36 protein-coding genes and 1 tRNA gene are annotated in these 43,764 nt (G+C 70.1%); 22 read left to right on the forward strand and 15 right to left on the reverse strand.

The genetic code is table 11. The annotated features are described in order from the left end of the window. A partial coding sequence (locus ACFP1K_RS33540; RefSeq protein WP_380761009.1) for a serine/threonine-protein kinase occupies positions 1–1,017 on the reverse strand: 1,017 nt, incomplete at its 3' end. Positions 1,018–1,118: 101 nt separating this feature from the next. On the opposite strand from ACFP1K_RS33540, the gene rsmA reads away from it, so the two are divergent. The 3 genes from rsmA (at position 1,119) to ACFP1K_RS33555 (ending at position 4,862) form a co-directional block, all read left to right on the forward strand. Then, positions 1,119–1,976, forward strand: a complete 858-nt coding sequence (gene rsmA / locus ACFP1K_RS33545; RefSeq protein ID WP_380761011.1) for a 16S rRNA (adenine(1518)-N(6)/adenine(1519)-N(6))-dimethyltransferase RsmA — start codon at positions 1,119–1,121, stop codon at positions 1,974–1,976. Positions 1,977–2,031: 55 nt separating this feature from the next. Beyond that, positions 2,032–2,991, forward strand: a complete 960-nt coding sequence (locus ACFP1K_RS33550) for a 4-(cytidine 5'-diphospho)-2-C-methyl-D-erythritol kinase (RefSeq protein ID WP_380761013.1) — start codon at positions 2,032–2,034, stop codon at positions 2,989–2,991. A gap of 74 nt (positions 2,992–3,065) precedes the next feature. Further along, positions 3,066–4,862: an ABC-F family ATP-binding cassette domain-containing protein gene (locus tag ACFP1K_RS33555; protein WP_380761015.1), complete on the forward strand. Its 1,797-nt coding sequence runs from the start codon at positions 3,066–3,068 to the stop codon at positions 4,860–4,862. Between the two features lie 6 nt (positions 4,863–4,868). On the opposite strand, the gene ACFP1K_RS33560 is transcribed toward ACFP1K_RS33555, so the two are convergent. Then, complete coding sequence (locus ACFP1K_RS33560) at positions 4,869–5,372, reverse strand: MarR family winged helix-turn-helix transcriptional regulator (protein ID WP_380761073.1); 504 nt, start codon at positions 5,370–5,372, stop codon at positions 4,869–4,871. Between the two features lie 95 nt (positions 5,373–5,467). Here ACFP1K_RS33560 and ACFP1K_RS33565 point away from each other — a divergent pair, with 95 nt between their 5' ends. Beyond that, positions 5,468–6,232, forward strand: coding sequence for a trans-aconitate 2-methyltransferase (locus ACFP1K_RS33565; RefSeq protein WP_380761017.1), 765 nt, complete (start codon positions 5,468–5,470; stop codon positions 6,230–6,232). 42 nt (positions 6,233–6,274) lie between these two features. Further along, on the forward strand, positions 6,275–7,762 hold the full coding sequence (locus ACFP1K_RS33570) for a CYTH and CHAD domain-containing protein (protein ID WP_380761019.1): 1,488 nt from the start codon (positions 6,275–6,277) through the stop codon (positions 7,760–7,762). 40 nt (positions 7,763–7,802) lie between these two features. Here ACFP1K_RS33570 and ACFP1K_RS33575 read toward each other — a convergent pair whose 3' ends face one another. From ACFP1K_RS33575 to ACFP1K_RS33590, 4 genes are all read right to left on the reverse strand, one after another. Next, positions 7,803–8,699 (reverse strand): NUDIX hydrolase, encoded by an 897-nt coding sequence (locus tag ACFP1K_RS33575; RefSeq protein WP_380761021.1) that lies wholly within the window; start codon positions 8,697–8,699, stop codon positions 7,803–7,805. Next, complete coding sequence (locus ACFP1K_RS33580) at positions 8,692–10,785, reverse strand: RNA degradosome polyphosphate kinase (RefSeq protein ID WP_380761023.1); 2,094 nt, start codon at positions 10,783–10,785, stop codon at positions 8,692–8,694. Before ACFP1K_RS33580 ends, ACFP1K_RS33575 begins: the two co-directional genes overlap by 8 nt. A gap of 62 nt (positions 10,786–10,847) precedes the next feature. Continuing rightward, a complete protein-coding gene (locus ACFP1K_RS33585; RefSeq protein WP_380761025.1) occupies positions 10,848–11,906 on the reverse strand; it encodes a TetR/AcrR family transcriptional regulator in 1,059 nt (352 codons plus the stop codon). A 139-nt stretch (positions 11,907–12,045) separates the two neighbouring features. Continuing rightward, entirely contained in the window at positions 12,046–12,987 is a 942-nt protein-coding gene (locus ACFP1K_RS33590; RefSeq protein WP_380761027.1) for an acyl-CoA desaturase, read from the reverse strand. 390 nt (positions 12,988–13,377) lie between these two features. On the opposite strand from ACFP1K_RS33590, the gene ACFP1K_RS33595 reads away from it, so the two are divergent. The 4 genes from ACFP1K_RS33595 (at position 13,378) to ACFP1K_RS33610 (ending at position 18,546) form a co-directional block, all read left to right on the forward strand. Then, positions 13,378–13,450, forward strand: a tRNA-Gln gene (locus ACFP1K_RS33595). A 176-nt stretch (positions 13,451–13,626) separates the two neighbouring features. After that, positions 13,627–15,114, forward strand: a complete 1,488-nt coding sequence (gene glmU, locus ACFP1K_RS33600; protein WP_380761029.1) for a bifunctional UDP-N-acetylglucosamine diphosphorylase/glucosamine-1-phosphate N-acetyltransferase GlmU — start codon at positions 13,627–13,629, stop codon at positions 15,112–15,114. A gap of 77 nt (positions 15,115–15,191) precedes the next feature. Beyond that, a complete protein-coding gene (locus ACFP1K_RS33605) occupies positions 15,192–16,169 on the forward strand; it encodes a ribose-phosphate diphosphokinase (protein WP_380761031.1) in 978 nt (325 codons plus the stop codon). 1,069 nt (positions 16,170–17,238) lie between these two features. Next, the gene (locus tag ACFP1K_RS33610) at positions 17,239–18,546 is read left to right on the forward strand and encodes an MFS transporter (RefSeq protein ID WP_380761033.1); all 1,308 of its coding nucleotides are present in this window, start codon (positions 17,239–17,241) and stop codon (positions 18,544–18,546) included. Positions 18,547–19,108: 562 nt separating this feature from the next. On the opposite strand, the gene ACFP1K_RS33615 is transcribed toward ACFP1K_RS33610, so the two are convergent. Together ACFP1K_RS33615 and ACFP1K_RS33620 are read right to left on the reverse strand one after the other, a co-directional pair. Next, the gene (locus ACFP1K_RS33615) at positions 19,109–19,915 is read right to left on the reverse strand and encodes a hypothetical protein (RefSeq protein ID WP_380761035.1); all 807 of its coding nucleotides are present in this window, start codon (positions 19,913–19,915) and stop codon (positions 19,109–19,111) included. Between the two features lie 115 nt (positions 19,916–20,030). Further along, the gene (locus ACFP1K_RS33620) at positions 20,031–20,633 is read right to left on the reverse strand and encodes a hypothetical protein (RefSeq protein WP_380761037.1); all 603 of its coding nucleotides are present in this window, start codon (positions 20,631–20,633) and stop codon (positions 20,031–20,033) included. Positions 20,634–21,003: 370 nt separating this feature from the next. On the opposite strand from ACFP1K_RS33620, the gene ACFP1K_RS33625 reads away from it, so the two are divergent. The 6 genes from ACFP1K_RS33625 (at position 21,004) to cysN (ending at position 26,903) form a co-directional block, all read left to right on the forward strand. Then, positions 21,004–21,603, forward strand: coding sequence for a 50S ribosomal protein L25/general stress protein Ctc (locus tag ACFP1K_RS33625; protein ID WP_380761039.1), 600 nt, complete (start codon positions 21,004–21,006; stop codon positions 21,601–21,603). Between the two features lie 84 nt (positions 21,604–21,687). After that, complete coding sequence (pth, locus tag ACFP1K_RS33630) at positions 21,688–22,266, forward strand: aminoacyl-tRNA hydrolase (protein ID WP_449329171.1); 579 nt, start codon at positions 21,688–21,690, stop codon at positions 22,264–22,266. A gap of 217 nt (positions 22,267–22,483) precedes the next feature. Further along, on the forward strand, positions 22,484–23,872 hold the full coding sequence (locus ACFP1K_RS33635) for a sugar transferase (RefSeq protein WP_380761075.1): 1,389 nt from the start codon (positions 22,484–22,486) through the stop codon (positions 23,870–23,872). Between the two features lie 41 nt (positions 23,873–23,913). Next, positions 23,914–24,690, forward strand: coding sequence for a 3'(2'),5'-bisphosphate nucleotidase CysQ (locus ACFP1K_RS33640; protein ID WP_380761077.1), 777 nt, complete (start codon positions 23,914–23,916; stop codon positions 24,688–24,690). Positions 24,691–24,726: 36 nt separating this feature from the next. Continuing rightward, positions 24,727–25,641 carry a sulfate adenylyltransferase subunit CysD gene (gene cysD / locus ACFP1K_RS33645; protein ID WP_380761043.1) on the forward strand — a complete coding sequence of 305 codons (915 nt, stop codon included), beginning with the start codon at positions 24,727–24,729 and terminating at the stop codon, positions 25,639–25,641. Continuing rightward, on the forward strand, positions 25,641–26,903 hold the full coding sequence (cysN, locus tag ACFP1K_RS33650) for a sulfate adenylyltransferase subunit CysN (protein WP_380761045.1): 1,263 nt from the start codon (positions 25,641–25,643) through the stop codon (positions 26,901–26,903). The genes cysD and cysN overlap by 1 nt, the downstream gene beginning before the upstream one ends. A 25-nt stretch (positions 26,904–26,928) precedes the next feature. Here the strand turns inward: cysN and ACFP1K_RS33655 are convergent, their stop codons facing one another. From ACFP1K_RS33655 to ACFP1K_RS33670, 4 genes are all read right to left on the reverse strand, one after another. After that, positions 26,929–29,418, reverse strand: a complete 2,490-nt coding sequence (locus ACFP1K_RS33655; RefSeq protein WP_380761047.1) for an NACHT domain-containing protein — start codon at positions 29,416–29,418, stop codon at positions 26,929–26,931. A 158-nt stretch (positions 29,419–29,576) separates the two neighbouring features. Next, entirely contained in the window at positions 29,577–30,305 is a 729-nt protein-coding gene (locus ACFP1K_RS33660) for a glyoxalase (protein WP_380761049.1), read from the reverse strand. 105 nt (positions 30,306–30,410) lie between these two features. Then, positions 30,411–32,144 carry an outer membrane protein assembly factor BamB family protein gene (locus tag ACFP1K_RS33665; protein ID WP_380761051.1) on the reverse strand — a complete coding sequence of 578 codons (1,734 nt, stop codon included), beginning with the start codon at positions 32,142–32,144 and terminating at the stop codon, positions 30,411–30,413. Positions 32,145–32,208: 64 nt separating this feature from the next. After that, complete coding sequence (locus ACFP1K_RS33670; protein ID WP_380761053.1) at positions 32,209–32,664, reverse strand: ATP-binding protein; 456 nt, start codon at positions 32,662–32,664, stop codon at positions 32,209–32,211. A 205-nt stretch (positions 32,665–32,869) separates the two neighbouring features. Here ACFP1K_RS33670 and ACFP1K_RS33675 point away from each other — a divergent pair, with 205 nt between their 5' ends. Both ACFP1K_RS33675 and ACFP1K_RS33680 read left to right on the forward strand, forming a co-directional pair. Then, positions 32,870–33,706 (forward strand): helix-turn-helix domain-containing protein, encoded by an 837-nt coding sequence (locus ACFP1K_RS33675; protein ID WP_380761055.1) that lies wholly within the window; start codon positions 32,870–32,872, stop codon positions 33,704–33,706. After that, entirely contained in the window at positions 33,694–33,903 is a 210-nt protein-coding gene (locus ACFP1K_RS33680; RefSeq protein ID WP_380761057.1) for a DUF397 domain-containing protein, read from the forward strand. Before ACFP1K_RS33675 ends, ACFP1K_RS33680 begins: the two co-directional genes overlap by 13 nt. 142 nt (positions 33,904–34,045) lie before the next feature. Here ACFP1K_RS33680 and ACFP1K_RS33685 read toward each other — a convergent pair whose 3' ends face one another. Next, the gene (locus ACFP1K_RS33685) at positions 34,046–34,579 is read right to left on the reverse strand and encodes a TetR/AcrR family transcriptional regulator C-terminal domain-containing protein (RefSeq protein WP_380761059.1); all 534 of its coding nucleotides are present in this window, start codon (positions 34,577–34,579) and stop codon (positions 34,046–34,048) included. 91 nt (positions 34,580–34,670) lie between these two features. On the opposite strand from ACFP1K_RS33685, the gene ACFP1K_RS33690 reads away from it, so the two are divergent. After that, positions 34,671–35,795, forward strand: coding sequence for an FAD-dependent oxidoreductase (locus ACFP1K_RS33690; protein WP_380761061.1), 1,125 nt, complete (start codon positions 34,671–34,673; stop codon positions 35,793–35,795). 13 nt (positions 35,796–35,808) lie between these two features. Here the strand turns inward: ACFP1K_RS33690 and ACFP1K_RS33695 are convergent, their stop codons facing one another. After that, on the reverse strand, positions 35,809–37,125 hold the full coding sequence (locus ACFP1K_RS33695) for a D-alanine--D-alanine ligase family protein (protein ID WP_380761063.1): 1,317 nt from the start codon (positions 37,123–37,125) through the stop codon (positions 35,809–35,811). Between the two features lie 26 nt (positions 37,126–37,151). Here ACFP1K_RS33695 and ACFP1K_RS33700 point away from each other — a divergent pair, with 26 nt between their 5' ends. Together ACFP1K_RS33700 and nadD are read left to right on the forward strand one after the other, a co-directional pair. Beyond that, positions 37,152–37,745, forward strand: a complete 594-nt coding sequence (locus ACFP1K_RS33700) for a CDP-alcohol phosphatidyltransferase family protein (protein ID WP_380761065.1) — start codon at positions 37,152–37,154, stop codon at positions 37,743–37,745. 79 nt (positions 37,746–37,824) lie between these two features. Beyond that, positions 37,825–38,427, forward strand: a complete 603-nt coding sequence (gene nadD / locus ACFP1K_RS33705; RefSeq protein WP_380761079.1) for a nicotinate-nucleotide adenylyltransferase — start codon at positions 37,825–37,827, stop codon at positions 38,425–38,427. On the opposite strand, the gene ACFP1K_RS33710 is transcribed toward nadD, so the two are convergent. Beyond that, on the reverse strand, positions 38,367–39,482 hold the full coding sequence (locus ACFP1K_RS33710; RefSeq protein ID WP_380761067.1) for a glycosyltransferase family 4 protein: 1,116 nt from the start codon (positions 39,480–39,482) through the stop codon (positions 38,367–38,369). The two genes, nadD and ACFP1K_RS33710, sit on opposite strands and share 61 nt — an antisense overlap. Before the next feature lie 44 nt (positions 39,483–39,526). Between ACFP1K_RS33710 and ACFP1K_RS33715 the strand changes: the two genes are divergently transcribed. Then, positions 39,527–43,048 (forward strand): ADP-ribosylglycohydrolase family protein, encoded by a 3,522-nt coding sequence (locus ACFP1K_RS33715; RefSeq protein ID WP_380761069.1) that lies wholly within the window; start codon positions 39,527–39,529, stop codon positions 43,046–43,048. A gap of 5 nt (positions 43,049–43,053) precedes the next feature. Then, the coding region (locus tag ACFP1K_RS33720) for an SIR2 family protein (protein WP_380761071.1) at positions 43,054–43,764 on the forward strand (711 nt) is incomplete at its 3' end.

The following is a 43,764-nucleotide window of genomic DNA, read 5'->3' on the forward strand; positions in this document are numbered from 1 at the left end:
GGGGGCGGGGGTGGGGGTCGGCGGGTCGGGGGTGGCGAGGTTGGCGGGGGGCTGCCAGGACTCCAGGAGCTCGCTGGCGATCAGCGTGGGGGCCTCGGGCGGCGCCACCAGGGTGGGCGGGTCCACCGGGAGGGGCTCGGACGCGAGGGCACTGCCGCCGACCAGCGCGATCAGCAGCTCCTGCGCGCTCGGCCGCCTGGCCGGGTGGGCGTCGGTGGCGAGCCGTACCAGCCGGTCCAGCGGCGCGGGCAGCTCGCCGAGGTCGGGCCGCCCGTTCAGCACCCGGGACGCCAGCGCGATCATGTCGCCCCGCCCGTACGGATGCCGCCCGTTCCCCGCGTACGCGACCAGGCAGCCCCAGGCGAACACGTCGGCGGCCGGTGTGATCTCCTCGCCGCGCACCTGCTCGGGCGCCCACCAGCCGGGGCTGCCCAGCAGCTCCCCGGACCGGGTCACGCCCTGCGTCGCGTCCAGCGCCCGCGCGATGCCGAAGTCGATGACCCGGGGCCCCGACATGGACAGGATGACGTTGGCGGGCTTCAGGTCGCGGTGCACCAGCCCGGCGACGTGGATGGCGGCCAGCGCCGCCGCCACCCCGAGCGCCACGCCGTGCAGCGTCCCGGCCTCCAGGGCGCCGTACCGCGTGATCTGCCGGGACAGCGGGGTGCCCGGGATGTACTCGGTGACCATGTACGGCCGGCCGTCCTCGGCGTTCCCGTTGTCCAGCACCTGCGCGGTGCAGAACGACGCCACCCGGCGGGCGTTGACGACCTCGGAGTGGAACCGGGTGGCGAACCCCTCGTCGATGGTGAACTCGGCCTTGACGACCTTGACCGCGACGAGCCTGCCCGTGCCGGGCGCCTCGGCGAGGTAGACCGTTCCCATGCCTCCCTCGCCGATCCGGCCGCGCAGCGCGTAGGGCCCGATCCGCTCGGGATCGTGCGGGCGCAGGGGCTGCGCACCGGTGCGGTCCATTGACGACGCCTCCTCGCTGACTGGCGCGGCCACGTTACCCATGCCCACTTTCCTCTGGCTTGAAGATCGGTTAAGGGTGGTACGGCTTTCGAGGTGGTTCGTCACCTGCCTCGTCAATGTCTTCGGTGCGAGACACTGTGTGGATGGGGAGCTCAATTGTTAACTTGCTCGGGCCCTCCGATATACGTAATTTGGCGGACAAGCTGGACCTTCGTCCGACAAAACGGCTCGGGCAGAACTTCGTCATCGACGGCGGCACGGTGCGGCGCATCGCCCGGCTCGCCGGGGTGACCCCTGACGACGTGGTGATCGAGGTCGGCCCCGGCCTCGGGTCGCTCACGCTCGCGCTGCTCCCCGAGGCCCGGCGGGTGGTCGCGGTGGAGATCGACCCCGTGCTCGCCGGGCGGTTGCCGCAGACCGTGGCCGAGCGGGCGCCGTCCCTGGCCGACCGGCTCACCGTCGTGGAGGCCGACGCGATGCGGGTGCTGCCGGGCCGGCTCGGCGCCGAGCCGGACGTGCTGGTGGCCAACCTGCCGTACAACGTGGCCGTCCCCGTGGTGCTCCACCTGCTGGAGGTGCTGCCCTCGCTGCGCGGCGGCCTCGTGATGGTGCAGTCCGAGGTGGCCGACCGCATGGCCGCGGGCCCGGGTTCCAAGGTGTACGGCGTGCCGTCCGCCAAGGCCGCCTGGTACGCCGACGTCCGCCGCGCCGGGCCTGTCGGCCGCACCGTCTTCTGGCCCGTGCCGAACGTCGACTCCGGCCTGGTCGCCCTGGCCCGCCGCGACCCGCCCGAGACGTCCGCGTCCCGCGAGGAGGTCTTCGCCGTCGTCGACACCGCCTTCGCCCAGCGCCGCAAGACCCTGCGCGCCGCCCTGGCCCCCTGGGCGGGCTCTCCTGCCGCCGCCGAGCAGGCCCTGCGCGCCGCCGGTGTCGACCCGTCCCTGCGCGGCGAACGCCTTTCCATCACCGACTTCGCGAGGATCGCCGAACACCGCCCGTGATCGCCCCCGGGTCGTTCCCCCAGGTGGCCGTCCCGGACCACTACCATCGGTACCCGTGACTTCCGTGACCGTCCGCGTCCCCGCCAAGGTCAATCTCCAGCTGTCCGTCGGCCCCGTGCGCGACGACGGCTACCACGACCTGGTGAACGTCTTCCACGCCGTCTCCCTGTTCGACGAGGTCACCGCCACCGGCCTCCCGGAGGCCGCGGCGGGCGAGGACGACCCGATGACCGCGGGCGGCGTCACCGTGCGGGTGAGCGTGGAGGGCGAGTCGGCCGATCAGGTCCCGCTCGACGCGACCAACCTCGCGGTCCGCGCCGCGCACGCGCTCGGCGCCAGGGCCGGGCGCCCGCTCGCCGTCGCGCTGCACATCCGCAAGGCGATCCCGGTCGCCGGCGGCATGGCCGGGGGCAGCGCGGACGCCGCCGCCGCCCTGGTCGCGTGCGACGCGCTGTGGGGCCTCGGCCTCGGAACGGACGAGCTGACGGAGATCGCCGCCGGCCTCGGCAGCGACGTCCCTTTCGCCCTCCTCGGCGGCACCGCCGTCGGCACCGGCCGCGGCGAGAAGCTCACCCCCCTGCCGGACACCGGCCGCTACCACTGGGTCTTCGCCCTGGCCGACGGCGGCCTCTCCACCGCCAAGGTCTACGCCGAGTGCGATCTCCTGCGCGAGGCCACCGGCGACCACCCCGCCTGGCCCGAGGTCTCCGCCCGCCTTCTGGCGGCCCTTGAGGCGGGCGACCCCAAGGAACTCGGCGAGTCCCTGATCAACGACCTCCAGCCCGCCGCCGTGATGCTCTTCCGCCCGCTGGCCCGCACCCTCGCCGCCGGCCGCGACCACGGCGCGCTGGGTGCCCTGGTGTCCGGCTCCGGCCCCACCTGCGCCTTCCTCACCGGCTCCCCCGACCACGCCCAGGAGCTGGCCCTGGCCCTCGGCGTCGCGGACGTCTCCCGCGCCACCCTGGCCGCCCACGGCCCCGTCCCGGGCGCCACCGTCGTCGCCACCACCCCCTGATCGGGCGCCGTCGCGCCGCGGGAAGGTGGCGAGGGGGTGGCCGAGGGCGGGGAGGCCACTAGGCTTTGAGGGCGATGAATCTGGTTAATTTGGAATCGGTCTCCCTTGCCTACGGGCCCAAGCCCCTGCTCGACGACGTGTCTCTCGGGATCGAGTCCGGGGACCGCATCGGCGTCGTGGGGCGCAACGGCGACGGGAAGACGACACTCGTCTCGCTGATCGCGGGCACGGTGGCGCCGCACGGGGGACGGGTCACCCACACGCGGGGTCTGCGGGTGGGGGTGGTCGCCCAGGCGGACGACATGGAGCCCGGCCTCACGGTCGGCGAGGTGGTGCTGGGGGAGCGGGCCGAGCACGAGTGGGCCGGTGACCAAGGGATTCGCGAGATCCTCGGCAACCTGCTCGGGGACATCGAGCTTCAGGCCCGCGTGGGGGAGCTCTCCGGCGGGGAGCGGCGCCGGTCGGCGCTGGCGCGGGTGCTGATCGGGGAGCACGACCTGATCGTGCTGGACGAGCCGACCAACCACCTGGACATCGAGGCGATCGCCTGGCTGGCCGGCCATCTGGCGGCGCGGCGGTCGGCGCTGCTGGTGGTCACGCACGACCGGTGGTTCCTGGACGCGGTGTCCACCAGGACGTGGGAGGTCGTGGACGGCGCCGTCCACCGCTACGAGGGCGGGTACGCCGCGTACGTCCTGGCCAAGGCGGAGCGGGCGCGGATCGCCCAGGCCACCGAGGATCGCCGCCAGAACCTCATGCGCAAGGAGATCGCGTGGCTGCGCCGCGGCCCGCCCGCGCGCACGTCCAAGCCGAAGTTCCGCATCGACGCCGCCCAGGCGCTGATCGCGGACGAGCCGCCGCCGCGCAACACCGTCGAGCTGGTGTCGTTCGCGTCCGCGCGGCTCGGCAAGACCGTCTACGACCTCGACGAGGTGACCCTGCACGCGGGCGGCCCGGGGCAGGGCCCTCTGGTGCTGGACCGCTGCACCTTCCAGTTCGGCCCCGGTGACCGTCTCGGGCTGATCGGCGTGAACGGCTCGGGCAAGTCGTCGGTGCTGCGTCTGCTGGCCGACGCGGTCCGGCCCGACTCGGGCAGGGTCGTCCGGGGCCGCACGGTGCGGCTCGCGCACCTGTCCCAGGAGCTGGCCGAGCTGGACCCGAACCGGCGGGTGCTGGAGACCGTCGAGGAGATCCGCGCGTTCATCCAGGTGGGCAAGCGCGAGTGGACGGCCTCGCAGCTGCTGGAGCGCCTCGGGTTCCGGGGCGAGGCCCAGTGGAAGGTGATCGGGGACCTGTCCGGCGGCGAGCGTCGCCGCCTTCAGGTGCTGCGGCTGCTGATGGACGACCCCAACGTGCTGCTGCTGGACGAGCCGACCAACGACCTGGACATCGAGACGCTGAACGAGCTTGAGGACCTCCTCGACGCGTGGCCCGGCACCCTGGTGCTGGTCAGCCACGACCGCTACTTCCTTGAGCGCGTCACCGACCGCTGCGTGGCCCTGCTCGGCGACGGCCGCCTCTCGCTGCTCCCCGGCGGCGTCGACGAATACCTCCAGCGCCGCTCGGCGGGCACCGCGCTGACCGCGCGGGCCTCCCTCACCACCCCTTCGGCGCCGACCCCGCAGCAGACCGCGGCCGCCCCGGAGAGGTCGGCCAAGGAACTGCGCGAGGCCCAGAAGGAGCTGTCCCGCCTGGAGCGCCGCCTGGAAAGGATCGGCGAGCAGGAGGCCACCCTGCACGCCGCCATGGCGCGGTCCGCCTCCGACTACGGCAGGCTCGCCGAGATGGACGCCGAGCTGAAGGACCTCGCCTCCCAGCGCCAGTCGGTCGAGGTGGAGTGGATGGAGCTGGCCGAGCGCCTGGAGGGGTGACGGCCCTCAGGCGCCGTTGTGGGCGGCGTCGAAGGGCGCGAGGATGGTGCGCAGCAGGTCGGCCAGGGTGCGCTGATCGTCGGGCGCGAGGCCGGCCAGCAGCTCGCGTTCGCGGCGCAGCAGGTCGGCGAAGGCGGCGTCCACACGTTCGCGGCCGGCGTCGGTGAGCGACACCAGCACGCCCCGGCGGTCCTCGGGGTCGGGGCGGCGGCGGACCAGCCGGGCGGCGGCGAGGCGGTCGATGCGGTTGGTCATGGTGCCGGAGGTGACGAGGGTGGCGCGCAGCAGGGCGCCGGGGCTGAGTTCGTACGGCTCCCCGGCGCGGCGCAGCGTGGTGAGGACGTCGAACTCCCACGGCTCCAGGTCGTGCTCGGCGAAGGCGGCCCGGCGGGCGCGGTCGAGGTGGCGGGCGAGGCGGGACACCCGGCTCAGCACCTGGAGCGGCGAGACGTCCAGGTCGGGGCGCTCCTGCCGCCAGGAGGCCACGAGTTGATCCACCTCGTCCCGCACGGTGCCCTCGCCGGCACCGTCTCGTCGGCGCGTCGTCATGGATGGAGTCTAGCTCTCTTGACATCGAGACATCTCTCCCGCTAAGACTTATCTTGATGTCAAGAGACTTTTGGGACCCCGACCTGTACGGCCGGTACGCCGGTGAGCGTGCCCGCCCCTTCTTCGAGCTGCTCGCCCGCGTGCGCGCCGAGAACCCCGAGCGGGTGGTCGACCTCGGCTGCGGCTCGGGCGAGCTGACCCTGGAGCTGGCCCGCCGCTGGCCCGGCGCCGACGTGCACGGCCTCGACTCCTCCCCTTCGATGATCGCCAAGGCCCCTCCCGGGCCGCGCTTCAGCGTGGGCGACGCCCGGGAGTGGCGCCCGGACGCCCCGGTGGACGTGATCTTCTCCAACGCCGTCCTGCAGTGGATCCCCGAGCACCGCGAGCTGCTGGCCCGCTGGACCGGCCACCTGCGCGAGGGCGGCCGGCTGGCCTTCCAGGTGCCCGGCAACTTCCACGCCCCGAGCCACGAGCGGGTCCGGCGGCTGTGCCGCTCGGCCCGGTGGAAGGACGAGCTCGGCGACCTGGTGCGCGACGACCCCGTGGACGGCCCGGAGGGCTACCTGCGGCTGCTGACCGGCCTCGGCTGCGCGGTCGACGCCTGGGAGACGACGTACGTCCACGTGCTCCAGGGCGAGGACGCGGTGCTGAACTGGATCAGCGGCACGGCCCTGCGGCCCATGCTCGACCGGCTGGGCCCCGAGCGCGGCCGTGACTTCCGCGCGGACTGCGCCGCGGCGCTCGCCGAGGTCTACCCGCGCGAGCCGTACGGCACGCCGTTCCCGTTCCGCAGGGTGTTCGTGGTGGCCAACACCGGGTGATAGAGGTTGTATATCCACAAACACGGTGATTGGGGATAGGCAATGGCGCTCGAGATAGAAGACAAGTTCGACGTCCCCGCCGGTTTCCTGGTCCCGGACATGTCCCGCGTCCCCGGCTGCGCCGTGGTGGCGGGCCCCAAGAGCTACCGCATGGTCGCGATCTACTTCGACACCCCCGACCTGCGCCTGGCCGCCCGCGGCATCACCCTGCGCCGCCGCAGGGGCGGGAGCGACGCCGGGTGGCACCTCAAGCTGCCCAAGGTCAAAGGCGTCCGCGAGGAGATCGGCATCCCGCTCACCAAGAGCGCCAAGATCGTGCCGCCCGACCTCGCGGACCTTGTCCTCGCCTACAGCCGCCGCGAGCCGCTGGTCCCCGTCGCCGAGCTGGCCACCCGCCGCGAGGTGACCATCCTGCGCGACGCGGACGGCCGTCCGCTGGTGGAGATCGCTGACGACCAGGTCAAGGGCACCGTCTTCGGCGAGGTGTTCGGCGGCGAGCTCCGCGTCGAGCGGTGGCGCGAGGTCGAGGCCGAGCTGCTGGACGGCGACATCACGCACCTCAAGCGGGTCGGCAAGACCCTGCGCAAGGCGGGGGCCACCCCCGCCGCCTCCGGCAGCAAGCTCGGCCGCCTGCTCGGCGACGCCGTCCCCGTCACCGAGCTGGCCGGGCCCGCCGAGGGCACGGCGGGCCAGGTGGTGGTCGACTACCTGAAGTCCCAGGTGGACGCGCTGCACACCCAGGACCCCCGGGTACGGCGGGCCGGTGACGACGCCGTGCACCAGATGCGGGTGGCCAGTCGCCGGCTGCGCAGCGCGCTGAAGTCCTTCGACGGCGTGGTCGCCGGCACCGACGAGATCCAGGAGGAGCTGCGCTGGCTCGCCGGCGTGCTCGGCGAGGCCCGAGACCTGGAGGTCATCCGCGAGCGCTTCGGGAAGCTGCTGGACTCCCTCCACCCGGACGCGCTCGTCGGCCCGGTCCGGACCCGCCTCGACGACGACCTGGCCGAACGCGAGCGCGAGGCCCTCGCCCGTGCCGACATCGCCATGCGCACGGAGCGGTACTTCGCGCTGCTCGACCGCCTGGACGCGCTGGTCGCCAACCCGCCGCTCACCCCGCTCGCCGGCAAGGACGCCGAGAAGCCGCTGACCAAGGTCGCGGCCAAGGGCTGGGGGCGGGTGGTCCGCAAGTACGACGAGGCCTTGGCCATCGAGGACCACGACGAGCGCGCGGTCGCCATGCACGACGTGCGCAAGGCCGCCAAGCGCGCCCGGTACACCGCCGAGGCGCTCAGGTCCCTGCTCGGCGACCGGGCGGCGGCGATGGCCAAGCGCGCCAAGACGGTGCAGGAGGTGCTCGGCCTGTACCAGGACGGCGTGGTCGCCATGGAGATCCTCACCGAGGAGGCCGCCAAGGCCCGCGCGGCCGGCGAGGACACCTTCACCTACGGGGTGCTGGTCGGCCTGGAGCACGCCGAGGCGGAGCGCTCGCACGCCGATTTCCCGAGGGTGTGGGCCGAGTCCCAGGGCTGAGCCGGGTTTCCGCGCCTCGGCGGAGGCGCGGAAGCTCCGGTCAGGTGTTGTAGCGCTCGACCGCGACCACCCGCCCGTCGCGGTGGTGCAGCACGGCGAGCGCGCCCTTGCGCAGGTGGGTGTCCTCCACGTGCCCGTCGTAACGACGCTCGGTCATGGTCGCGAGCAGTTCGGGCAGCACCTTCCCGTGGCCGCACACCGCGGCGGGCCCCTCGGTGTCCAGCCAGGTGAGTACGGCCTCGGGCGAGTGCGCGGCGTCGTACTCGGTCTCGCTGAGCAGCCGTTCGGTGCGGATGCGCAGGTCCCGGCGGGCGGCGTACGGCAGCAGCGTCTGCACGCACCGCCGGCTCGGCGAGCTGATCAGCGTGGCCGGACGGTACCCGGGCAGGATGGTGGCGATGGTGTCGGCCTGCGCGACGCCGGTGTCGTCCAGCGGGCGCAGGTCGTCGTCGAGCTGCCACTCGTGCCGCGCCCCGGCGTTTCCGTGCCTGACCAGCAGGAACGGCGTGGTGTCCAGCGGGGCGGCCGTGATCGCGCGCAGCAGGCCGGCGTCCCAGTCGCCGTAGGTGAGCCGGGCCCGTGCCTGCTCGACCGGCAGCCACTCCAGCCGGTCGACCTCGTCGGACGGCTCCTGCGCGACCTGCTCGACGACCCGCGCCGCCCAGTAGTCGACCCGCTTGAGCTTGCCGCCCTTCAGGTAGTGCACCGGGGGCAGGTGGCGGCCGAGCGCGACGCTGAACCCTGTCTCCTCGGCGACCTCCCGGAGCGCCCCCGCGATGACGTGCTCGCCGGGTTTCAGCTTGCCCTTGGGGAAGGACCAGTCGTCGTACCTGGGCCGGTGGACCACCGCGATCTCCGGCTCGGCGGGGTCGCCCCGCCACACCAGGGCCCCGGCGGCGTGGATCAGGGTGGTGGGATGCACCTGGGGATCAGTCATCGACGGTCCTCCAGCGCCGGGTCCCGATCAGGTGCGACTGCAGGTCCATCAGCGGCTTGCCGTCCTCGCCGGTGTGGTGGCGCGTCCAGCTGCCGTCCGCGCCGAGCCACCACGTGCTCGTCGTGTCGTCCATCGAGAGGTCCAGCAGCTCCGAGAGGTACGCCCGGTGCTGCGGGCTGCTCACCTTGACGAGCGCCTCGACGCGGCGGTCGACGTTGCGGCGCATCAGGTCGGCGCTGCCGATCCAGATCTCCGGCCGCCGGCCGAAGCCGAACTCGTAGATGCGGGAGTGTTCGAGGAACCGGCCGAGGATGCTGCGCACCCGGATGTTCTCCGACAGCCCCGGGATGCCGGGGCGCAGCGTGCACACCCCGCGCACCACCAGGTCCACCGGCACCCCCGCCGTGGAGGCGGCGTACAGGGCGTCGATGATCGGCTCGTCGACCAGCGAGTTGGTCTTCATCCGGATCCGCGCCGGGCGGCCCGCGATGTGGTGGGCGATCTCGCGCTCGATGCGTGCCAGCAGCCCGCCGCGCAGCGAGTGCGGCGCGACCAGCAGGCGGCGGTACGCCGAGTGGTAGGAGTAGCCGGTGAGGTGGATGAACAGGTCGGTGAGGTCCTCGCCGACCAGGGGGTCGGCGGTGAGCAGGCCGAAGTCCTCGTACTGCCGGGCGGTCTTGGGGTTGTAGTTCCCGGTCCCGATGTGGCAGTACTGCCGCAGCTCGCCCGACTGCTCCTGCCGGACGACCAGGCAGAGCTTGGCGTGGGTCTTCAGGCCGACCACGCCGTACACGACGTGGCACCCGGCCCGCTCCAGCTTGCGCGCCCAGGTGATGTTGGCGTGCTCGTCGAACCGCGCCTTGATCTCGACGACCACCACGACCTGTTTGCCCGCCTCGGCGGCGTCGATCAGCGCGTCCACGATCGGGGAGTCGCCGCTGGTGCGGTAGAGCGTCTGCTTGATGGCGAGCACGCCGGGGTCGGCCGCCGCCTGCTCCAGGAACCGCTGCATGCTCGTGGAGAAGGAGTCGTAGGGGTGGTGCAGCAGGATGTCGCGCTCGCGGAGGGTGGAGAAGATGCTGTCCTCGCCCGGCACGGCCTCGGCGGGCACGAACGGCGGGAACAGCAGCTCGCCGCGGTCCAGGTCGGCGATGGCGTGCAGGCCGGACAGGTCGAGCGGGCCGGGCAGCCGGTAGATCTCGTGCTCGGAGACGTCCAGCTCCTCCACCAGCAGGTCCAGCACCGCCGGGGTGATGGTGTCCTCGACCTCCAGCCGGACCGGCGGGCCGAAGCGCCGCATCAGCAGCTCTTTCTCCAGGGCCTGCATGAGGTTCTCGGTGACGTCCTCGTCGACCTCGAGGTCCTCGTTGCGGGTCACCCGGAAGACGTGGTGCTCGACCACCTCCATGCCCTTGAACAGCTGGCCGAGGTGCGCGGCGATCACGTCCTCCATCGGCACGAACCGCTCGGCGGAGGCGGCGACGAAGCGGGGCAGCTGGGAGGGCACCTTGACCCGGGCGAAGACGGTGTGCCCGTTGCTCGGGTTGCGCACGGTGACGGCGAGGTTGAGCGACAGGCCGGAGATGTACGGGAAGGGGTGCGCCGGGTCGACCGCCAGGGGGGTGAGCACCGGGCGGATCCGGTCGCGGAACAGCTTGCGCAGCACGGTCCGCTCGTCGCGCCCGAGGTCGTCCCAGCGGACCACCTCGATGCCGACCGCGGCGAGCTGCGGGGAGATCTGCTTGTGGAAGGCCGCGGTGTGCCGCTGGGCCAGCTCGTCGGCGATGGCGGCGATCCTGGCCAGCTCCTCGCGCGGTTTCAGTCCGCTCTTGGTGCGCAGCAGCAGGCCGGTGGCCATGCGGCGTTTCATGCCCGCCACCCGCACCCGGAAGAACTCGTCGAGGTTCCCCGCGAAGATGGCGAGATAACGCACGCGTTCCAGCAGGGGGACAGCCGGATCCTCGGCCAGTTCGAGCACTCGCTCGTTGAACTGGAGCCAGCTTTCCTCACGGTTGAGGAAGCGCTCGTGGTCGGGTAGGGGTTCCTCCGGCTGCTCGGGCGTCAGCGATGCGGTTTCAGCGGACATATGTCCAAAATGCCCTACTTAATTGAACGAAACGTTAACTTCTTCGCAACGAGCGCCTCTAGTTACTCGCACACCCCGAGTTGCGTCTCCTCGGTCTGCCGGGCGCCCTGCTCGGCGATCTTGGCTTCCTGGGCGCGGAGCCGTTCCTGTTCGCGGCGCTCCTGCGCCCGTACCCGCTCCTGCTCCCTTAACTCCCTCGCCCGCAGCTTCTCCTGCTCCCGCAGAAGCTTCTCCTGCTCGCGCAGCTCGCGCAGGCGCAGCTTCTCCTGCTCGCGAAGCTCCCGCTCCTGCTCCCTGGCCTCCTTCTCGCGAGCCTTCTCCAGCTCCTTGAGCTCACGCTCCCGGGCCTTCTCCTGCTCCTTGAGCTCTTTCTCGCGGGCCTTCTCCAGCTCGCGCAGCTCCTTGCCGCGGGCCTTCTCCAGTTCCCTCGCCTCCTTCTCGGTGGCGGGGACCAGACGGCGGAACTCCATGTCGGGCGGCGGCGTGATCACGGCCCGCTCGGAGGCGGCGGTGAGGCGCGGCTGCGGTTCGAGGCTCGTCAGACCGTTCCAGGCCAGGTTGACGAGATGGGCGGCCACTTCCTTGCGGTCGGGACTGCGGGCGTCCAGCCACCACTGGCCGGTGAGCGCGACCATGCCGACCAGCATCTGGGCGTACATCGGGGCGTGGGTCGGCTCGAATCCCCGCTCGCTGAACTGGTCGGCCAGTACGTCCTCGACCTGGCTGGCGATGTCGCTGATCAGGCTGGCGAACGTGCCGGTGCCGGACGCGGCGTGGGAGTCGCGCACCAGGATGCGGAAGCCCTCGCTGGACTCCTCGACGTACTGCAGCAGCGCCAGCGCGGCGCGCTCCAGGCGGATCTTCGGGTGGCCGGCGATCAGGGCCCCGGCCACCAGGCCGAGCAGCCGCTGCATCTCACGGTCGATCACGACGGCGTAGATGCCCTCCTTGCCGCCGAAGTGCTCGTAGACCACGGGCTTGGAGACTTTGGCGCTCGCCGCGATCTCCTCGATGGAGGTGCCGTCGAACCCCTTCTCCGCGAATAGGGTGCGGCTGATCCCGATCAGTTGCTCCCTGCGCTCCTTACCGGTCATGCGTACACGCGAGCGGGACTCGGTCATGGGTTCAATAATGGCTGGCCGTGGAGGCGGGGCAAACGTCAACGTCCTGGTTTGGTGGGATACGTCGGCATTCCGGGGTGAGATTGGGCCGTAAAGGGGGGAGCGGGCCGCCACAGGGCGGCCCGCCTGAGTGCCTGGCTCAGCCAAGTCGTTTCGCCGCCAGACGCTCGGGCGTCGGCCACCGGACGTCGGTCGCCCAACCGGCCTGCTCGAACCAGCGGATCACCCGGGCGCTCGGGTCGAGCTGACCCTTGAGGGCGCCGTGCCGGGCCGAGGTCGGTTCCGAGTGGTGGAGGTTGTGCCACGACTCGCCGAAGGACGGGATGGCCAGCCACCACACGTTGCGGGACTTGTCACGCACGTCGAAGTCCTCGTTGCCGAACACGTGGCACACCGAGTTGATCGACCAGGTGACGTGGTGCAGCAGCGAGATGCGCACCAGGCTGGCCCAGAAGAACGCGGTGAGCGCGCCGGTGATCGACCAGGTGAACAGGCCGCCGAGCAGCGCGGGCAGCAGCAGCGAGGTGGCGACGAGGTACGGGAACGCCTTGTGGATGCGGTTGACGTCCTTGTCGTTGATCAGGTCGCGGGCGAACCGCTCGCGGTTGGTGCGCTCGGAGGAGAACATCCAGCCGACGTGCGCGAAGAGGAGGCCCTTGGTGAGCGCCTTCCAGTCGCCGCCGAAGCGCCACGGCGAGTGCGGGTCACCCTCCTTGTCGGAGTACTTGTGGTGACGGCGGTGGGTGGCCACCCAGTCGATGACGCCCATCTCGATGGCGAGGCTGCCCGTGATGGCGAGCACGATCTTGAGCGGGCGGTTGGCCTTGAAGGACCCGTGCGTGAAGTAGCGGTGGTAGCCCACGGTGATACCGAGCCCGGTCACCACGTAGAAGACGAGGCCGATCACGACGTCGCTCCAGCCGAGGAAGCTTCCCCAGGCCATGGGGACGGCAGCGATCAGCGCGAGGAACGGGGCCGCCACGAAGACGGCGAGCAGGACGCGCTCGAAGTTGCTCTTGGGCTCGGGCTCCAGATCAGGCCTCGGCGGTGGCGGAGTGGCGCGATCGGCGACGACGGTCATGGGCTACCTCACGTGATTCTCGTGTTGTACGAACAGGTCGTGTCCGGAGCTACGTAACCGTAACCTACGCCATCGTAAGTTAGGAATCCCTAAGCTCGGAATGTGGGGAAGATGACGCATCCGGCGCGTACCGGTGGCGGATCCATGCCTTGCGTAATCCTGCCCCGTTCTGGTAAAGGGCTACTCTGCTGGATCGCAAAGGGAGTGCCGATATCTGTGCGAATCCATGCAACCTCCCTACGGCGCGTCCCAACGGGTGGCGACGGCGGATCGTTCCCTGGTGGCAGGCCGTGGGGCCGTCTGCCCGTCTGGGTCCGCGTAATGCGTTGAGCGCCGCGGGGTCCCGATGGGTATCCTTGTCACCGCGGTTCGGGATGGTCGCCGAAGCGGTCCGGCGTAGGGTAATTGGCAGCCCACCTGCCTTTGGAGCAGGGTTGTCCTGGTTCGAGTCCAGGCGCCGGAACTTTCATCACCCCACCCCAGGTAGGCCCCGGCAGGTCATCCGTTACGGCCGGGGCGGCGAGGGGTTACGGCCGATGGGCGGGTATCCTCGCGGTGTCGGGCGGGTGGCGCCCCGGTGCCCGAGGGGTGCGCGCCGCGCCGACGAAAATACTTAGCGACGCCGAGGGAGCTCAGTCCGTGAGTGTGCCGCGCCCGGCTGCCGTCATCGTCCTCGCCGCCGGTGAGGGCACCCGCATGAAGTCCGCCACACCCAAAGTCCTGCACGAGCTGTGCGGCCGCGCGCTGGTCGACCACATGCTCGCCGCCGCCCGGGGGCTCGCCCCCGAACGCCTGATCGTCGTGATCGGCCACGCCCGCGAGCAGGTCCAGGCCCATCTCGCCGCCACCGGCCCGGACGCCCGCCCGGTCGTCCAGGAAGAGCAGAACGGCACCGGCCACGCCGTCCGCATCGTCCTCGAGGCGGCCGGCGCCATCAGCGGAACGGTCCTGGTCACGTACGGCGACACCCCGCTGCTGCGCACCGAGACGCTGGCCGAGTTGCTCGCCACCCACGCCGCCGACGGCAACGCCGTCACCGTGCTCACCGCCGAGGTGCCCGACCCCGCCGGATACGGCCGGATCGTCCGGGACGCCGCCGGCACCGTGCTCGCCATCGTCGAGGACCGGGACGCCACTCCCGAGCAGCGGGCCATCCACGAGATGAACTCCGGCGTGTACGCCTTCGACGGCCTGCTGCTCGCCGACGCCGTCAAGCGGGTCTCCACCGCCAACTCCCAGGGCGAGGAATACCTCACCGACGTCCTCGCCATCCTGCGCGAGGACGGCCACCGCGTCGGGGCGTACGTCGCCGCCGACCACGTCGAGGTCGAGGGCGTCAACGACCGCGTGCAGCTCGCCTTCGCCCGCCGGGTGCTGAACGACCGGCTGCTCGAGGCGCACATGCGGGCCGGGGTCACCGTCATGGACCCCGCCACCACCTGGGTCGACGTCGAGGTGACCATCGAGGCCGACACCGTGCTGCACCCCGGCACCCGGCTGCGCGGCCGCACGTCCATCGGGCCGGGCGCCGAGGTCGGGCCGGACACCACGCTCACCGACACCTCGGTGGGCGCGGAGGCCGTGGTGCGCAACGCCGTGTGCGACGGCGCCGAGGTCGGGCCGGGGGCCTCCGTGGGGCCGTACGCCTACCTGCGGCCGGGCACCGTGCTCGGGCGGTCCGCCAAGGCCGGCACTTACGTCGAGATGAAGAACGCCCGCGTCGGCGCGGGGTCCAAGGTCCCGCACCTGACCTACGTCGGCGACGCCACCATCGGCGAGGGCACCAACATCGGCGCGTCCTGCGTCTTCGTCAACTACGACGGCGTGGACAAGCACCACACCACGATCGGCGACCACGTGCGGGTCGGCAGCGACAACATGCTGGTCGCCCCGGTGACCGTCCACGACGGCGCCTACACCGCCGCCGGGTCGGTCATCACCAACGAGGTTCCGCCGGGGGCGATGGCGGTGGCCCGAGCGCGGCAGCGCAATATCGAAGGGTGGGTGACCCGCAGGCGCGCGGGCACCGCCTCGGCCGAGGCCGCCCGCCGGGCGTCCGAAGCCGATGGCCGCGGCGCGGGAGACGGCGCGTCCGGCGGGGAAGAAGATCAGAGGAACGGGCGATGAAGCAGGTCGGCGAACTATCCGGAGGGCAGGGTTTCCAGGTGGGTGTGTCAAGCGGACCGGCAGAAGAGGAAGGGCGCATGACCGGCAAGAAGACGACCGGTGAGAAGCACCTGATGTTCCTCTCCGGCAGGGCGTACCCGGAACTGGCCGAGGAGGTGGCGAGCCACCTCGGCATCGAGGTCACCCCGACCAAGATGCACGACTTCGCCAACGGCGAGCTCTACGCCCGGTACATGGAGTCGGTGCGCGGCAGCGACGCGTTCGTCATGCAGAGCCACACCGTGCCGATCAACAAGTGGATCATGGAACAGCTGATCATGGTGGACGCGCTCAAGCGCGCGTCGGCCAAGCGCATCACCGTGGTCCTGCCGTTCTTCGGCTACTCCCGCCAGGACAAGAAGAGCCGCGGCCGCGAGCCGATCACCGCCCGCCTCATGGCCGACCTGTTCAAGACCGCCGGCGCCGACCGCCTCATGTCCGTCGACCTGCACACCCCCCAGATCCAGGGCTTCTTCGACGGCCCCGTGGACCACCTGTTCGCCATGCCCGTCCTCCACCGCTACATCGGCGGCAAGATCGACCCCGCCACCACCACGGTCGTCTCCCCCGACACCGGCCGCGTCCGCCTGGCCGAACGCTGGGCCGACCAGCTGGGCACCGCCGTGGCCTTCATCCACAAGCGCCGCGACCTGGACGTCGCCAACCAGGTGAAGGTCCACGAGGTCGTGGGCCAGGTCAAGGACCGCACCTGCGTCCTGATCGACGACATGATCGACACCGGCGGCTCCATCTGCAAGGCAGCCGACGCGCTGTACGAACAGGGCGCCACCAACGTGATCGTCGCCGCCACCCACGCCATCTTCAGCGGCCCCGCCGTAGACCGCCTGAAGAACTCCCGCATCTCCGAGGTAGTGGTGACCAACACCCTCCCCATCCCCGAAGAAAAGCGCTTCGACAAACTGACGGTCATGTCCATCGCCCCCTTGATCGCCCGAGCCATCAGCGAAGTCTTCAACGACGGCTCCGTAACCAGCCTCTTCGAAGGCGACGCCTAACCCCCACCCCACCCAACACCCCCCACCTCCCCTCCGCTCCGCTTGTCCTCACCCCGCTTGTCCTCACCCCCCTCGCCCTCACCCGCCCGCTCCTCACGCGTCCGCCCCCGCCCGCCCGCCTTCCGCCCCGCCAGCCCCCCGCCACGCACACGGTGCTGTCTCTACGGCGCCGCGACGGCGGGACGTGGTATGGCGAATCCGGCGCCGCCGTACGGCGATCAAGGTGGCGACTGGGTCACGGCCAGGACGGTTGTGCGTGCACTCCCGGGAATGGTCCTTGCGGTGGGCGCGCTTCGCGCGGAAAGCCGCAAGGGCTGTGTTCAGCGGGGGACACCCCCGCACCCCCGAGCCTGCCGGGTTCCTCGCGGGCCTTGGAACTCAACTTGAACAGAGTCTCCTGCTCCCCCATCAAAGGATGGCGGTGATCGAGGATGACCGGTTGCCCACCGTACGACGGCGCCGATTTCGCCATACCACGTCCCGCCGTCCCGGCGCCGGAAGAGAACGTCCTGGTGACGTCCCCCGAAGTGGTGTAACTCCTGGGATCTTCGTGAAGAGTGTCGATGGCCCGCCACCTGGCGCCTAGGGCGGCGCGTTCATGATCACGGCCTCGGAAATCACACCACCTGGCGGGACGTCACCAACGTCCCTCCTGAACAGGCCGGGAAGAGAACGTCCCGGACGGCCGGGGCATCCACCCCGGGCGTTCACGCGGGGCGTTCACGCGGGGCGTTCACCCCGGGTGTCCACGCGGGGCGGGGGCGGCGTCTGTCCATGAGGCGCGGTTACCCGCTGTTGTGCCCGTGATTCAGCGGACACGTAGGGTTTTCGGTCGCTAGAGTTGAAAACCGGTGCGGAATCCCGTCCGCCTGGGGAATTGAGGAGCACTGATGTCCACAACGAAGACCAGAGCTTCCGTTCGCCCCTTGGTGGCCGCAGTCGCAGGCGTGTAACGCCGCGCGTGTAGCAGCAAAGTCAGCACACATCCCGGTCGCCGGGGCGAGGTGACGCGTGTCACCGGCCCTTGGCGCCGTTTGGCGTCTCCGTCCGCCTTTCCGGGAGTTCTGCTGTGTCCGCTCGTCAATATTCGCTGCTGCGTGTACGTGTCCTGGTCGAACGCCTGATAGCTGCCCCGTCCGGCAGGAAATCTCGACGGTCGAGGTCGGCTCCGCCTGTTCCGAGCTCCGCTGATCAGACTGTCAACCGGAATGTCCGCCTGCTGAGCTGGTTCAACTTCTTCGGCGACTTCCGCATGTACGGGCCGATCATGGTCATCTACTTCGCGCAGGTCACCGGCTCGTACACCGCTGCCGCCAGCCTCCTGGCGGTGAAGATGCTGTCTTCGGCAGCGTTCGAAGTCCCCACCGGGGTGCTCTCCGACCGCCTCGGCCGCCGCGGCACGATGATCGCCGGTGCCGTCGTCATGGTGGCCGCCCATCTCGGGTACGCCGGCGCTTGGGGCTACGGCCTCCTTCTGGCAGCTGTTGTGCTGGAGGGATTGGCGACCTCACTGTGGAGCGGCAACAACGAGTCTCTGCTCTACGACACGTTGCTCGAAGCCGGCCGGGATGAGGAGTTCCCCCGGCACTCGGGCCGGGTGAACTCGATGTTCCAGATCGCGCTCGCACTGGCGGCAGCCCTAGGTGGCGTGGTCGCCGGCGCGTGGTCGCCGCGTGTGGTGGTCGCGCTGTCGGTCGTGCCGCAAGTGCTGTGCGTGCTCGTCGCCCTGCGGGTCCGGGAACCGCGGGTGCACGGCCCGCTGGAATCGAACGTGCTGGCGCATCTCGGATCGGCCCTGCGCGGCATCCGCCGTAATCCGGTACTCCGCCGGATGACTCTGGTGTCGGCGCTTCGTTACAGCAGCGAAAGCGCGGCCCAGTTGTCGCCTGTCTTCGTGGCAGGGCTGTGGCCGCTCTGGGCACTGGGCCTGTGGCGCACCTTCGGCCACGGCGTGGCCTTCGCCGGCTTCCGCGTCAGTGGCTGGGTGATCGGCCGGGTGGGCGCGGCCCGCACGCTGCTGTTCGGCGAGCTGTTCGACAACGTGACGAACTTCGTGGCGCTGATCAAGCCGACGCTATTTTCGCCCGTACTGCTCGGGTCACCGGCCTACGGCATGTCGACGATCGCCCAGCAGACGTTGCTGCAACGAGAGTTCACCGACCGGGAACGCGCGACGATGGGTTCGCTCGCATCGCTGCTCGGCAGCATGCTCTACGCGCTCGTCGCCCTGGCAGCCGGCCAGGTGGCAGACCGTTGGGGCATCGTTCCGGCGCTACTCGCGATCCAAGCCGTGGTACTGATCGCACTCCCACTCGCCTGGCGGGTACACGCGGACGCCTCCTCGCTCCGCCCAGGCGCTGGGACGGTAACGGGATGAGCGCCTTCTCGCCCCGGCCACGCCTACACAGGCCCAGGAGGCCCCCGTGAAGGTATCCCGCCGCGCAGGACGTCCGGGCGGCCTGCGGGTGTCAGACCATCTCGCCGACTTGGGGCCGTGCGCGCGAGCCGTACGGCCAAGGTGAGGTGCCCGAGCCGTGCGGCCGTGGGTGAGGGTGCCCGAGCCGTGCGGCCCTGCGGGCCACGGCGCGGACCCCCGGCCACACCGAGGCGGCGTTGTCGGCGCTGCGGGAGGCGGGCCCCCCGCGCGCGGGGTGACGTCCGCGTGCGGTGCTGGATGTCCCCGGGATCGGGTGGGCTGTGCTCGACATGGGTCGGAGTCGAAAACGGGTGGGGCCATCCACCCCAGCCGGAGAAGGGTTTGAGGTCGTTGATCTCTTGACGTCGGCTGTCGCTGGCGACCCATGGTGGGTTCCTCGCCGTACGACGGCGCCGATTTCGCCGTACCACGTCTCGCCGTCGCCGCGCCGGAGAAGAGAGCGTCCCAGATGGACGGGCATCCGTCCGGCGTCGCGCGGGCCTCTTCGAAGGCGACGCCCTCGTCACGCCCTCTTGAGTTCGCGTAGCGACGACCGCAGTGCTTTCACTATCACCGAAGCACGCAGATAGGCCCGTTCTCGCGTGATGCTCAGGCCGTTCGCGTGACTGGCAACGGTGATGGAGAACGCCTCGCCGCTCGTGAGGGTGATCCGGAAGTCCTGGGTCACGCTCACATCGGCGGGAGTTATGTACCCGATTTTGATGAGGCCGTCCATGCGCACGGCCTCGCCGTTGGAGCCGCTGCCGCCACGACTGGCGAGCTTGTCGTTGACCGTCGCTATCGAGGTGACGTCGGACAGCATGAACTCGTGCGTCGTCTCCAGTTCTAATTTGCCTTCGACGAAATTGATCAAACAGGAGTAGACGCACAGGTATGCGTCCGTCAGGCAGATGACGGCCGCCTCGTAGGTCGCGAATCGCGGCTCGCCCTTGTGCATGGCGTAGTCCGTGGGAAAAGCAGGGCCGATCATCACGGTGGGCTTGACGAGCATCGACTCTTCCGGGATGTTAAGCTCCTTGGCGGCCTGCTGCTGGACGGCCTCTACGTCACTCGTCAGCCATTTGGCCATTTCCTCTTCACTGGCCGCGCCGAGCCGCGCGTTGGCCTGTCTCGTATAGCGGCGCACCCGCACGACCCCGGTGGCGAACATCCGCCAGCCGATGTAACTTCCCGCGATCAGAAGTCCGATGGCCACGAGGTATCCGGCACCTCCGAGCACCGGGGCGGTCTGGGAGACGGAGCCGTCCGGGTACGTCGTATCCGAAGGGGTCAGGATGCTCCACGTGACGATCCAGGTCACGATCGCCACGACAAGTCCTCCGAATATCAGGCCAGAACCACCTGACCGGTCGCGTGGGTCAGGCGGCGCCACGAAGTAGGCGCGGACCAACTCGGGCGGGCGTGGGATCTGTGGGTTCATGAGGTCACTGCTCTTTCTTCCGCTGGAAGTGTTCTTCGAGAAAGCGCCGCACGCTGCTTCCGCCCGCCTCGACGTGCGTCAGGATGGCCGCCACGTCCTCGTCATTGGCCTCATCGGCTGCGTCGAGCGCGCCGAGCGCGGAGGAGAGCAACTCGCCAGGCGGCGGAGGGGAGAAGTCGTAGTGATTCCCCTGGTAGTAGTCCTCTTTGATTATCGCCCACAGCAACAACGCGCCCGCGTGGTCCGGTGATCGAGAAAGAGCCTGTTCGAGTTCCCGTTCGATGCGCTTTATTCCGCGACGTCCGTTCTGGTGCAGTCGTGGCCGCCTTCCGTCGAGAAGAGCCACGGCGAGCAGGAAGTGTGCTCGCGCGGAGTTCCGTGGATCGCGTGTGGCCAGTTCGAGTGCCGTCGTCGCGAGCGAGTACTGTTTTCTCTGGAGGTACGTGACTCCCTGCAGGAAAGGGTCTTCGGCCGCCGGGGCAGTGTTGATCGTCAGGTCGCGGTTGGCGACGTACATTCGCGCCCTGTCGTGAACTTGCGCATCGATTCGCATGCGATCCGGCTCAGGTGGCTCGCCGCTGACGTTCATGGTCTCATCACGCGTCATTGGCTCCCTAAGTCATGGGGAGGTTCACTATAAAGCACGGATCTAACCTGGAAAGTCATATCTATAAGATTTTTCCGGGTATAGATGTACTTATAAGGATATTGACTCAATCTGCGCGAATGCATCTTATGCACGCAAAACGGGGTAATCGGGTTGCTGTGGTGGCGATTGGATCGAGCTAAAAGATCAAGGGGTCAGACCGCGGGGTTTCACACGGGAACGCCAGGCGGAGGTCCGGCCCGGTGGTCTCGGGGACTCGGGCGATGACGAGGCCGGGTAGACTCTTCTCATCGTGTGCGCTCGTAACGCCTTCCGCTAGGGCGGGTGAGGGTGAGCGCGGTTCCGGTCCTGAGTCCCTAGGAGACATGCCGTGTCTGAAGTTCGTCTTAGCGCTGAGCCCCGTACCGTCTTCGGGAAGGGTGCCGCGCGTAAGATCCGCCGCGCCGACAAGGTTCCCGCCGTTCTCTACGGCCACGGCATCGAGCCCAAGCACTTCACCCTCCCGGGTCACGACCTGCTGCTCGCGCTGCGCACCCCGAATGTTCTGATCCGCCTCGAGGGCGAGGGCGTCAACGAGCTGGCGCTGCCGAAGGGCGTGCAGCGGGACCCGATCAGAGGCTTCCTGGAGCACGTCGACCTGCTGCTGGTGAAGAGCGGCGAGAAGGTCACGGTCGAGATCCCGGTCACCACCAAGGGCGACATCGCCCCGGGCGGCCTGTTCGACCAGCAGCTCATGTCGATCGCGGTGGACGCCGAGGCCACCCACATCCCGACCCACGTCGAGGTCGACATCACGGGCCTGGAGATCGGCGCCGTCGTCACCGCCGGCGACCTGAAGCTCCCCAAGGGCGCCACCCTGGCCGCCGACCCCGAGACCGTGGTCCTGCAGGTCTCGGTCATGCCGACGACCTCCGAGGGCGAGGAGACCGAGGCCGCCGAGGCCACCGCTTCCGCCGAGTCGGCCGAATAACCTCCCCGCGACGGACAGGGCGGCCGGTCCGCCCTGTCCGTCCCGTGTGAACGGAGAGATGTCGTCGTGGACCGCTGGTTGATCATCGGGTTGGGCAACCCGGGTCCCGAGTACGAAGGCAATCGCCACAACGCGGGCTTCATGGTCGCCGACGAGCTGGCCTCCCGCATGGGCGGCCGCTTCAAGGCCCACAAGTCCCGCGCCGAGATCGTCGAGGGCCGCCTCTCCGGTGTCCCCGTGGTGGTGGCCAAGCCCCGCTCCTACATGAACCTCTCCGGCGGCCCCGCCAAGGCCCTGGCCGACTTCTACAAGATCGACCCCGCCCACCTCGTGGCCGTCCACGACGAGCTGGACATCCCCTACGGCGCCCTCCGCGCCAAACTGGGCGGCGGCGACAACGGTCACAACGGCCTGCGCTCCCTCACCAAGTCCTTCGCCACCAAGGACTACCTCCGGGTCCGCTTCGGCATCGGCCGCCCCCCGGGCCGCCAGGACCCCGCCGACTTCGTCCTGCGCGACTTCGCCACCGCCGAGCGCAAAGACCTCCCCTTCCTGGTGGACCGCGCCGCCGACGTCGTCGAATCTTTGATCACCTCGGGCCTGGAAGTCACCCAGAACACCTTCCACGCGGGGGACCTCAACCCCGCCAAGCCCCCCCGCTGACCCACCGGCTTTATTCAGGAAATCCCCAAGCCCCGGTCACGCTCCGGCTAACATCCCTCACGGAACGTGCTCACTCGGCTACCCGGAGGGATGAGCCCTGAACGGCGACCACCCCACCGCCACCCTCACCACACCTCCCCTCGGCCCGTCGGGCGGCGGTCCCGTACGGGCCGTCCCGCCCCCGGACGTCCCCTCGGAGCAGGAAAGCCGAGGGCGCCTGCCCCGATGGGCGCGGAGGTACCGGGTGGTGGCGGTGGCCGGGGACCTGGGGTGCGGGTTCCTGGCGGGGGGAGCGGCGCTCGCGGTGCGCTTCGGGGACATCACGGCGTACGTGGCGCCTTATGTGGTGCTCAGTCTGGTGTTGCCGCTGGTCTGGGTGGCGATGGTGGGGGTCAATCGGTCATACGAGGCGCGGCTGATCGGGGTGGGGTCGGAGGAGTTCCGGCGGATCAGCCAGTGCGGGTTCCTGCTCACGGCCGGGGTGGCCATCGCGGCGTACGTCACGAAGACGGAACTCGCGCGGGGGTACGTCGTCCTGGCGCTCCCCCTGATGACGGTGCTCACGCTGACCTGCCGGTACGGGCTCCGGCGACGGCTCCACCTGCTGCGGTCGAGGGGAATGTGCATGCGCAGGGTCGTCGCCGTGGGACACCGTCCGGCCGTCGCCGAGCTGGTCAGGAGGTTCCGCAGGGAGCCCTACCACGGCATGCACATCGTCGGCGCCTGCCTCCCCCGGCACGACATCGCCGGGGAGGTGGAAGGCGTCCCGGTGCTGGGCGACTTCAGCGACGTCCCCCTGGTGGTCGGCCAGGCACACGCGGACACGGTCGCCGTGCTCGCCTGCCCGGAACTGGACGGGACGGCGCTGCGCCGCCTGGCCTGGCGCCTGGAGAAGACCCGCACCGACCTGGTCGTGGCCCCGGCCCTGATGGAGGTGGCGGGCCCCCGCACCACGATCAGACCGGTGGCCGGCCTCCCCCTCCTGCACGTGGAACACCCCGAGCTGTCCGGAATCCGCCGCCTCCTGAAGAACCTCTTCGACCGCACCGGCGCCGCCCTGGCCCTCGCCGTCCTCGCCCCCCTCCTCGTCACCCTGGCGATAGCCATCAGGGCCACCAGCCCCGGCCCGGCCCTGTTCCGCCAGACCAGAGTCGGCCGCGACGGCGCCGAGTTCACCATCCTCAAGCTCCGCACCATGCACCTGAACGCCGAGCTCCACCGCGTCGGCCTGGTCAGCGACCGGGACGGTGTCCTGTTCAAGATCAGGCACGACCCCAGGATCACCCCCCTCGGCGCCTGGCTGCGCCGCCTCTCCCTGGACGAGCTCCCCCAGCTGGCCAACGTCCTCAGAGGCCACATGTCCCTGGTGGGCCCCCGCCCCCCGCTCCCCGAGGAGGTCGCGGGCTACGGCGACGACGTACGCCGCCGCCTGGTCGTCCGGCCGGGCATGACCGGCCTCTGGCAGGTGAACGGCAGATCCGATCTTTCATGGGAGGAATCGGTACGGTTGGACCTGCGTTATGTCGAGAACTGGTCTCTCACCCTGGACCTGCAGATCCTCTGGAAGACCTGGTCCGCCGTGGCGCGCGGTTCGGGCGCCTACTGATCCGGGGCACCATCTGGCAGACAGCGAGCAAGGGGAAGGGCATCGTGACGATACGCGACGACCACGCACTCGCGGGGGACCTGGCCACCGAGGCGGGCACGAGACTGCTGGCCCTGCGCGCCAGGGACGGTTTCGCGGACCCGACGGCCCTGCGGGGCGCGGGGGACCGCGAGTCCCACGCCTACCTCGTCGAGTCCCTCTCCCGCCTGCGCCCGAGCGACCTCGTGCTCTCCGAGGAGGGCACCGGCGAGGAGCGGCACGACCCCCGCCGCCAGGCCGCCGACCGCGTATGGATCATCGATCCCCTGGACGGCACCCGCGAGTTCGGCGAGGAGGGCCGCGCCGACTGGGCGGTCCACGTCGCGTTGTGGCAGCGAGGCGACGGCGACGGCACCCTGGCCGCCGGCGCCGTCGCCCTCCCCGCGCAGGGCGTCACCCTCACCACCGCCGACCCCCGCCCCCTGCCGGTCCGCGACGGCCGGGTCCGCATCGCCGTCAGCCGCACCCGTCCCCCGGAGTTCGTCCGCAAACTGGCCCACCTGATCGACGCCGACCTGGTCCCCATGGGCTCCGCGGGCGCGAAGATCGCGGCCGTGCTCACCGGCGAGGTCGAGGCATACATCCATGCGGGGGGGCAGTACGAATGGGACTCGGCCGCGCCGGTCGCCGTCGCCGTCGCGGCGGGCGCCCACGCGAGCCGGATCGACGGCTCCGTGCTGGCGTACAACCAAAGCAACCCCTCGCTGCCGGATATCCTGGTCTCCCTACCGGATCTGGCGCCGACGCTGCTCGCCGGCATCCGAGACGTGCACCGCTAGGCCGAGGGGCCGACTCTGATCCGGAGGAACGAGGAGATGTTGCAGAGCGACTACACCACGTCGCAGCTGGATGTCCTTGAAGCAGAGGCCATCCACATCATGCGCGAGGTCGCGGCCGAGTTCGAGCGTCCCTGCCTGCTCTTCTCCGGTGGCAAAGATTCCATCGTCATGCTCCGCATCGCGGAGAAGGCGTTCTGGCCGGCGCCCATCCCGTTCCCCCTGATGCACGTCGACACCGGGCACAACTTCCCCGAGGTCATCGACTTCCGGGACCGCCGCGTCGAAGAGCTCGGCGCGCGGCTGGTCGTGGCGTCCGTGCAGGAGTCCATCGACGCGGGCCGGGTCGCCGAGGAGACCGGCAGGCGGGCCAGCCGCAACCGCCTCCAGACCACCACGCTGCTCGACGCGATCGAGGAGAACGAGTTCGACGCGGTCTTCGGCGGCGCACGCCGCGACGAGGAGAAGGCCCGCGCCAAGGAGCGGGTCTTCTCCTTCCGCGACGAGTTCGGCCAGTGGGACCCGAAGAACCAGCGTCCCGAGCTGTGGAACCTCTACAACGCGCGCATCCGCAAGGGCGAGCACATCCGGGTGTTCCCGCTGTCCAACTGGACCGAGCTCGACATCTGGGACTACATCCGCCGTGAGGGCATCGAGATCCCGTCGATCTACTACTCCCACACCCGCAAGGTGTTCGAGCGGGACGGCATGCTGCTCCCGGACGACCCGGTGACCAACCGCGGCGACGACGAGCCGGTCTTCGAGGCCGTCGTGCGTTACCGCACCGTGGGCGACATGACCTGCACGGGCGCGGTCGAGTCGACCGCCGCGACCGTCGAGGACATCATCGCCGAGATCGCCGCCACCCGGATCACCGAGCGAGGCGCCACCCGTGCCGACGACCGGACGTCCGAGGCCGCGATGGAGGACCGCAAGAAGGAAGGCTACTTCTGATGGACATCCTGCGTTTCGCCACCGCGGGCTCGGTCGACGACGGCAAGTCCACGCTCATCGGCCGCCTGCTGTTCGACTCCAAGGCGATCTTCGAGGACCAGCTGGAGGCCGTCGAGCGCACCAGCCGGGACCGCGGCACCGAGTACACCGACCTGTCGCTGCTCACCGACGGGCTGCGGGCCGAGCGCGAGCAGGGCATCACCATCGACGTGGCGTACCGCTATTTCGCCACGCCGAAGCGGAAGTTCATCATCGCCGACACCCCCGGCCACATCCAGTACACCCGCAACATGGTCACCGGCGCCTCCACCGCCGACCTCGCGATCGTGCTGATCGACGCCCGCAAGGGCGTCCTGGAGCAGTCCCGCCGCCACGCCTTCCTCACCAGCCTGCTGCGGGTGCCCCACCTGGTGCTGGCCGTGAACAAGATGGACCTCGTCGACTACTCCTACGAGCGCTTCGAGGAGATCCGCGAGGAGTTCACCCAGTTCGCCGCCAAGCTCAACATCGGCGACCTGACCTTCATCCCCATCTCGGCCCTGCACGGCGACAACGTCGTCTCCCGCTCGGAGAACATGCCCTGGTACCAGGGCACCTCGTTGCTCCACCACCTGGAGAACGTCCACATCGCCTCCGACCGCAACCTGGTGGACGTCCGCTTCCCCGTGCAGTACGTGATCCGCCCCCAGCGCGCCAACGACCACGACTTCCACGACTACCGCGGTTACGCCGGCCAGGTGGCGGGCGGCGTCCTGAAGCCCGGCGACGAGGTCATGCACCTCCCCTCCGGCCTGACCACCCGCGTAGCCTCCATCGACACCTTCGCCGGCCCCGTGGACCAGGCCTTCCCCCCGATGTCGGTGACCCTCCGCCTGGCCGACGACATCGACATCTCCCGGGGCGACATGATCTGCCGCCCCAACAACCGCCCCCACACCGCTCAGGACCTCCAAGCCATGATCTGCTGGATGTCCGACGCCCCCAAACTCGGCCCCCGCTCCAAGTTCATGATCAAACACTCCACCCGCACCGCCAGGGCCTTGGTCCGCGACCTCCACTACCGCCTGGACGTCAACACCCTCCACCGCGACGAGGCCGCCACCACCCTCACCCTCAACGAGATAGGCCGAGTCTCCCTCCGCGTGACCCAGCCCCTGTTCGTCGACGACTACGCCCGTAACCGCCTCACCGGCGGCTTCATCCTGATCGACGAGTCCACCAACGCCACGGTGGCCGCCGGCATGATCGTCGAGGCCCACTGACGGCACGGCGGAACGACGGCCTGTCTCAGCGGGCGGGAGGTGCGTCCGAGTCCTGCGGCTTGACCAGCGTCTGCTGGATCTCCTCGTGACGGAACTGGTAGACGGCTCCGTCCTGCCGGAGGATCTCGTGCCTTCTCGCCCTCTCCAGGCACCTCATCAGACGTAGCGGGCTGTTCCTGGAGAGCCAAAGCGAGATCCGCACCAGTTGCAGTGACGGCCACTGGCTGAAGCAGCATGCCAGGGCCGCGCCGATGCACAGTCCCACCGCGGCTCCGTTGAAGGGGGACAGGTTCGCGGACAGGTCGCTCATCGAGTCTCCGAGCCGGAACACCTCCACCATCAAATGCCGCAGGGCGAGCATCATCCCTGCCGCGCCGAGCGGGGGAACGAGCAGGTAGGTGATGGCGACGGCCCGGCTCGCCCGGAGCGTGCTCTGTGGTGTGGCGGCGATGGAGTCCGCCGGTGGCTGGCTGATCCATCTGACGTATCCGCCGGTCAGGCCCACCGCGAGCCCGAGGGTCAGGCCATAGGACAGTCCGACGACGGAGCCGTAGTTGATCGCTCGCTCGATGCCCTGGGAGAACCAGTACCGTAACGCGCCGATGAGCGCGGGACCCATTCCGACGACGAGTCCGCTGGCGGCCCCGACCACGAGGTAGGGCAGGAGCCGGCGCTCACGTCGCGCCCGTGAGACGTTCAGCAACGCGGGCTGCGGAGGTGGCCGGCCGACGTGCTGCCACCGGCAGATCAACGCCGGGACCGCGACGCCGATGGCGATGCCGATCGTCGTGGTGGACGCGCGCACCAGGCCGGCCGTCGCCCCGCCTTCGAGCGCGTCGTGAATACCTGTGGCCACCGCGGCCCCCGCCCCCGCCAGCAGCGCGGCCTGCCAGAGCCTCCGTGCCGAATGCTGCATGGCCGCCATGAAGGAGATGACCACGCCGAGCGCGGCCCCCAGTTCCGCGGCCACGAACCCGGCCTCGTACGGGCCGACGATTCCGGCCCCGCCCGCGAAGACCGACACCACCGCGACCGACCCGCTCACCAGCCCCAAGCGCCGGCCGCTCAGGGTTCCTCTGGTCAGCCCGATCATGATCCCGAACGTCACCCCGACCGCCGTGCCTCGCTTCAGGCCCTCCGGTAACTCGATGGTCAGCGGGTAGATCAGGCCTGTGCACAGACCCGCGAGGACGGCCCACGTCCTGGGACTCAGAAATTCGTGAACTCTCCACCACTCGAACGCCGGGCGTCTGAGCCGGGTGAGATGGATCGCCAGGAACTCCAGCAGCCGCCTGCCGGTGTCCGGGCCATGGCCGGCGCCGTCGGCCAGCTGTCCCGGGCCGCCGAACCGGGCGATCAGGTCCTCGATGAGAAACACCTTGATGTGTCCGGTGTCGCGGTCGCGGACGTCTTCGAGGAGCGTCGCCGGTGGCGCGTCGCCGGCGCCGTACTTGATCCGGACGAGGGAGGCGTAGAGCGGGACGGACATGATCTGCTTGAGCGGTGTGTTCCCCGGACCCGACAGGGCCTGGAACACCGGCCCCCACTCGTCCGACTTCAGTGCCTTGGTCAGCCGATCGCGTCGCGGCTCCCGGTTCTTTTTTCCGGTCAGCAGTTTCCGGACCCACGTCCGGGATGAGGGCTGATTCGCCGACGTGTGGTGGCCGGGTGGGTCTGTCGCCTCATAGAGGTATGCGATGACGTCGTCGGTCGCCAGTGGCCGCAGTACGACCTCGGTCGATTTCGCGAACCGGAGACCCGAATCGCGTAGTTCGTCATATTCTCTGGAACGGCAAGTGATCACGAACGCCGTGTCCGGTGGGAATGCCTGCCGCAGCTTGTGGACCGCCATGGCGCGGCCGGCCTCCGCGATCTCGTCCAGTCCGTCGAGTATCAGCGTGATGCGCTGGGTCTTCCATAACTGACGTGCGGGATTGAGCCCGTAAACCGTGCTGTTGTTGAGAAATGGATAGGTGTCGCTGAGCCGGCGCTCGACCCAGCTCTCGAACTCCTCGGTCTGAGGATTCCACGACGACAGGCTGAGCATGACCGGGACGGGCTGGGTGCTCGACTGCCTCCCCAGCAAGGCGAGGGTCAGCAGCAGCGCGAAGACGGATTTGCCGGAGGCGGGAGGCCCCACGACGACCAGCCGATGACCAGGGGCCGAAGTGTGGAGTCCATGGATCTCCCGCTCGTAGTCGCTGTTCCACGGTCCTTCGGGCACGCTTTCGATCCGGGTGAGGGACGGAAATGTGGTCCACCTGACGGTCGCGGGCGCGACCTGCCGCAGCCCGCGCAGTTTCGCCTCCTCTCCCCACTGCACCGTCAGTGCCTCCCGCAGCTCCCGGGCCGCGAGGTCCAGTTGCGCGGGCCCTGGATTGCCGGCGCGGAAAGATAGGCTGTTATTCAGCGCCCATAGAAGAGCGGAGAAGATTGCGACGATCGTGGCTATAATGCCACCGATCTGATTTGCCTCGTTCGGTCCTGCGAAGATCCAGATGGCGATCAGTGCCACAAGTGCACAGATGATAAGTCCTGCCGCGATCCGATTCCGCGTCACATGGTCGAGCGTACGTCAGCACACCCGGGCGAGCGCGGCTCGCGGACATTTCAGTGAAAGTATTATACCGCTGACTTTGCTGAAACGTCCTCGCCGGCGTAATTCTGCCCCTTTTATGGAAGCCACTCCTGAAGTCCGGTCAGATGCCCGAGTTCTGACTCGATGCGCTGCCTGTCGCCGGAGCCGAGCTCCAGGCCGCGCAAATTGGCACCCCAGGGATCGGTGGGCTCGCCGAGGACCGTGGCCAGGTCGATGAGGTGGCACAAGGCGATGGCCCGCTCGACCACCGGGGCGTCCGCGCCGTGCCTGCGCACCGCGGACTTGAGCGCGCGGAAAGCCTGCAGGTCGTCGTTCTTGAACTCGCGCAGGATCCTGGCGTTGTCGAGGGCCTTGGCCAGGCCTGTGAGCTTCTTCGAACCGCCGTACTCCACTTCGACCGGCTCGTCACGCTGGATGAAGACGATCGAGTTCCCGGACGGATCGATCAGCGTGAACCGGGACGCGCCCGGCCGGAAGCGAGTGATCCGCGGCAGTCCGGAACTCAGCACCTTGCCGGGGACCCGGCGCATCGCCGCCACGAACGCCGCGTGATACGGCGCCACGGCGTCGACCATGACCACGCAGCCTCCGGACTCCTCACGGGCCGGAACCAGCCCTTTGGGCGCCGGGCCGAAGTGCAGTTGGAATCCGCTCCATCGCAGCGCCAGATAGACATAGGGCTTGCTCTGCTTGTAGGTCGCCTCGAACCCCAGCGCCTCATAGAACGCCAAGGTCTCCTCCACCGACGCGCACGGCATCAACGGCACCGTCGTCTCGTTCGGCCGAACCGCGATCTCACTCACGTCATTCCCCCCTCCAGGTCGTCCGCCGATGCTCGCACCCTGAGGTGGACCTCGCACATGGATCGCTCCAGCCCCCAGAGACCTCACCGACCAGGAAAAGTGCGGCTAACGTTTCCCGGTCGCGGCGTTCAGGGCGCGCACCCTGTTGTCGTGGCTGCCGACGTAGACGACGCCGTTGACCACGGCCGGGCTGGAATAGACGAAGTTGCCGGTGGTGTAGGTCCAGCGGATGGCCCCGTTAACGGCGTTCAGCGCGTAGACCGTGGCGTTGTAACCGCCGATGTAGACGGTGCCGCCGTTCACCGCCGGACTTGAGAAGACGGAGTCGCCCATGGAGCGGTTCCAGCGTTCGATCCCGGTGACGGCGTTCAGTGCGTAGACCTTGGTGTCGGTGCTGCCGACGTAGACGGTTCCGTCGGCCACCACCGGGCTGGAAGACACGTCGTCACCGGTCGAGTGGACCCAGCGGACGGTTCCGTTCTCGGCGTCGATTGCGTAGACCCTGTTGTCGTCGCTGCCGAAGTAGACGACGCCGTTGGCGACGGTCGGGCTGGAGGTGATGGGGCCTCTGGTGCTCCGGGACCACACAAGGGTTCCGGTGGTGGCGTTGAGCGCGTACACGTTCTTGTCGGTGCTGGTGACGTAGACGATGCCGTCGGATACCGCGGTGCTGGAGGAGATGGGACCGCCGGTGATGAAGGTCCAGCGGAGGTCCCCGGTGCGGGCGTCCAGCGCGTACACCTTGTGATCCTCGCTGCCGACGTAGACCGTGGCGTAGGCCACCGCCGGGCTGGAGGACACGCTGCCGTCGGTGGCGAAGGTCCAGATGGTGTCGCGAGGTGGTGACAACCAGCCGAGGAGGTACGCGATCAACGTGCCTATCGCCACCGACGTCAGGAAGGCGAACGCGGCCAGCGCCACCTTGGTGATCGACGGAAGTGCCGCGTTCCCTGCCGGAGGGTTCGCGTGCTGTGCCGATTCGTCCCTCGCTCCGGCGTTCTCGAACCGGTCGACGGTCGTGGCGCTCTCGGTGAGATCGTGACGGGCCTGCCGGAGGGTGTCGGCGTCCTGGTGGAGCACCTGGTCGACCTGTTCGAGGATCTGCCTCGCGCGTTCCTGGTCGGCCTGTCCCATCAGCTTCGCGGCCTCGATCGCAGGTCCGGCGGTGCTGTGCACGGTATGTGGACCGGCTGGGAGCATCTTGTGGTCGGCGAGGCGCCGGGTGGCCTGTTCGGCTTGCGTGCTGGCCTGCCGGTGAAGCTGCTGGGCCTCGCTGTGCCTGCGTTCCGCCTCGGCCAGCCGGCGTTCCACGTCGTCGCGTAATCGCTCGGCCGCTCGCAGCCGTTCCTGGGTCTCGGCCAGTTCCCGGCGTAATCGGGCGTTCTCCGCCTTCAACTGGTCGCGTTCGGCGGGCTCCCCGGTCTCCTGGGCGGCCAGCTGTAGTCGTAGCGCCTGGCGCCGGCCGGTCAGTCGCTCGGCCGCCTGAGTGAGGCGGTCGCGCATCTCGGTGAGGCCGCCGGCGAGGGCGCGCTGCCGGTCGATCGAGTGCTGGACGCGGTCCATGGTCTCGGTGATGGTGGCGACCAGCTCGCTCACCGCCGCAGGGCTCGGCTCGGCGGCCGGTACGGGAGGCTGCTGCCGCGTACGCGCCCACCCGATCACACCTGTGGTCAGGGGGACGATGAGGGACACCAGTCCGGCGACGTTGGCGACGATCTCCAGCCCTAGCAGACGCAGCAGGAACCACAGCCCCACCAGCGGTACGCAGATGGCGAGCGTGGCGGCCGTCCACCTTCGCCGAGGTGTCCACCGTCGGATGTGCCCCCATTGGTTACGCACATCCTCATTCTGGTGCGGCTCACTGGGGCCGCACACGCTGCGCAGCCGTGTCGTGACCAGATCTCTATGGCACTGGCCGGGTGGCTGACTCCATAAAAGGGAGCGTCAGGGGGGTGAGGGAAAGCTCGCACCAGACGGTGCGGCCGGGGCCGGTGAGGTTGGGATGGGTGTCCCAGTGGCCTTCGGAGAGGTGGTCGATTATGGGGAGGCCTCGGCCGCCTTCGGAGAGGGGGGAGGGTGACGAGGTGCGGAGGGTGGGGGTGCCTCGGCCGTGGTCGGTGACCTCGATGCGGAGGTGGGTGCCGGTCATGAGCAGGCGGAGGGTCACCGGCTGCGGGGTGGGGGTGGTGTTCAGGCGGGGGTGGCGGATGGCGTTGGTGACGAGTTCCGAGACGGCCAGGCGGGCCGGTTCGTAGCACGGGTGGTCTTCCCCCAGCCAGTCGCGGACCTCGGCGCGGGCGCGGGAGGCGGATTCGGGGGTGGCGGGGAGGGTGAGTTCTCGGTGCGCGTCCGGGGTCATGGAATGCCTTTCCCGACCGGGGTGGCCGGGTTATCGGGCCACTTGGATTGCTGACCATCACACGGTCGCAAAGAGGTGGGGATCGGGAATGGATTTCCGGGTTCGCAATTTATTCACAGTCCTGTGGACCCCGTCGCGTGAGTCGGCGAACTCCCTGATGATGGGCGGTGACGTGACGTCGAGTGCGAGAGAGGGGATCCAGGAGATGACCGTCCCTCTGGAACCGGATCCATCCGTATCACCGCGCCTGCAATTTGGGACAGAATTACGCAAATTCCGACTTTCTCAAGGATTTACGCAGCGAAAGCTGTGCGAGGCGGTGCATCTGTCGATCAGTCAGCTGAGCATGATCGAGAACGGGCACCGGGGGCCTACTCCGGATCTGGCGCGAAGGATGGACGACGCGCTGGGGTTGGGGAGCACGCTCACCGGGCTGCTCGATCGGCTGAACCGGGCGGCGGCGCAGTTGCCTCGTTGGTTCCGTCCCTGGCTGGAGTTCGAGCGGGAGGCGGAGGCCCTGCGGATGTGGGAGCCGTTGATGGTGCCGGGATTGCTCCAGACAGAGGATTACGCACGCGTCATTCTGAGTCGTAGACCTGGAATCTCCGCTGAGCAAGCGGAGGAGCGCGTGGCGGCGAGAATGGAGCGGCAGAACATCCTGAAGCGGCCGGTGCCCCCGATGCTCTGGGTCATCATCGATGAAGGGATACTCTACCGGCCCATTGCCGGCCCTGCGATCATGAAGGCGCAGTTCGAGCACCTTCTCGACATGGGAGAAAACTCCCATATATCCCTACAGGTGCTACCGCATAAAGCCCGGAGCGTGCTTGGGTTGCTGGGTGGTTTTGTTGTCGCGGACATGCCCAAAGGGACGCCGCCTGCGGCTTATGTCGAGTCGCAGAGTACGGAGGATCCGGTGAGCGTCCGCTCCGATGAGGTGAGGTACCTGTCGCTCCGCTACGACCTGATCCGGGTGGACGCACTGGCCCGGCATGAGTCGAGCGACATGATCAAGGAGACGACGCGGAGATGGTCCACGTGAACAATGAACTCGCCGCAGCGCAGTGGCGTAAGTCCAGCCTGTCCGGTGATGACGGGGGCAACTGTGTTGAGGTGGCCGCCCTCCCAGGCGGACGCCGGGCCGTGCGGGACAGTAAGTGTCCCGGGGGCCCGGTCGTCGTCTTCGGCTCTGCTCAGTGGGGGGCGTTCGTTGGTCATCTGAAGGGGGTCGGTGGCTGACAGCCCTCTGGCGACGCCGAGGTCCTCCACGGCCGGGCGGGTGGCCAGGCCGGAGATCAGGTCGTAGAACTCGTCCGGGATCTTGCCGCGCAGTTCCTCGCAGGTGACTACGTATGTCGGAAGATGGGTGGCAAGGCCCCTGTCAGGTCAGCTGGGCGCGGATGCCGGCGATGATCAACCCCAGGCCGGCCTGGAAGTCCTGGTTCCGCCGGTCCAGCGGCACCTCGTTCCTGCGGGCCTGCTCCTCGATGGTGAAGCCGTTGACGTAGGAGAAGACGGTGTCGACGGCGACGAGGGCGGTGCCGGACGGCACTCCGGCGGCGTGGAGCAGGCCGACGATCCGGTGGAACGCTGCCACCGCGGCGGGGCCGGGGTCGTGGAACGTGGCGAGGAGCCGGGCGCCGTCGCGGTAGGCCAGCATGGCGTCGCGAGCGGACGAGGCCATCGCGCGGAGGTGGTCGGCCCAGTCGCCGCCGGGGGGCGGGTCCGCCGAGGCCGTGGAGACGATCTGCTTGACCATCGCGTCGAGCAGGGCGCGCTTGCTCGGGAAGTGGCGGTAGAGCGCACCGGGCTGCACGCCGAGCCGGTCGGCCAGCCTGCGGACGGTGAGGTCGTCGATCCCCACCTCGTCCAGCAGTTCCAGGGCCGTCTTCAGCACGTCGTCCCGCCGGGACATCGCATCCTCCTTGTGCAGCCGTCCAGGACTATTCTAGAGTGAACTTTGTTCACGTGAACTTAGTTCACTTCGCGATGAGGAGTCATCGAACATGCGTGTGATCGTTATCGGGGCCGGCCTCGGCGGGCTCGCCCTGGCCCAGTCGTTGCTGCGGGCAGGCGTGGCGGTGGACGTGTACGAGCGGGACGCGGGCCTTGAGGCCAGGTTCCAGGGCTACCGCATCGGACTCGGCGACCGCGGCCTGCCCGCGCTGAAGCGCTGCCTGCCCGAGCGGCTGCATCCCCTGCTGCACGCCGTCAGCGGCGACATGGCCGGCGAAGGCCGGGCCGTCGACACGCGGCTCAACGAGCTGGGCCGGACCCCCGTCCAGGACGAGGGGCTGCTGTTCGACCGCCACGTGCTGCGGCACCTGCTGCACGCCGGGCTGGACGGCCACGTCCACTTCGGCAAGAGATTCGACGCCTACGAGCCGCTGCCCGGTGGCGGGGTCCGCGCGTTCTTCGACGACGGCACCACCGTCACCGGGGACCTGCTGGTGGGTGCGGACGGCATGGGGTCGGCCGTGTGCAGGCAGCTGCTGCCGTCCGTCGAGATCCTCGACACCGGTGTCGCCGGCGTCATAGGCCGGACGCCGCTGACTCCGGAGCTCGCCCCGCTGGTGCCCGGCTGGAGCACCCTGGTCCAGGACGGGAACCTCAACCTGTTCATCGGCAAGATGCCGTTCCGCCGCCCGCCCCACGAGGCCGCCGCCGAGCTGGCACCCGATGTCAAGCTGCCCGAGACGAGCAGCTACCTGCGCTGGGTGCTGCTGCTGCCTCCCGGCGCGCACGAGGCGTCCGAGGAGGTGCGCGACGGCGTCGACTTCGTGGCGGACCTCGTCCGCGGCTGGCATCCGCTCCTGCGCGCGATGATCCGCGAGGCCGACCGGGGAAACAGCGGCCTCGGCCCGATCCGCTACGCCGACCCCCTCCCCGCCTGGGAGCCGGGCCCGGTCACCCTGCTCGGCGACTCGGCCCACCCCATGCCCCCCGGCGGCCTCGGCGCCAACCTCGCCTTCCAGGACGCCGTCTCCCTCCGCGACGAGCTGGCCCCGGTGGCCCGCGGCGAAGCCCCCCTGCTACCCGCCCTGGCCGCGCACCAGCAGCGCATGCGCGACACCGCCGCGTCCGTGCACAGCGCCGCCATGGCCACCCTGCGGATGATCACCCGGACCTGACACGCGCGTCCGCTCAGGCGGCCGGCCTCAGGCCCGTGGCGGGGGAGCGCAGGGCCGCACGGATCAGGTGGTCGAGGAGGTCGGGGTACCCCAGCCCCGCCGCCTTCCACATCTGCGGGAACAGCGAGTGCGGGGTGAAGCCCGGCATGGTGTTCACCTCGTTGAGCAGGACCTTCCCGGCGGGCGTCACGAAGAAGTCGACCCGCGCCAGGTCCCGGCAGCCGAGCACCCGGAACACGGTCGTCGCCATGTCCCGGACCCGGCGGGTGGTGGTGTCGTCCAGCCGGGCCGGCACCGTGAAGTGGGGATGGGGCGAGGCGTACTTGGCGTCGTAGTCGAAGAAGCCGCCGTCGTCCAGCGACACCTCGGCGAGCGGGCTGCCCACAGGCTCGCCGCTCAGCTCCAGCACCCCGCACATCACCTCGACCCCCCGCATCCCCGCCTCCACGAGAACCTTGGAGTCGTACCCGGCCGCGACCCGCAGCGCCGTATCCAGCTCACCCGGCGTGGCCGCCCGCGACACCCCGATGCTCGACCCACCCCGGGCGGGTTTGACGAAGACCGGCGTCCCGAGCCGGTCGAGCAGCCCCCCGATGGTGGGCCGCACCCCGTCGACCACGGCGTAAGGCGCGATCGGAATCCCCGCGGCGGCGGCCAGCCGCTTCGTCCACTCCTTGTCCATGCACGCCGCACTGGCGAGCACCCCACTCCCCACGTAAGGGAGCCCCGCCAGCTCCAGCAGCCCCTGCACCGTCCCGTCCTCCCCGAGCGGCCCATGCAACACGGGAAAGACCACATCCGGCCGCCCCAGCGAGTACACCGCCCGCCCCGCCCCATACCGCAGGAACTCCCCCGTGGACAGATCGAGCACCACGCCGGAAGAGTCCCCCGGCGTAGCCCACCGCCCCTCCCCCGAGATGACCACAGCCAGCGGCTCGTGCACCCGAGCATTAAGCCCCTCCAGCACCCCCCGCGCACTGGCGAGCGACACCGCATGCTCAGGACTCTGCCCCCCGTACAACACCACCACCCGAGCACGCGCAGCCCGCGGCCCAGCCCCAGGAAGACGAAACGCCACGATGATCTCCCTCCCCCGAACACCCAGGCTCGAATAGGAGATGCCCACCCCCAGCCCTGCGAACGTCACGCACGAACCACATAAGGCAAAGTCCCGCCGGCGCTCACCCGCGTCGGGGTGGTGAACCCAACCCCCGCGATCACCGACGGCCTCATCGCCCTCATGATGGACGGGCCAGAGACATGAGCCATGTACATGAACGGAACTGCGCGGGTGAACGAGATCCCAGGGAACGCCCCGGCCACGACCCACCTCAGCGTGATCAGGGACGCGGTGACATGACGCGCCGCCTGATGCGCCGCCTGGCCGCCGCGATCGACCGGGTGGGCCGGGGCAGGGTGACCCCGGACATGGTGACGCTGGGAGGCGCCGCCCTGCACGTACCGATCGCCGTCCTCATCGCCCTCGGACACCTCATTCCCGCCGCCGTCCTGCTGGCGGTGACGCTGCCGCTGGACGTCCTGGACGGCGAGCTGGCCCGCCTGCAGGGGCGAGCGGGGGTGCGGGGCATGCTGCTGGACGCGACCAGCGACCGGCTGAGCGAGGCGGTGATCTACTGCGGGATCGCCTACTGGCTGGACGTGACGGGGCATTCGGCCGTCTGGGCGGTCATGGCCTGCGGGGCCGCGCTCTCGGTGAGCTACATCAAGGCGAAGGGCGAGGCGGCGCTGGCGACGGCCGGGATGGACCACGACTCGATGAACCGGCTGTTCCAGGTGGGTGTCGCCTCGCTGACCAACCGCAAGCGGGTGCTGGTCGTGGGGCTGCTCATCGGCCAGGTGTGGCCCGCCACCGTCGTGGTCGTGCTCCTGTCGCTGCTGACGGTCCGGCAACGATGGGTGGCGATCACCCGGCACCTGTCACGATTGTGATGAAAATAGCGGCTTGTCCAGATGAATATCCCGATTAACAATTTCAAACATTGACCCACATCTCCTCCGCCTGGGCATCCTGGGCGGCACGTTCGACCCCATTCACAACGCGCATCTCTCCAAGGCCGCGGCGGTCGCGAACGCCCTCGCGTTCGACCACGTCCTGTTCGTCCCCGCGGGCGACCCGTGGCAGAAGCCGCTGCCTCCGGTCTCCGGCGAGCACCGGCTCGCCATGCTGACGCTGGCCACCCGTCACGACCCCAGGTTCGGCGTCAGCCGCATGGAGATCGACCGGCCAGGCCCCAGTTACACCGTCGACACGCTGCGGGAACTGCGCGGACTGTACGGCGACCGGGTACGGCTGTTCCTGGTCATGGGCGCGGACGCCTACGCGGGGATCGGCACCTGGCGGGAACCGGAGGCTTTGTTCGAGCTGGCACAACTCGTCGTGTGCGCGCGGAACGGGTATCCGCCGCCGGAGCGGCACACCGCCGTCACGCCGGTGACCCTGACGGTGCCCGAGGTCTCCTCCACGGCGGTGCGCGCCCTGGTACGCCGCCAGGTGCCCGTGGGCCACCTGGTCCCCGCGGCCGTCGAGAGCTACATCAAGGCGCACGGCCTCTACCGGGAGACCTCCAGCAGCACCCCGTGGACGGCCTCGGCCACCCGCTCGGGGCTGTAGCGGTCCCGCGTCCGCGCCATCTGCCGGGCGGCCAGCTCGCGCCGCGGCCCCGGCCGCTCGACCATCTCGACAAGGCGGGACAGCAGCTCGCCGGGGTCGTCGTACAACCCCTCCGGGACGGTGATCTCGGGGTAGGCGCCGATCCGGGGCAGCAGGCAGCAGTTGCCGGTCGCCATGGCCTCAAGGGTGGCCACGCCGAGGCTCTCGTGGACGGCCGTGCTCACCTGGAGGTGCGCCCCCCACAGGGCGGCGTAGTAGTCGTCGATCGGCAGGTCGTCGCCGAGCCGCACCCGGGCGGGGTCGAGCCCGGCGAGGGCGGACGGCGGGAACCGGCGGGTGACCAGCACGCTCGCGTCGGTACGGCGCATCAGCTCACCGGCCAGCTCGAAGAACACCTCCGGCCGTTTGGCGGCGACCGGCGCGTGGTTGAAGACGACCACGGGAGACCCGGGCTCCTCCGGCCGCCGGGCCGCGTCGATGCGGGGGAGGTCGAGCGGCAGGCCGACCCGGCGAAGACGCGGGGCCAGCTCGCCGGCGGCGGCCGTGCTGGCGGCGCGCACCTGGGCCAGGACCGTGCCGAGCATCCACTCGCTCACCACCAGCACCCGGTCCGCGCACAGCAGGTTGCCGAGGTCCGCCCAGGCCAGGCGCGGGTACCGCTCGAAGCGGAACAGGTCTGTGGGGTCCCAGTGGCTGCCGTGCGTGTAGGTGACCAGCGGCCCGCCGTACCCCGCGTCGTCCATGATCCGCCGCAGTTCCACGGTGAACGGCCAGAAGGCGTGGAACGCCAGTACGACGTCGGGCGTACGGGTGGTGAGCAGGCGTTCGAACGCCGTCAGGGCCCGCCCGACCCACGCCGTCCGCGTGTCCCCGCCGCCCGTCACGGACGTCACCTCCACCCCCCGCGCCCCGAGCCCGGCCGCCAGGGCGTCGGCGCAGGTGACGTTGAAGCCGAGACTGTCGCTGGAGGTGGCGGCGGCCCGGCCGGCGGCCCGGTGGGTGTAGGGGCGGACGAACAGGACGTGCATGGCCGTGCCTTTCCGGGTGATCGTCAATACACTCTCTTGACGGTTGCTTTGCTCATACCCGGGGTGGCCGCATGTCGATCTTCGATGAGCTGGGCCACGAAGGCCCGGCAGGCACCAAGCTGTTCGCGGACCGCTATGAACTGAGCCGCGAGTTCGCCGAACGCGTCCACGCCCGGCCGCCACAGCGCAGCATCGCCTTCTTCGTCGGGGTGGGCGGCAACGGCAAGAGCGCGCTGCTGCGTCACCTGCGCGACCACTGCTGCGTCAAGCTGCCCGACCGCGAGTGGGCCGAGGCACGGGCCCGCCCCCCGGAGCTGTTCGTCGCCGCGCTCGGACAGGCGCACGGGGCCGAGCGGGTGCCGGTCGCGCTGCTCGACTTCAGCACCACCCCGTTCGACGGCACGCGGCCCCAGGAGGCGATGGGCGCGCTGTTCCTGCTCAAAAGACAGCTCGCCGAGTTCGACATCCGCACGCCCCGGTTCGACTTCGCGGCCGTCGCGTACCTCCACAAGTCCGGCGGCGACGTGCAGCGGCTGATCCAGGACAACTTCCCCCGCTCCGAGCTCGCCGTCGCCGCCACCATCGCCGACGCCTTCTTGACCCTGCCCGTCTTCCAGGTCGGCACCGCCCTGGTCGAGGTGATGCGCGACCGCCTGGACGACCTGCTCAGCCGCCGCAGGCTGCGCCGCCGCGTGCCGCCCGAGGTGGTCGAAGAGGTACTGCGGCTGCCGCCCGACCCCGACCTCATGGCCGCCCTGCCCCGCCTTTTCGCCGCCGACATGCGGGCGGCGCTGACCGAACGCGGCGGGCCGGACCGCATCGTGCTGCTGTTCGACACCTTCGAGGCGCTCACCGGTGAGCACGGCGTCGCGCGGTTCGCCGACCGGGGTGGCCCGCGCTGGTTCCGCCAGCTCGTCGGCCGCCTGCCTCTGGACCACGGGCTGGTCGTCGCGATCGCCTCCCGCAGCCACCCCCGCTGGGCCGAGGCCCTGACCGACCCCATCCCCGACCGGTTCGTGAACGTCACCGCGCTCGGGGCGCTGCCCGTGGAGTTCGCCGAGGAGTACCTGACGCAGGCTGGGATCGCCGCCGGCGACCTGCGCGGCGCGCTGATCAGGTACGCCACCGTGGAACCCGGCCATGTGCACCCGCTGCTTCTCGGCCTCAGCGCCGACGTCGCGCTCGCCGCCGAACGCCGGGGCGTGCCGCTGCGACCCGAGGGCTTCGTGGCCAGCGACGAGCTCGGCACCAAGGAACGCGAGCTGGCCGCGCGGCTCATGCAGTGGGTGAGCGGCGACCTGGAGCTGGCCATCGTGTCGGCGTCCGCGGCGCGGGCGTTCGACCGGGAGCTGTTCGACCGGCTCGGCGCCGCGCTCGGCTTCCCCACGGACGCCGAGACGTTCCAGCGGCTCACCAACTTCTCGTTCGTGTCGCCGCAGGGGGAGCGGTACACGATTCACCTGTTGTTGCGCCGGGCGCTGCGCCGGGTCGCCCCGGACATTCTCGCGCGGGCCCACCGCGCGCTCGCGGACTACTATCGGACCGTGTCCCAAGCCGACGGGTTCAGCGCACGCCTCGAACGCATCTACCACGAAGCCCGGCTGGATCCAGCCGAGGGCGTGCGCATGTGGCGGGAGGAGATGTGCACCGCGCTCGACCAGAGCCGGTACGACCGCTGCCGCTCGCTCATCACGCTGATGGCCGACATCGAGGCGCCCACCGAGGCCGACGCCGAGGCGATGACGTACCTCGCGGCCGAGGCCGAGATCGCGCTCGGCAACCACGGCGAGGCCGAGCGGCTGCTGGACGGCCTGCGCGCCGACGCCCCGTACGCGCTGCTGCTGCGCGCCGACCTGGCGTTCGCCCGCAGCGACTTCGGCGGCGCGCACGAACTGTCGCGGCAGGCCCTAGCCGAGGCCGGTGACGGGGACGAACGGCTGCCGTTCCTGTTCCGCGCCGCCGAGCTGTGCCTGTTCCTCGGGCGGTTCGCGGAGGGCGTCCGGCTGTCGGAGGAAGGGCTGGCCATCGTCGGGCCGGACGGCAACGCCAACGAATCGGCGCGCTGGCACGCGCTCATCGCCCGGCTGAGCTTCTTCGGCGGCGACGTCGAGACGGCCAAGTCGGAGCTGGAGCTGGCGCAGCGGCGGCTCGACACGCTGCCCGCCGACTCCTGGGACAAGTCCGTCGAAGCCGTCATCCGGGTCAACGAGGCGGTGGTCGCCGAGGCCGAGGACCGGCCCGGGGACGCGCAACGGGGACAGGCCGCGGCGCTGCGCATCTACCGCGAGGTGTCCGACATCGGCGGGGTGGCCAACGCGACGAACGGCATGGGGCTCGCGGCGCTCCAGATGCGCGAGCTCGACGAGGCCAGGACCTACTTCACCGACGCCGCCCGGATCGCCCGCGACCTCGGGGACGACCTGCTGTTCTCCAAGATCCTGCGCGGCCAGGCCGAGGTGTCGGTGCTGGCCGGGGAGCTGGACGAGGCCCAGCATCTGGCCGAGGCCGCCATCGAGGGCTTCGAGCGGTGCCGCATTCCGTACGACATCGCGCACGGCCAGGTCACACTCGCCCGGGTGCGGCAGGCGCGCGGTGACCACACCGGGAGCATGGAGCTGACCGACCGGGCCCGGCGCACCATCCAGACCGAGGGCTTCGACAGCCTCTACGTGCGCTGCCCGGAGATCCGGGTGCCGGACGCCACGCGCGTCGCCGCCGCGATGCGCGCCTTCGTCGCCGGGGACGCGCTCGGCGTGCCCTGGGAGGGCGGGCCGCCCGAGGCCGTCGACCGCGACCGGATGTTCGAGCTGCCCGCCGCGCACGGCTGGCCGCAGGGAGCGACCTCCGACGACACCGGCCAGATGCTGCTGGTCAGCCGGCTGCTCGCCGACACCTCCGGCCGTCCGGCGGCCGAGGAGTTCACCCGGCGCCTCGCCGCCGCCGCGTCCGAGATCCGCGGCATCGGCCCCACCACCCGCCGGTCCCTGGCCCGCTTCGCCGAGACCGGGGAACTGCCCGAGCCGTCCGCCGATCCCGCCGACGGCGCCACCAACGGCGCGGCCATGCGAATGACGCCCGCCGGCTGGATCGTGCCCGTCACCGATCCCGACCTGCGTCGGAGCCTGGTCCGGGAGCTGGCACGCGGCACCCACCCCAGCCCGCTGGCCATCGGCGCGGCCTGCGTGGTCGCCGCGATGGCGAGCTGGGCGCTCGAGTCGGCGGACGCCATCCTCCCCGCCGCCGTGGCCGAGGCCGAGTGGCTGGCCCGTCCCGAGTTCGACGACGTCCGCCGCGCCGCCGACGGCACCTGGACCCCGCCGCCCGGCGGTGTCACCCTGGACGCCGCTCAGACCGCCGCCGCCGTCACCCACGTCATCCGCCGCTCGTCCGACCTGAACGAGGCCCTGCCGTACGCGGTCACCCTGGGCGGCGACACCGATACCGTGGCCGCCATCGCGGGCGGCATCCTCGGTGGCGTCGCCGGCCAGTCCGCACCGTCCTGGTGGGACCGCGTGACGTTCCCGGAGGACTCCGAAGTGGACACCCTGGCGGAGAAGCTGGCGGCCCTGCGCCGAGCCTGGTACTCCATGTGAGACCGGTGCCCATCGAGGCGCTCGCGGACGGCATCCGCTCCTCTCCCCGACCGGTGGCCGTGCTCGCGGGCGCCGGGGTGTCCCACTCCGCTGGTGTGGCAACCGGGGAGGACCTGCTGCGTTTGATCGCCGCCGACCACGGTGAGGACCCCGGCCCGGACCCCGTCGACTGGTACGTCGCCAGGTTCGGCCGTTTCCCCGACTACTTCGCCATGCTCCAGGGCGACTCGGGGGACCGCCTCAGCCTGCCCCGTCACCTCTTCGAGCACGCGTCCCCCACCCCGGCGCACCGTGCTCTGGCGGCCATGGCTGCGCAGGGCCTTCTCGGGCCCTTTCTCACCACCAACTTCGACCGCTACCTCGAACAGGCCCTGGAGGACGCGGGCCTGACGCCCCGGGTCGCCTACGACCTGGACACGATGGCCGCCGCCGAGCCGGTGGGGCCGCTGGTGGTGAAACTGCACGGGGACTACCTGAACCTCGGGGTGCGGGACACCCCCGCCGCGCTGCACACCTATCACCCTGTTGTCGACGCGTTGCTCGATCGGGTACTCGGTGACTCTCCGCTACTGGTGTGTGGGTGGTCGGCCAGTTGGGATCTGCCTTTGGGGGAGGCGTTGTTGCGGACGGCGGGGGGGTGGGCGACGTACTGGTTGCAGTGTGGGGAGCCTAGTTTGCGGGGGCGGGGGGTTATGGAGGGGCGGAGTGCGCTGGTG

It is taken from the genome of Sphaerisporangium aureirubrum (genome assembly GCF_042658925.1).
GTDB classification, from domain to species: domain Bacteria; phylum Actinomycetota; class Actinomycetes; order Streptosporangiales; family Streptosporangiaceae; genus Sphaerisporangium; species Sphaerisporangium aureirubrum.

Excerpts from the sequence above, each read along its gene's own strand:
- rsmA (WP_380761011.1), top strand. The coding sequence starts at position 1,119 with ATGGGGAGCTCAATTGTTAACTTGCTCGGGCCCTCCGATATACGTAAT.
- ACFP1K_RS33555 (WP_380761015.1), top strand. The coding sequence starts at position 3,066 with ATGAATCTGGTTAATTTGGAATCGGTCTCCCTTGCCTACGGGCCCAAG.
- ACFP1K_RS33565 (WP_380761017.1), top strand. The coding sequence starts at position 5,468 with ATGTCAAGAGACTTTTGGGACCCCGACCTGTACGGCCGGTACGCCGGT.
- ACFP1K_RS33570 (WP_380761019.1), top strand. The coding sequence starts at position 6,275 with ATGGCGCTCGAGATAGAAGACAAGTTCGACGTCCCCGCCGGTTTCCTG.
- ACFP1K_RS33575 (WP_380761021.1), bottom strand. The coding sequence starts at position 8,699 with ATGACTGATCCCCAGGTGCATCCCACCACCCTGATCCACGCCGCCGGG.
- ACFP1K_RS33580 (WP_380761023.1), bottom strand. The coding sequence starts at position 10,785 with ATGTCCGCTGAAACCGCATCGCTGACGCCCGAGCAGCCGGAGGAACCC.
- ACFP1K_RS33585 (WP_380761025.1), bottom strand. The coding sequence starts at position 11,906 with ATGACCGAGTCCCGCTCGCGTGTACGCATGACCGGTAAGGAGCGCAGG.
- ACFP1K_RS33590 (WP_380761027.1), bottom strand. The coding sequence starts at position 12,987 with ATGACCGTCGTCGCCGATCGCGCCACTCCGCCACCGCCGAGGCCTGAT.
- ACFP1K_RS33605 (WP_380761031.1), top strand. The coding sequence starts at position 15,192 with ATGACCGGCAAGAAGACGACCGGTGAGAAGCACCTGATGTTCCTCTCC.
- ACFP1K_RS33620 (WP_380761037.1), bottom strand. The coding sequence starts at position 20,633 with ATGACGCGTGATGAGACCATGAACGTCAGCGGCGAGCCACCTGAGCCG.
- cysD (WP_380761043.1), top strand. The coding sequence starts at position 24,727 with ATGTTGCAGAGCGACTACACCACGTCGCAGCTGGATGTCCTTGAAGCA.
- cysN (WP_380761045.1), top strand. The coding sequence starts at position 25,641 with ATGGACATCCTGCGTTTCGCCACCGCGGGCTCGGTCGACGACGGCAAG.
- ACFP1K_RS33670 (WP_380761053.1), bottom strand. The coding sequence starts at position 32,664 with ATGACCCCGGACGCGCACCGAGAACTCACCCTCCCCGCCACCCCCGAA.
- ACFP1K_RS33675 (WP_380761055.1), top strand. The coding sequence starts at position 32,870 with ATGACCGTCCCTCTGGAACCGGATCCATCCGTATCACCGCGCCTGCAA.
- ACFP1K_RS33680 (WP_380761057.1), top strand. The coding sequence starts at position 33,694 with ATGGTCCACGTGAACAATGAACTCGCCGCAGCGCAGTGGCGTAAGTCC.
- ACFP1K_RS33685 (WP_380761059.1), bottom strand. The coding sequence starts at position 34,579 with ATGTCCCGGCGGGACGACGTGCTGAAGACGGCCCTGGAACTGCTGGAC.
- ACFP1K_RS33690 (WP_380761061.1), top strand. The coding sequence starts at position 34,671 with ATGCGTGTGATCGTTATCGGGGCCGGCCTCGGCGGGCTCGCCCTGGCC.
- ACFP1K_RS33700 (WP_380761065.1), top strand. The coding sequence starts at position 37,152 with ATGACGCGCCGCCTGATGCGCCGCCTGGCCGCCGCGATCGACCGGGTG.
- ACFP1K_RS33715 (WP_380761069.1), top strand. The coding sequence starts at position 39,527 with ATGTCGATCTTCGATGAGCTGGGCCACGAAGGCCCGGCAGGCACCAAG.